66 protein-coding genes and 1 pseudogene (1 of these 67 only partly in view) are annotated in these 56,034 nt (G+C 48.1%); 15 read left to right on the top strand and 52 right to left on the bottom strand.

All coding sequences use genetic code 11. The features are described 5' to 3' along the window. The 39 genes from DW835_RS12735 to DW835_RS18640 all read right to left on the bottom strand — a co-directional run. On the bottom strand, positions 1-24 hold the beginning of the coding sequence (locus DW835_RS12735) for a response regulator transcription factor (RefSeq protein ID WP_118501999.1). The gene continues 399 nt to the left of window position 1, outside the view; 24 of the gene's 423 nt are visible here — the first part of the coding sequence; it begins with the start codon at positions 22-24; the stop codon falls past the left edge of the window. A gap of 187 nt (positions 25-211) precedes the next feature. Further along, positions 212-2,704, bottom strand: coding sequence for an ABC transporter permease (locus tag DW835_RS12730; protein ID WP_118731262.1), 2,493 nt, complete (start codon positions 2,702-2,704; stop codon positions 212-214). After that, positions 2,701-3,375: an ABC transporter ATP-binding protein gene (locus DW835_RS12725; protein ID WP_069423998.1), complete on the bottom strand. Its 675-nt coding sequence runs from the start codon at positions 3,373-3,375 to the stop codon at positions 2,701-2,703. The genes DW835_RS12730 and DW835_RS12725 overlap by 4 nt, the downstream gene beginning before the upstream one ends. 69 nt (positions 3,376-3,444) lie before the next feature. After that, complete coding sequence (locus tag DW835_RS12720; protein WP_330674600.1) at positions 3,445-4,485, bottom strand: HAMP domain-containing sensor histidine kinase; 1,041 nt, start codon at positions 4,483-4,485, stop codon at positions 3,445-3,447. A 47-nt stretch (positions 4,486-4,532) separates the two neighbouring features. Next, complete coding sequence (locus DW835_RS12715; RefSeq protein ID WP_004611621.1) at positions 4,533-5,210, bottom strand: response regulator transcription factor; 678 nt, start codon at positions 5,208-5,210, stop codon at positions 4,533-4,535. Positions 5,211-5,474: 264 nt separating this feature from the next. After that, a complete protein-coding gene (locus DW835_RS12710; protein WP_243008676.1) occupies positions 5,475-6,131 on the bottom strand; it encodes a hypothetical protein in 657 nt (218 codons plus the stop codon). Between the two features lie 26 nt (positions 6,132-6,157). Continuing rightward, the gene (locus DW835_RS12700; RefSeq protein ID WP_118731260.1) at positions 6,158-6,865 is read right to left on the bottom strand and encodes a DUF4313 domain-containing protein; all 708 of its coding nucleotides are present in this window, start codon (positions 6,863-6,865) and stop codon (positions 6,158-6,160) included. Positions 6,866-6,993: 128 nt separating this feature from the next. Then, positions 6,994-7,317 carry a hypothetical protein gene (locus DW835_RS12695; RefSeq protein ID WP_118480292.1) on the bottom strand — a complete coding sequence of 108 codons (324 nt, stop codon included), beginning with the start codon at positions 7,315-7,317 and terminating at the stop codon, positions 6,994-6,996. Next, positions 7,314-8,408 (bottom strand): DUF4313 domain-containing protein, encoded by a 1,095-nt coding sequence (locus DW835_RS12690; protein WP_118731259.1) that lies wholly within the window; start codon positions 8,406-8,408, stop codon positions 7,314-7,316. Before DW835_RS12690 ends, DW835_RS12695 begins: the two co-directional genes overlap by 4 nt. 64 nt (positions 8,409-8,472) lie before the next feature. Next, a complete protein-coding gene (locus DW835_RS12685; protein ID WP_050624179.1) occupies positions 8,473-8,949 on the bottom strand; it encodes a hypothetical protein in 477 nt (158 codons plus the stop codon). Next, positions 8,946-9,485, bottom strand: a complete 540-nt coding sequence (locus tag DW835_RS12680) for a hypothetical protein (RefSeq protein WP_050624180.1) — start codon at positions 9,483-9,485, stop codon at positions 8,946-8,948. The genes DW835_RS12685 and DW835_RS12680 overlap by 4 nt, the downstream gene beginning before the upstream one ends. Positions 9,486-9,660: 175 nt before the next feature. Beyond that, entirely contained in the window at positions 9,661-10,146 is a 486-nt protein-coding gene (locus DW835_RS12675; RefSeq protein WP_118731258.1) for a hypothetical protein, read from the bottom strand. Then, on the bottom strand, positions 10,139-10,567 hold the full coding sequence (locus DW835_RS12670; RefSeq protein WP_118731257.1) for a DUF6809 family protein: 429 nt from the start codon (positions 10,565-10,567) through the stop codon (positions 10,139-10,141). The genes DW835_RS12675 and DW835_RS12670 overlap by 8 nt, the downstream gene beginning before the upstream one ends. A gap of 35 nt (positions 10,568-10,602) precedes the next feature. After that, positions 10,603-11,286: a YkgJ family cysteine cluster protein gene (locus DW835_RS12665; RefSeq protein ID WP_243022920.1), complete on the bottom strand. Its 684-nt coding sequence runs from the start codon at positions 11,284-11,286 to the stop codon at positions 10,603-10,605. A gap of 104 nt (positions 11,287-11,390) precedes the next feature. Then, the gene (locus DW835_RS12660) at positions 11,391-11,636 is read right to left on the bottom strand and encodes a hypothetical protein (protein ID WP_117497642.1); all 246 of its coding nucleotides are present in this window, start codon (positions 11,634-11,636) and stop codon (positions 11,391-11,393) included. 63 nt (positions 11,637-11,699) lie between these two features. Next, the gene (locus tag DW835_RS12655) at positions 11,700-12,239 is read right to left on the bottom strand and encodes a sigma-70 family RNA polymerase sigma factor (protein ID WP_117497644.1); all 540 of its coding nucleotides are present in this window, start codon (positions 12,237-12,239) and stop codon (positions 11,700-11,702) included. A 103-nt stretch (positions 12,240-12,342) separates the two neighbouring features. Continuing rightward, the gene (locus DW835_RS12650; RefSeq protein ID WP_117497646.1) at positions 12,343-13,176 is read right to left on the bottom strand and encodes a hypothetical protein; all 834 of its coding nucleotides are present in this window, start codon (positions 13,174-13,176) and stop codon (positions 12,343-12,345) included. Between the two features lie 38 nt (positions 13,177-13,214). Then, on the bottom strand, positions 13,215-14,288 hold the full coding sequence (locus DW835_RS12645; RefSeq protein WP_006874318.1) for a DUF932 domain-containing protein: 1,074 nt from the start codon (positions 14,286-14,288) through the stop codon (positions 13,215-13,217). Positions 14,289-14,333: 45 nt separating this feature from the next. Beyond that, on the bottom strand, positions 14,334-15,149 hold the full coding sequence (locus DW835_RS12640) for a hypothetical protein (RefSeq protein ID WP_050624185.1): 816 nt from the start codon (positions 15,147-15,149) through the stop codon (positions 14,334-14,336). Positions 15,150-15,265: 116 nt separating this feature from the next. Next, positions 15,266-15,667: a single-stranded DNA-binding protein gene (locus DW835_RS12635; protein ID WP_050624186.1), complete on the bottom strand. Its 402-nt coding sequence runs from the start codon at positions 15,665-15,667 to the stop codon at positions 15,266-15,268. A gap of 293 nt (positions 15,668-15,960) precedes the next feature. Further along, a complete protein-coding gene (locus tag DW835_RS12630; protein ID WP_117497648.1) occupies positions 15,961-16,569 on the bottom strand; it encodes a hypothetical protein in 609 nt (202 codons plus the stop codon). A 145-nt stretch (positions 16,570-16,714) separates the two neighbouring features. Then, positions 16,715-17,200 carry a hypothetical protein gene (locus DW835_RS12625; RefSeq protein ID WP_330593522.1) on the bottom strand — a complete coding sequence of 162 codons (486 nt, stop codon included), beginning with the start codon at positions 17,198-17,200 and terminating at the stop codon, positions 16,715-16,717. Between the two features lie 2 nt (positions 17,201-17,202). Then, on the bottom strand, positions 17,203-17,898 hold the full coding sequence (locus DW835_RS12620; RefSeq protein ID WP_117497652.1) for a hypothetical protein: 696 nt from the start codon (positions 17,896-17,898) through the stop codon (positions 17,203-17,205). Positions 17,899-17,958: 60 nt separating this feature from the next. After that, a complete protein-coding gene (locus DW835_RS12615; protein WP_117497654.1) occupies positions 17,959-18,540 on the bottom strand; it encodes a sigma-70 family RNA polymerase sigma factor in 582 nt (193 codons plus the stop codon). 16 nt (positions 18,541-18,556) lie between these two features. After that, positions 18,557-18,979 carry a zinc-finger-containing protein gene (locus tag DW835_RS12610; protein ID WP_117497770.1) on the bottom strand — a complete coding sequence of 141 codons (423 nt, stop codon included), beginning with the start codon at positions 18,977-18,979 and terminating at the stop codon, positions 18,557-18,559. A 41-nt stretch (positions 18,980-19,020) separates the two neighbouring features. Continuing rightward, complete coding sequence (locus DW835_RS12605) at positions 19,021-19,368, bottom strand: hypothetical protein (RefSeq protein ID WP_080908595.1); 348 nt, start codon at positions 19,366-19,368, stop codon at positions 19,021-19,023. 84 nt (positions 19,369-19,452) lie between these two features. Then, positions 19,453-19,674, bottom strand: coding sequence for a DUF6133 family protein (locus DW835_RS12600; protein WP_117497656.1), 222 nt, complete (start codon positions 19,672-19,674; stop codon positions 19,453-19,455). A 61-nt stretch (positions 19,675-19,735) separates the two neighbouring features. Beyond that, positions 19,736-19,882 carry a hypothetical protein gene (locus DW835_RS18055; RefSeq protein ID WP_006873413.1) on the bottom strand — a complete coding sequence of 49 codons (147 nt, stop codon included), beginning with the start codon at positions 19,880-19,882 and terminating at the stop codon, positions 19,736-19,738. Between the two features lie 185 nt (positions 19,883-20,067). Further along, entirely contained in the window at positions 20,068-20,946 is an 879-nt protein-coding gene (locus DW835_RS12595) for a hypothetical protein (protein WP_050624192.1), read from the bottom strand. Continuing rightward, complete coding sequence (locus DW835_RS12590; protein WP_118731256.1) at positions 20,943-21,875, bottom strand: hypothetical protein; 933 nt, start codon at positions 21,873-21,875, stop codon at positions 20,943-20,945. The genes DW835_RS12595 and DW835_RS12590 overlap by 4 nt, the downstream gene beginning before the upstream one ends. Further along, on the bottom strand, positions 21,876-23,252 hold the full coding sequence (locus DW835_RS12585; RefSeq protein WP_003499636.1) for a CpaF/VirB11 family protein: 1,377 nt from the start codon (positions 23,250-23,252) through the stop codon (positions 21,876-21,878). Continuing rightward, positions 23,245-24,039 carry a hypothetical protein gene (locus tag DW835_RS12580; RefSeq protein WP_003499635.1) on the bottom strand — a complete coding sequence of 265 codons (795 nt, stop codon included), beginning with the start codon at positions 24,037-24,039 and terminating at the stop codon, positions 23,245-23,247. Before DW835_RS12580 ends, DW835_RS12585 begins: the two co-directional genes overlap by 8 nt. Positions 24,040-24,066: 27 nt before the next feature. Next, positions 24,067-24,906: an RcpC/CpaB family pilus assembly protein gene (locus tag DW835_RS12575; RefSeq protein ID WP_003499634.1), complete on the bottom strand. Its 840-nt coding sequence runs from the start codon at positions 24,904-24,906 to the stop codon at positions 24,067-24,069. A 12-nt stretch (positions 24,907-24,918) separates the two neighbouring features. Further along, a complete protein-coding gene (locus tag DW835_RS12570; protein WP_003499633.1) occupies positions 24,919-25,431 on the bottom strand; it encodes a prepilin peptidase in 513 nt (170 codons plus the stop codon). Next, on the bottom strand, positions 25,403-27,100 hold the full coding sequence (locus tag DW835_RS12565; protein ID WP_044911223.1) for a hypothetical protein: 1,698 nt from the start codon (positions 27,098-27,100) through the stop codon (positions 25,403-25,405). The genes DW835_RS12570 and DW835_RS12565 overlap by 29 nt, the downstream gene beginning before the upstream one ends. A gap of 80 nt (positions 27,101-27,180) precedes the next feature. After that, complete coding sequence (locus tag DW835_RS12560) at positions 27,181-27,750, bottom strand: DUF6550 family protein (RefSeq protein ID WP_003499631.1); 570 nt, start codon at positions 27,748-27,750, stop codon at positions 27,181-27,183. Between the two features lie 74 nt (positions 27,751-27,824). Continuing rightward, positions 27,825-28,325, bottom strand: a complete 501-nt coding sequence (locus DW835_RS12555) for a hypothetical protein (protein WP_003499630.1) — start codon at positions 28,323-28,325, stop codon at positions 27,825-27,827. An 8-nt stretch (positions 28,326-28,333) separates the two neighbouring features. Next, positions 28,334-28,792, bottom strand: coding sequence for a DUF4320 family protein (locus DW835_RS12550; RefSeq protein ID WP_347559378.1), 459 nt, complete (start codon positions 28,790-28,792; stop codon positions 28,334-28,336). Between the two features lie 138 nt (positions 28,793-28,930). Continuing rightward, on the bottom strand, positions 28,931-29,542 hold the full coding sequence (locus tag DW835_RS18640) for an AAA family ATPase (protein ID WP_049941638.1): 612 nt from the start codon (positions 29,540-29,542) through the stop codon (positions 28,931-28,933). On the opposite strand from DW835_RS18640, the gene DW835_RS12540 reads away from it, so the two are divergent. Beyond that, positions 29,480-30,148 (top strand): DUF6088 family protein, encoded by a 669-nt coding sequence (locus DW835_RS12540; RefSeq protein WP_003499627.1) that lies wholly within the window; start codon positions 29,480-29,482, stop codon positions 30,146-30,148. The genes DW835_RS18640 and DW835_RS12540 overlap by 63 nt on opposite strands. Continuing rightward, on the top strand, positions 30,129-31,082 hold the full coding sequence (locus tag DW835_RS12535) for a nucleotidyl transferase AbiEii/AbiGii toxin family protein (RefSeq protein WP_003499625.1): 954 nt from the start codon (positions 30,129-30,131) through the stop codon (positions 31,080-31,082). The genes DW835_RS12540 and DW835_RS12535 overlap by 20 nt, the downstream gene beginning before the upstream one ends. An 88-nt stretch (positions 31,083-31,170) precedes the next feature. Here the strand turns inward: DW835_RS12535 and DW835_RS12530 are convergent, their stop codons facing one another. The 12 genes from DW835_RS12530 to DW835_RS12470 form a co-directional block, all read right to left on the bottom strand. After that, positions 31,171-32,610 (bottom strand): S1 RNA-binding domain-containing protein, encoded by a 1,440-nt coding sequence (locus tag DW835_RS12530; RefSeq protein ID WP_347559377.1) that lies wholly within the window; start codon positions 32,608-32,610, stop codon positions 31,171-31,173. Positions 32,611-32,700: 90 nt separating this feature from the next. Beyond that, positions 32,701-34,635 carry a VirD4-like conjugal transfer protein, CD1115 family gene (locus DW835_RS12525; protein ID WP_003499621.1) on the bottom strand — a complete coding sequence of 645 codons (1,935 nt, stop codon included), beginning with the start codon at positions 34,633-34,635 and terminating at the stop codon, positions 32,701-32,703. A 17-nt stretch (positions 34,636-34,652) separates the two neighbouring features. Then, a complete protein-coding gene (locus DW835_RS12520; RefSeq protein WP_003499619.1) occupies positions 34,653-35,738 on the bottom strand; it encodes a hypothetical protein in 1,086 nt (361 codons plus the stop codon). Between the two features lie 172 nt (positions 35,739-35,910). Continuing rightward, the gene (locus DW835_RS12515; protein WP_003499617.1) at positions 35,911-36,573 is read right to left on the bottom strand and encodes a DUF6100 family protein; all 663 of its coding nucleotides are present in this window, start codon (positions 36,571-36,573) and stop codon (positions 35,911-35,913) included. Then, on the bottom strand, positions 36,574-37,101 hold the full coding sequence (locus tag DW835_RS12510) for a DUF5697 family protein (protein ID WP_003499615.1): 528 nt from the start codon (positions 37,099-37,101) through the stop codon (positions 36,574-36,576). 193 nt (positions 37,102-37,294) lie between these two features. After that, a complete protein-coding gene (locus tag DW835_RS12505; RefSeq protein ID WP_003499613.1) occupies positions 37,295-40,351 on the bottom strand; it encodes an ATP-binding protein in 3,057 nt (1,018 codons plus the stop codon). Positions 40,352-40,384: 33 nt separating this feature from the next. Further along, positions 40,385-41,761, bottom strand: a complete 1,377-nt coding sequence (locus DW835_RS12500) for a C39 family peptidase (protein ID WP_003499611.1) — start codon at positions 41,759-41,761, stop codon at positions 40,385-40,387. Continuing rightward, on the bottom strand, positions 41,762-42,757 hold the full coding sequence (locus DW835_RS12495; RefSeq protein WP_003499609.1) for a hypothetical protein: 996 nt from the start codon (positions 42,755-42,757) through the stop codon (positions 41,762-41,764). Positions 42,758-42,770: 13 nt separating this feature from the next. Next, on the bottom strand, positions 42,771-43,481 hold the full coding sequence (locus DW835_RS12490) for a hypothetical protein (RefSeq protein ID WP_003499607.1): 711 nt from the start codon (positions 43,479-43,481) through the stop codon (positions 42,771-42,773). Between the two features lie 40 nt (positions 43,482-43,521). Next, positions 43,522-43,923, bottom strand: a complete 402-nt coding sequence (locus DW835_RS12485; protein WP_003499603.1) for a hypothetical protein — start codon at positions 43,921-43,923, stop codon at positions 43,522-43,524. Between the two features lie 250 nt (positions 43,924-44,173). Then, complete coding sequence (locus DW835_RS12475; protein ID WP_003499596.1) at positions 44,174-44,725, bottom strand: hypothetical protein; 552 nt, start codon at positions 44,723-44,725, stop codon at positions 44,174-44,176. After that, on the bottom strand, positions 44,722-45,882 hold the full coding sequence (locus DW835_RS12470; RefSeq protein ID WP_003499594.1) for a hypothetical protein: 1,161 nt from the start codon (positions 45,880-45,882) through the stop codon (positions 44,722-44,724). Before DW835_RS12470 ends, DW835_RS12475 begins: the two co-directional genes overlap by 4 nt. 292 nt (positions 45,883-46,174) lie before the next feature. On the opposite strand from DW835_RS12470, the gene DW835_RS12465 reads away from it, so the two are divergent. From DW835_RS12465 to DW835_RS12455, 3 genes are all read left to right on the top strand, one after another. After that, on the top strand, positions 46,175-46,741 hold the full coding sequence (locus tag DW835_RS12465; RefSeq protein WP_243037167.1) for a methionine--tRNA ligase subunit beta: 567 nt from the start codon (positions 46,175-46,177) through the stop codon (positions 46,739-46,741). Positions 46,742-46,963: 222 nt separating this feature from the next. Next, complete coding sequence (locus tag DW835_RS12460; protein WP_118731255.1) at positions 46,964-47,488, top strand: flavodoxin family protein; 525 nt, start codon at positions 46,964-46,966, stop codon at positions 47,486-47,488. A gap of 163 nt (positions 47,489-47,651) precedes the next feature. Continuing rightward, positions 47,652-48,995, top strand: a complete 1,344-nt coding sequence (locus DW835_RS12455) for an MATE family efflux transporter (RefSeq protein WP_118731254.1) — start codon at positions 47,652-47,654, stop codon at positions 48,993-48,995. Between the two features lie 221 nt (positions 48,996-49,216). Here the strand turns inward: DW835_RS12455 and DW835_RS12450 are convergent, their stop codons facing one another. Continuing rightward, positions 49,217-49,417 (bottom strand): DUF3879 family protein, encoded by a 201-nt coding sequence (locus DW835_RS12450; protein WP_279221285.1) that lies wholly within the window; start codon positions 49,415-49,417, stop codon positions 49,217-49,219. 277 nt (positions 49,418-49,694) lie between these two features. Here DW835_RS12450 and DW835_RS12440 point away from each other — a divergent pair, with 277 nt between their 5' ends. The 10 genes and pseudogenes from DW835_RS12440 to DW835_RS12395 all read left to right on the top strand — a co-directional run bounded on the left by DW835_RS12440 (position 49,695) and on the right by DW835_RS12395 (position 55,963). Then, positions 49,695-50,408 (top strand): lantibiotic protection ABC transporter ATP-binding protein, encoded by a 714-nt coding sequence (locus DW835_RS12440; protein ID WP_005609481.1) that lies wholly within the window; start codon positions 49,695-49,697, stop codon positions 50,406-50,408. Continuing rightward, a complete protein-coding gene (locus tag DW835_RS12435) occupies positions 50,401-51,132 on the top strand; it encodes a lantibiotic immunity ABC transporter MutE/EpiE family permease subunit (RefSeq protein WP_004853398.1) in 732 nt (243 codons plus the stop codon). Before DW835_RS12440 ends, DW835_RS12435 begins: the two co-directional genes overlap by 8 nt. Position 51,133: 1 nt before the next feature. Beyond that, the gene (locus DW835_RS12430) at positions 51,134-51,874 is read left to right on the top strand and encodes a lantibiotic immunity ABC transporter MutG family permease subunit (protein ID WP_055040007.1); all 741 of its coding nucleotides are present in this window, start codon (positions 51,134-51,136) and stop codon (positions 51,872-51,874) included. A gap of 14 nt (positions 51,875-51,888) precedes the next feature. Beyond that, on the top strand, positions 51,889-52,551 hold the full coding sequence (locus DW835_RS12425; protein WP_118731252.1) for a response regulator transcription factor: 663 nt from the start codon (positions 51,889-51,891) through the stop codon (positions 52,549-52,551). Beyond that, positions 52,539-53,915, top strand: coding sequence for a HAMP domain-containing sensor histidine kinase (locus DW835_RS12420; protein ID WP_118731251.1), 1,377 nt, complete (start codon positions 52,539-52,541; stop codon positions 53,913-53,915). The genes DW835_RS12425 and DW835_RS12420 overlap by 13 nt, the downstream gene beginning before the upstream one ends. Positions 53,916-53,951: 36 nt before the next feature. Further along, positions 53,952-54,128: a hypothetical protein gene (locus DW835_RS18050; RefSeq protein ID WP_172594695.1), complete on the top strand. Its 177-nt coding sequence runs from the start codon at positions 53,952-53,954 to the stop codon at positions 54,126-54,128. Between the two features lie 64 nt (positions 54,129-54,192). Continuing rightward, the gene (locus tag DW835_RS12415; RefSeq protein WP_118537499.1) at positions 54,193-54,501 is read left to right on the top strand and encodes a type II toxin-antitoxin system RelB/DinJ family antitoxin; all 309 of its coding nucleotides are present in this window, start codon (positions 54,193-54,195) and stop codon (positions 54,499-54,501) included. A gap of 522 nt (positions 54,502-55,023) precedes the next feature. Beyond that, a complete protein-coding gene (locus tag DW835_RS12405; protein WP_118668523.1) occupies positions 55,024-55,338 on the top strand; it encodes a hypothetical protein in 315 nt (104 codons plus the stop codon). A gap of 6 nt (positions 55,339-55,344) precedes the next feature. Further along, positions 55,345-55,422, top strand: a pseudogene (locus tag DW835_RS18460) (site-specific integrase); the annotation flags it as partial. 130 nt (positions 55,423-55,552) lie between these two features. Continuing rightward, the gene (locus tag DW835_RS12395; RefSeq protein ID WP_118668524.1) at positions 55,553-55,963 is read left to right on the top strand and encodes a hypothetical protein; all 411 of its coding nucleotides are present in this window, start codon (positions 55,553-55,555) and stop codon (positions 55,961-55,963) included. Positions 55,964-56,034 lie beyond the last annotated feature (71 nt).

Here is a 56,034-nt window from a genome sequence, read left to right as displayed (position 1 = left end):
GGATAATATTAAAATTTTGCCCATATTGTTCGCCTCCTTTGCTTGGGGTAAATGCGGAAAACTGCTGCGCCAGTGGCCGCCAACAGTACCAGAATCAGCACAGCAAATAGACAAAAGCTCCTTTATCCACCTGCTTTCACTGATAAGGTCATTCTAAAACCTAAATGTCCACGAAATATTAGAAAGTTCGGGCATTTCAAAAAATAGTATTCTACTCAACCGTTTCAATCGAATCCACAATACTCATTTTTGAAATTTTCCGTAGTGGAATTGCTGTTGCCAGCAAGCAAGCTCCTACTGCCAAGAGGGTTGCTTCAAGAATGGGCATGACAGGGATTGCAACAAGCTGGATAGTGTCGCTCGTGGCCGCCTCAATGAAGATCGTACAAACATATCCCAGTACGCTTCCGATCACAGAGGCAATGACTCCGTAATATGCACCTTCCCAAAGAAAAGTTTTATAAAGGCTACCGGAGCTCATTCCAATGGCCCGCTGCATACCGATTTCTGTTACTCTGGTGTGAATATTTGTGTAAACGGTATTGATGATATTAAGAATACCGATCAGGCCAACGAAAAGGATCAGCCCCCATGCCAGCATTTGAATCTGTGCAAAGCTCTCTTTCAGTTGCTGGTCGCTTTCTTCATACGACAAGAATGTTGTCCCCGGCGTCCTATCACAAAATGCCTCGATAAATGTATCAAAAATTTCCCTGTCTGCGCCCTCGTTCAGCGTAGGCAAAAACTCTGAATAGGTATCTTTTCCCGTCAGGCGTTCATAGATAGCATCATCAACGATCACCTGAACACCATTTGTGAAACCGCCATTTCCAATACCAAGATAACCGTCATAGCCATCCAAGGTTTTCAAAACATTCAGCTCCATTCCCGCAACACAGATGTTTTCTCCGGCCTCTATATTTGTAAATTCAAGAACATCTTCGCCGTAGCTCATGGGAATAGGATTCCTTACTATACAGGCGTTCCCTGATTTCAGTTGTCCAAGCTGTTCTTCTGGTAATTGATCCCCCATAAAATAATCCCAATATTCATCGTTCAATCCGACAACCTGAAAAGTTTCACCGGGTTTCAGTTGAAATTCAAGACTGATTTCATCGAGCAGCCCATTTTCATTTTGTTCGTAAAGCGAAAATTGTATGGCGGCTACACTTTGCACAGCTTCATTTTTCCGCAAAGTGTTCAGATCATCTGTGGTAAATCCAACACTTTCATTTGTGATCTGATAATCTCCTAAATGGTTATCTTGCAGTGCGCTTGCAGCGTTCAGGAGAGAGGAAAACCCTTGCAGCGCTATAAAAACCGTGATACTCATAACAAGGGACAAAATTGTAATTGCAGTACGGCCTTTATTTCTCTTTAAGTTCAGACGGGCATAGTATGCTTCAAAATTATGGATTTTCTTTGTTTTACGCTTTCTGCGGCGAATTTTCAGATTTGTTCCAGACATCGCCATAATGGGGGATACCCTTGCGGCTGATCTGGCTGCTGGCAATGCTGCAAACAGCGCAAACGCCAAAGTGATTGCTCCGCTTAAAACCAGTAAGGTTCCATTCAAAGAACTGTTCTCTGCTATTAGAGTTTTCAATTCAGAAGCATCCTGAACCAAGAACAATTCAGGGGAAACCAAGCCGGTAGCTGCCTCTAAAATTCCTCTGGCACTCAAGAAGCCAAGAAGCATACCAATAGGAATCCCAATCAGGCACAATAGGATTACTTCAATTACAATGATCTGATAAAGCTGTCCTTTTTCGCCTCCAATAGCCCGAAGTGTTCCATATCCCTTTATCCGTTTTGATACAGATATTTTCAGAATGTTGTAAATCACAAGACCAGCAGCCAGCAAAATCAAAGTACCCACTAATATCCCTGCGACTGTCATAAAAGAGAATCCCTTATCATTAGCACCCTCGGAATTTGCAGTATAGGAAATTCCCAAGGCGTTCAAATATACAATATTGTAGCTGGTATCAAGCTCATGGATGTTCAATTCCTTATTGATCTCATCGACAACTGCTTGAAAATTCTTTTTATCGGCAGTCCGAATATCCACATTGTAATAAATATAAGATTCCGGTAAAAGTTGTTCGGCAGTTCCTTCCCCTACAACTCCCATAACAGTGCCGCTTGTATATCCTAAGTAGTTATTTTTCAATATCCCTGTAAGAACAAATTCCGCTGTATAGGAATAGCAGTCCGCAATGTTGTGGCGAAGATTTTTTTGCAGTGAAAGTGTAATCTTATCTCCAATACTGCCCTCAAAGCCAAGATATTTCAGAATATCTTCCGAAAGCGCTATTTCCATCGGGGCTTCCGGCAGACGACCTCCTTCTACACTGGTACTGGACGGATAGATAGCGGCATTGTCATCCAAATATTCCATCAAACCAAGGGTAAGAGATGGGGAGAGTTCTAAACTTCCCATATAAATAGATTTCCCTACATAGGAAAGACGCTCATCCTGTTCCAGTGCGTGAAGCTGATCTGCATTCATCTGCAAAAAAGTGGCATATCGGTTTCCTCCGATAGCGATGGCCTGCTGTTCCCGCATTGCACTAAGTACGCCAATGGATTGTCCTACAATGGTTGTCATCATAGTAGACAGCACAACGGCAATCAAAATAAGAATAGAAGTGACTTTTTGGGACAGTAGTTCTTTCAATGCTAATGTACGATAAGATTTCATTTCGCTGTCACCTCCGTAAGCACACCATCTACAATCTGAAACTGCCGGTCTGCCATTCGTGCAATACGGCTGTCATGGGTAATGACAACGAGAGCTTTCCCCATCTTTTTCCATACATTTTGAAGCAGTTCCATGACTTCGCCGCCGCTTTTGCTGTCCAGATTTCCCGTAGGCTCATCAGCAAAAATTACATCCGGCTTTGCAATCAAAGCGCGGGCGATAGCTACACGCTGCTGCTGGCCGCCGGATAACTCATGGGGCAGATGTTCCAAGCGGCCCTGAATGCCAAGCAGTTCTGTAAGCTGTTTCAGGTATGCTTCATCCGGTTTTTGTTTATCCAGCAAAAGAGGCATGATAATATTTTCTTTCGCCGTCAGAACCGGAAGCAGATTAAATTGCTGAAAAATAAATCCAATCCGTTTCCGGCGAAATGCCGACAACTCCTTATCGCTGTAACTGTAAATATCTTTACCATCGTAGGTCAGCGAGCCGGAAGATGGCTTATCCAAGCCGGAAAGCAAATGAAGCAAGGTGCTTTTTCCGCTTCCAGATGGTCCCATAATAGAAATAAAATCGCTGGATACAATTTCGAGATTCGCATGATCCAAAGCCACTACTCGGTTTTCACCGTCACCATAAATCTTTGATAAATTCTTTGCCTCAATATTCATAAAAAAACACTCTCCTTATTTGTGGTATAAGGAGAGTGTAAATGATAAATCTCAAAAATCGCTCAAGGATTACACAAAATGAAAAATAGCAGTTGCGGATGCACCGCCCCCAACCCTATTTTCCAAAATCAATCGGCCACCATGTTTTTCACATAAAATTCTGCTGCTGTAAAGCCCCATTCCGAAATGTGAGGAATTACTACTTGTCGTTTCAAAGGGGTTTGGCCCATTCTGCATGAGAGACAGCGGATAACCAGCACCATCATCTTCTATATTCAATGTCATAGAATCATTTTGCAGCGTTATTTGAATAGAGATTGCTTTTTCTGCAAATCGCGCCGCATTTCCAATCAGATTTTCCGCTACGGTAAGAAATAGCCCGTGATCTATACAAACTGTTCCGCCTGATGGTACTAAAACAGAAACTTTTTTGGATAGCGCTAACAGTCGTGCTGTTTCCTGCAATTCACTCTGCAAAACTGATAGTCTGATTTCTTTTGGCTTAACAGAGAGTTGTTCCAACTTTTGAACACTGCTCATAGCTTCTACATACTGCTCGATCCGTAAAGTGTAACTTTCCAGCCGGTCTATGGTCTGTTCGTCCTGAATACCTTGCCGCAAAAGTTTTACACTTCCTTTTAATACCGTAATCGGGTTACGCAGATCATGGGAAAATGCGGCATTGAGCCGTTTGCGTTCCTCGGCCTGTTGCCACAACAGCCGATTCGATTTCAGAAGTTCACTCCGCATTTCTTCAAAGGCAGCACATAGTTGTCCCATTTCATCGTTAGACAAAATCGGCAGCGAAAAATCCAGATCATTATTCTGAATCCGCATAATGCCATTTTGCAGGCAGGAAATAGGCTGTTTCAATTTGAGATAATAAAAAAGAAAGACTGAAACAATCAATCCGCCTACTGGAAAAAGAATACAGGAAACCGTCTGCACAATGTTTAGGGTAGCTAAAATACGCTGTTGTGACACCGTAGGAGACGGCAGAGGTACAACAGAGCCATCCGACAAGATTTCTACACCGCCTAAAGGATAATGGTTTTCAATGCCTCGGCAAAGGAAGATAACTGCCCCAAGCAGGAGAAATGCCGCTGCCAAACAGGAGAGGGATAATAGCAGGAAAGATTTCTTTAGTCCCATATTTTTTAGGCGTTCCACCGATAACCACACCCCCAAACCGTTTCAATGTAATTGTGCAATGTATGTGCTGCAAATTTAGCGCGTATTTTCCGAATGTGCTCCATAATTGTATCGCTGTTTCCGTCCCCATCCAAGCCCCACACAAGCTCATAAATTCGCTCGCGGTCAAAAACCTGTCCTGCATTGAGGGATAAAAGTTCTACAATCTCAAACTCCCTCTTAGATAGCGGGATGTTCAGATTATTGATTGTAACTGTTCGGGCGGAATAATCCAGTATCAATTCACCAAAGAAGCGCACTGCCGAATTATTTTGGCGTCGCTGCTCCCGGCGCAGATGTGCGGCAATACGCGCCCCCAATTCATCCAAATCAAAGGGCTTGACGATATAATCATCCGCCCCGGCCTGAAATCCAATGATCTTATCGCTGGATTCAATACGAGCAGTCAAAAAAAGAATGGGACAGGCAATGTGTTCCCGTATCTGCTGGCATACAGTCAGACCATCCATTCCCGGCATATTGATGTCCAATAAAATTAAATCTGGTTTGCAGGCTACTTTTTTGAGCGCTTCTTGTCCGCTATAAGCAGTCAGAATATCATATTGTGTTTGAAAATAACTCTGTATCATATCAACAATACCGCGTTCATCATCAACGATCAGTAATTTAGGATTCAAAATCATGCACCTCCGTTCTTTATATGATATATGATAAATCTCAAAAAATCCTCAACTTCCTTTGCTTTTGCGGATATTATAACAGGCAAATGTCTGCGAAATATTACAACGGACAGATTTTGAAAAATATATTTCTTCATAATTATATAGCGGGTTGACTTTTGCAACAAGCTTTTATAAGTACATAGCAAAATAAATAACTATTTCATAGAGAAAAACGCACTGGATACAGAGCTGATAGGCATACTGTATCCAGTGCGTTGCAAACTTTTAACCTTTCAGATAGTAATGCACATAGGCATTATAATCTCGATGCCGGGTGACTAGCCGCAGCCAGATATAAAAGTGGGCAGTTTCCGAATACAGATTGAATTCGGTGGGCTCGCTGGTGGGCTGGGCGTACCCTCGACAGAACCGTGTCAGCGTGTCCAAATTCCGAAACTCCGGCAGTTGGAACAGCGCATTCTGAAAAGCATCAATTTCACGGGCAACTTCCAGAACAGGCGTATCCTTTTGGCACTGATGCCAGGTGGTCCACCATTTCCATCCATCATAATCAGAACGGGAATAGGCTATCTCGCTGGCAGGACGGGAGCCTTGCTGAAACAGATATTCAAAGGTGCAGGAAGTAGTCAGCAGCGGATCTTCAAAATCGGTCCGCTGCTGGCTCAAACCGTTTTTGACAGCTGCCCATTCTGTTAGGGGGAGTGGGCAACGGTTGGCATCACGCAGGGCTTCATCCATACCGCACGCCTCGCAGATATGGACATCTGCATAGCGGCTCAGGGCGTTGATGACCAGCCTGCGGTCCAGCGGCTGACCACACCGAAGACACAAGGGTGGTTGCGCTGCCTCTGGGGTAAACAGCAGTTTGTCCTGCTGCCATACGGTTTCCAACAGGGATTGGGGATAGATACGGATCTTCATGATGATGTCCTCCTATTTTACTACCTTTAATATTCGTACCGATTCCTCCGGTCTTCAGACCAGGGAGGGTAGACACGCAATTCCTCCTGAAACATGGTCATCAGTTCGGCAGCCATGTCCTCTTTACGCCGGTAGATGCGCTGCTTTTTCGTACCATCGGCATAGCGGATGGTAGTCTGGAGTGCGGGTCCTTTCTGTGTGAAGATGAATTTGCGGCCATGAGAAGGGTCAGACGCCTCGATCCAGAGGGGCAGGGTGGTGGAAACCCCATCTGGACACCGCCAGCCGCTGTAATCAGTGTAGCTGAACCCATTGATTTCTCGTGCCAGCCGGCGCAGGGCAAGATATAGCCGCTCAAAGCGGCGCCCCAGCTCGCCTTTCTGATGCCGGATGTAGAGGGTGTGCCCCTCATGGTCCAGGGCGTCCAATTCTTTGCCATAAAACAGGTATTCAGGGTAAAGACGGCCATTCGATTCAAGAATTTGTCCGGTAGGTTCCGCAAGGTGATTGTTTGATAGCCAGACCGGAAAAAGTCCGTCTGCGGCTTTTATATTGATGAAAGCGCAGTGGTCGGGGCGGAATCCGGTTAAGTTGGTGGTAAGGGTTTCCCAAAAAATCAGGATGCCGTGATCCTTTTCATAAAGTTTGATGGCGAGATTGCCGTTGGGATATGTACTGATTTTCAAAGTCAGCTGGGCTCGGTGTTCGCCCAGCGTAAATGCGAGAGTATTCATAAGCGTTTTCCTCCAAAGAAGCACCAGACGCCTGCAAAAATGCAGATTGCCGGTGCTTCTTAGTGTGTGTTCCGAACAAGGAAACCGGAGCAGGGAGAGGAATGCAGTTCCTCTCTGGTCATCGTCAGCTACACAGCCAAAGTCTTTGACTCGAACTGATAGCGCAGAACCTGAGCCAGCTTTGTCCTGTTTTCACAAGTAATGCGATAGGTAGGGCCATAGTTACGCCCCTGTTCATCCATCCTTCGAATGGAAATGTTAAATCGGGTGCCCTCCTGGGTGATCCACAGACGCCTGCCCGTGGCAGCATCTTCAGCAATAATCCATAAAGGGCACTGCATGGTCATGTAGGTTTGGGGGTAAGCACGCCAGCCGCTGCGGTCATGGTAACAGAAACCGGGGGTAGTCTGCCTCCTTTCATTCAGTACATCATAAACTGCCTTATATTTCATGCGCTGCACCGCCTTTCAAAGTTTTTCAGGTAGCCTGCATACCCTTCCGGGTCCAGCTCCTGCAGCCGGTTGGCACGAAAACGATATTCAGGATAGGTGCAGAACCCACTCTGCATGGTGCGACCGGTTGGGATAGCCAGACCATGTCGTATGAGCCAGGTGGGAAATTCCGAATCGGCATTGGTGTCGATAAAGGCATGGTCTTTTTGCCGTTGGCCGGGCAGGTTGACGGTGAGAGTCGCCCAGGGTTCCGGGTCACCGCTTTCCCATGTCACCATTTGTATGGCAAGGTTTCCATTCAGGTAGGAAGTCACCTGCAGCTGGATGGGGTGCGTGGCACCAAATTTCTTGTAAGGCAAGGTAACAGGTGCAGCATCGGTATCAGGCTCTCCGTCCTCTACGCCCAGTTCCCAACTAAGGGACAAAATCTGGCTCTGGCTCAGCGTGCGGGTATATTTCTTTGCGTATTTTGGCTTGAAGAGCAGGGCACCGTCCTGCAGGAGCAGCTTTCCTTCTTTTTGGTCCTGAATACAGCGCAGGCCATGCAGACGGGGCTTTGCGCGCTCCACCGCATCGTGGATCTTTGGATGGTCAAACCATATGGAATACTGTACGGCTACATCGAGATTAGGATGCTCCTGAAAGCGTGAGCATAGGAGATCCAGCACCTGTTGACAGACTTTTCTTCGTTTCTCCAGCATCTGACGTTCGTTAAAGGTCAGCGTGAAATATGAGAAATCCCGTTCGGATGCGTTTGCGGCGCCGTTAAAGGGATTACACCAGAAGTACAGATCCCATCGGTCGCTGCCATAGGACACAGGGATATTTTCGTCATACTGGTAGCAGACAAAGTCCTGTGCGATGGCTTCCATGACGGGTTTCATTGCTGCGCTGCTCTCCAAACTTGCCTGACGGATATACTGCTCCCATTCTTCGCGGGTGTGGCTGTCATAAAACTGTTTGTTTGCTGCTGCCTCTGCTTCGGTGCATAGAGACTGCAGGCGTAGGGAGTGGACGTCTTCTTTGGCATAGCCTTTTTCAAACCATCTGGTATCAATATTCATATGAGAACGATCTTCGTGAATTTTCATTTTGCATCCTCCTTGTGTATAGTTGCTGCATTTTTTGACGCAGTGTGGTCATTGGTCTTTCCAGTCATAGAGCCGACCATTCTTTCAGACTGGCGATATACTGCCTCCATGCCTGCTTGGATTCTTCAGCACGCTTCAACTCGGCAAGCTGTTCTTCCGGCGACAGGGCTTCAAACTCGCATTGGCGGCAGTCTCTATCAATATCCTGAAAGATGCGGTTCAGGATGGAGAGAGCCAGCTCTGTAACAGTGGGGCTGTGTTCATCAAGTGCCTTGCGGCCTTGACGGAACAATTCCAGATAGCGTTCATATTGCTGTTCGCTGATAAATTCCCAGCCGTAGGCTTCCTGGATGTCGCTTTCGCTATGGTATTGCATAGCTGCTTCAAATTCTGCCTCGCGGTCTGCGGCTTCCTTTTCGATGTGCCGCTTGAGCTTGGCGCGGATGCGCTCCAAGTCTTTGAGCAAAAGCTTGCAGGCTTTGGCCTCCATGAGATAACCGTGTGCTTCGCTGTTTAGATATTGCTGGGATGTATTTTTCATGCGGCAGCTTCCTCCTTGGATTTGGATTGAACAAAGAGCAGGAACCCTTTGCTGGTATCCTCCAGAAGCTGCCATGTACCATCCCGCCAGACGCAGGCGGTTGCATCATTGTAGACTTCCGGCGTCTTGGGCGGGTCGTCAAAGCATTCCGGCGTCACATAAAGGCACATATGTCCCATATAGAAGGGCTGCAGAGCTGCTTCTATCTCTTTGCGCAAGGCAAGGGCGAGGGATTCGATCTCGTCAATATCCTGACGCTGAAAGGCAGCATCTGAAATCTGTTTGAGCCGCTTGGTTTGCTTCACAGCTGTATCGATATAGGGTACAGCCTCATCAAAGTATTTGTGTTTGATCCGCATACCGTCAAATACCAGAAAGCGGGTATAGGCGGTAGCGGCTTTACAGATGTCTTGCCGCAGGGCATCAAATGGTTTTTTGTACTTGGTTTTCAGCACCTCCATGGATACGACCTGCAGATTGCGCCGCAGGGTTTCCAGATGGTTCACTAAAGTGGTGCGTAGTTCATCTCGTTCCATAGGCATCCTCCGTGGGTAGCTTCCGGGCGGCTATCCGCGCCGGAAGTGGCGGCAGTGCTTATGCACATTGGCGTGGATAAACGCAAAGCTCTTGCAGGCCAGCAATCGGTTCCGTTCTCTGGAAGATTGCCGGGCAACGCTTGCATGATACTTTTTAACAGATGTTTTTATAGGGTTATTCGAGTTCAGGTTCCCAAGGGGTATCTTCCTCATAAGGCGCAGCCTCCTTTTTATTGTCAGCGGACTTGTTGGCAGCCTGTACTGTCAGCAGAAGGGCATCTTCCCCGACATCGCTGCTGTGGGACTTTTTGGCTCGTTTCTTTTTGCATCTTTCCACGGCTTTGTCATAGTCGTAGCCGATACCAGCTTGCAGCTTATCCGCAATTTTACGAAGCTTTTCGGCATGGTACTCATAGGTAGCACGATGGAATCCAGTCAGCTCCCACTGATCGCACACCGATTCCAAAAGCCGGACATAGTCCCGCAGTGCGTTGACTGTTTTGTAGATATCGCCATAGCAGGTAGTAAAGGTATGGACGCCATCAAGATTCCGAAAGCAAAAAATCAGTTCTTCCCCCAAAAACTGTTCCAGTTGGACTGATTGTGCGATCATTGGCCGAAAAGATTCCTGGGGCAGTTCGGGCAGTCTGTTCTCATCCATTGCTATCCTCCTCATGTTCCGGTATTGGCGGCTGTGGGCCTAAGCCTGCCGCAAACATCTGCACAGCGGTACGGTAACCAGAGGCGTATGCCTGCTCCAATACAGCAGAATTGCGGCATTGTACCGCAGTCTGATACTGTTCAAAAGCGATGGACGCCTCGCTGGAGAGCAGCGGAAGCAGAGCTTTTTCTTTCTGTTGTACTGTCTGGTTAAAAGGTGTGAAGCGTTTATCGGGCTTGAACACATCTGCTTCATATTCGCCGTAATAGAGCGAAGTGAGAAAGCGTGGGTCTGCCGGAAAGGATATAGCAGATGGTGCAGGGCGGGAAAGCGCCGCCGCAATGTCTTTGAGTGTGTTAATCAGTGCGGGGAGCTGAACATTAAAAAATCTTTGCCCCATTGCTGTTTCGTGTAAATTCATAAAATAAGGCCCCCTTTCTAAAAGCCATTTGCCTTTTACTGTTCCCCGGCAATCCGGTGCAGGTCTGCTAACAGGTGTCGGTTATTCTGCTCATACTGAGGCTGAAAAGGCTGGTCTAAATCAAAATTGTAATAGCGGTAGTAGAGTACCTTGAATACAATGCCTTGCCGCATGGCAGGGTCAATGGCGCGCATCAGTTTGCCCAGTTCGGTGGCAATCTCATATTCCCGCTTTACATATTCTTTGTCTTCCCTCTTAAAATTCTGATACAACCAGTCCTTGACGGATACCCGGCTGCCGGTAAAGTGGCTCCGGTGCCGGTCCAGACACAGGCAGTATTCAAAATCACGGCCACGCTCCCCTGGACCTACGGTAAGAGGATAGATACGGCAGGTACGGGTACGGGCAGGGTAGACGGAACAGCGCCCATCCATAAGGAAGATACAGGAGCCGTTTGGGGCTTTTGTCTTGAGCATATAGATAGGGAAGCCTTCTTCGGTCAGAGGTTCCGGATCGCAGTAGCGGAACAGGAAATCCTCTATTCCTTCGATGAGCTCACCTTTTGTTCGGAGATAGCGAGCCAGACGGTAGGCATCCAGACTTTCCACCATTACACAGCCTTCAATATTGCGGCAGCATGCCCCGCATTGACGGCAGGAAAAGGGAAACTGGTCTTTGGGGCGGACTGGTTGGATCTCATTCATGATTTCTTCATTCATTTTGTTCCTCCATAAAAAGAGCCGTGACGGAATGGTATCCGCCACGGCCAGAACTTGTGGAATAGTCAGCGGGAGCCGGCTGTTCCAAACCATTTACAGTCCCTTCACGCACATGCGGCCAATCTCACAGGGAGCGGACTGACAGCCGCCAGCGGAAAAGGGGACATGGACAGATGGTAGTGGGAGTTCTGCGTTTCAAAACGGACGCAATCCTCCGACTCCTCCAGAATCGTCACCACACGCGAAGTATGGTAGATGTTTCCTCCGGCGTGCAGAAGCGCACCACGCCCAACAGACAGCGGACGCAGCAGAGAGCCATTCAAAACGATCTGTTTCTTTTCTTTCTTCATTCGGTTTGACCTCCAATCTTTTTGAAAATGTGGATGTAAGGGTATTTCTTATCTGTAATGGGTTCATCCATAGCAAATGTCCAGCAGTACATCGTGGACTTCAGCCAGCAACTCTTTAATGCGCCGCATGGGAACCTTCTGGGTGCGGGCAATCTCACGGAGACCATAGCCGCCCTGTTTCAGATGAACAATATCCATTTGCTGCTTGGAGACTCTGCCGGCCAGCTCGTGGAGCAGAAGATCCATTTCCAACTGCTGCATGATTGGGTCATGGGCAGGAATGGTATCTTCTAAAGGTGCACCATCGGGATATAATCCGACGTGAATACTGAGAACCTCCATATTGCGCTTGCGGCGCTCCTGGGTGCGGAAGTAATCATAGAGCCGGAATTTCATTTGTCGTGTGGCGATTGTGCTAAAAGAGAATTTTTGTGCAGATGGAGAGTTGAAGTAATCTTTTACTGCCTTTAAATATGCGAAAACAACCACATCATAAAATTCATCTTCCGGCAGATGGTTTTCATTCAGGAACTTGTAGACCAGTCCGTGATGATCAGTGGCAAATGCCTGTTGTTCTTTGGTTAATGGTACTTCACATAACATTGTGTTTTCCTCCTTAAATAAAAAAAGAGGGATACCTCCGGTGTGTTAAACCGAAGGCATCCCTTTGTTCATGTGTCATGTGGCGCAGGCCACATCAGAATACTTATGCGGGCAGCTGCTCGCAGTCACCATTGATCTGGCTGACAGTATAGTGACCGTCTGCCGGCTCGTTGGTCATGGCGCCAGGCTCGATTACATAATCGCAGCCGGTGTCGCGCTGCTCCTCAGTGATCTCGGCACGCTGCTGGAGCAGGAGTTTGATCTGCTCCTTAAAACTGTTGGCGTAAGCCCGGATCTGAGCCAGCTCCTCGCCCTGGAAATCCTGCAGCAGTTTGAAGGTAGCAACACTGTAGTCATTGGTGCCGTTGTTCTCACGCTTGAGACCAATCTGCACGATACTGCCGCAAGTGGCGCGGCGGCGGAGCATGAAGGCCCGGTTCAGAAATTCCTTGAAGGGCTTGATGCTGGTAGGAGGCAGATTTACCTGCAGAGGCATGTACTCACCACTGCGAAGCAGGTAGAGCACACGCATATTTTTACAGGCTTTTCCTTTGCTGCCATCAGGTGCAGAACCAAAGCGGTTCATCACGCAGGCAGCACAGGCGCCTCCGGGAGTGCCGATGCCAACCTTGCCATCCACAGAAGAACAAAGCGGCGTGGTATCGTCGTCATATTCGCTGCCAGCCGGCCAGTAGGCGCAGGTGGCGTGGTTATGTAGAATGACGCCTACCAGATTCTTTTCATAGTCGGGATTGTCCGGATCATCGGACGGCATCTCAAATTGGAGTGTGCCGCCGGCGGGAATCTTGACACGCTGAAAGCTCATCTGCAGACCATCGGCGTCCTCAGCCAGTTCCTCGGCGCTGAAATCGCCTTCGATCATAGTGGGGAGCATGAATTTTTCCTGTTTCATCAAATCGCTGTTCTGATTATACATAGTGGTTCCTCCTTAAAAATTGTGATGGTTGCAGATGGTCAGGCGGCCATCTGATTGATACGGTTCCACTGCTGTCGGGGCATGGACAGGATATTGTATCCGATCCCCTCCAGGGCAGTGGCGCGGTCATAGCTGTCCACATCCTGACTAAAGCGTGTTACGGCATTGGATAGCCCATAGAGGGTCAGATCTTTGCCTTCAATCAGACGCTGCAGAACGCCGGTGCTTTCTTCCTCGGTGATATTGAAATCCTTGCTTGCCAGACGGACAACGCCGGGAATATCAGTGGTATTCATCTGAACGGTTGTGGCTTCACGCATCATGCCAACTACCCGTGTAAACCGCGTTTCATCCACGGCGGCCATCACGGTATCTTTGATCTTCATGGCAAATGCGTGGTCATCAGCGGCCAACGTCTCCTGTGAGAACAGTTGGAAGTTTTCATCTGCCTCATTGACCCGGCCGATGTGAGTGCGGCGAGTCTGGGCATCGTTGACGACCATGCCGTTACTGCATACCAGCCGATAGACCAAAGGCTGGATGTTGACGGAACCCAGTCCAACTTCACTATTGCTGATGATAACGCCGGACTGTACGATGTCACCGGGTACAACTTCGGCTTCAAGCCGCTTGTTGACTACCTTGATGTACATACGGCTGTCCGTGATCTGGCAGCTTTCAAAATAGGCGTCCTCCATTTGCTGAATGACAGGAAGGACGATTTCTGCAATGTCCAGATTGTCAATGCGGCGATAGCGGTTGCTCAAAAACGCCCGTACAGTGCCATCCAGGGTGCGGACCATACGCTGGGTCGGTTCCCGCTGGAACCAGGAATTCACATTCTCTGCCAGCAGTTCCGGATAATCGGAAAGCATACGGTCATAGTAAGCAGCCGGAATCTTCAGATGTGTGCCGATCTGCCGATGGGCAATCTGGTTGATCTCCAATGGCTCCACCAGTGGGTCATCGTGGTCATCAAAGGTGTGGAGATAAAGTTGAGAACCAAAAGGTTCTACTTGAAGTCGCCTGGTATCAAGCAAATAGTCTTGCTTGAGTTTGGATTGGCGTTCAATCTGCTGTGCCATTTCCACGATGGTAAGTCCTGATTTCATTCGTCAAGTTCACTCCTTTCTCTGTGTTCCTTGGCATCAGAAGCATTACCAGGATACCTGAATACCCTGGGCAGTGACTTCAGCCGCCAGACCATTGCTTTCCAGTACCTCTGCCAGACGGGGCCAGTAGACCTTCTGGGGAAAGTTGTTCAGATGCTCCTGAGAAACAGCATCTTCGCCCTGCTCAATGCAGATATCACCGTCTTCCCGAAGCGTCAGTTTGCTGTGTCCACGGGAATTAAGGTCGGAGATCAGTGCTTCCAGTACAGAGCGTCCCTGCGTTTCATACCAGATACGGGGATCAACAGGCTGCCTGTTCGGAGGTGTTGCATCATCCTCGTTTGTTTCTCCGCCGACCTTGGATAGCGGAACGATCTTGACCATATCGCATTTGATATTGGCGTTCTGATCCAGTGTCACATCAGCGTGATCAAACTCGTCAATGCCAAACACACGGATGCGGCCGGTACCGCCATTGCGGATCAGCTGCTCCGGCTGCTTTTCACACCACTCGAAGGTGGCTTGCGGATAAGCGGAGCGCAGATATGCCAGAATACGATGGTTGGTGTGGCGAACCAGCAGTTCATCGGAGCTGGTGCTGCCCAGGTCAGGGATCTCAAAACTTCTTGTTTGGATGCCTTCTGCATGGAGCCGTCTGGTGCGCTGCTGACGCTGGCGATGCCGTTTAGCCTGCTGCATATAGGGGAGAAGCAAGATCAAAACTACCCACAGTCCCCAGAGAGTGAAAACGCCCAGAAGTAGCCAAACCTGCCAGGGCCCACGTACCAGAGCCATAATTGCGATGACCGCACCAATCAGGATCGTGATGCTGCCGCTCAAAAATCCTTTGTCATTATTCATGTTTGATACCATCCTTTTTTCTGAATTTGTTGGAAAACAAAAAAAGAGGGACCGCACCAAGCTTTCAGTTTCATTCTGAAAAACTTGATACGGTCCCTCTTGGGCGCCGAAGTAAACTACTCCGGCAGGGATTCACGGTCGCCGTCCAATACCTCTGTGAGAGGTGGTGCGGGTTCCGCAGTAATGTCCGGGTCATTCTCCTGTCTGTTCGCTGCGGCGGGCTGTTTGGGGAGGAAACCAAAGTCATTTAGACTGACCTTCAGCTTCTTTTCCAATTTACCGTCCTTCATGCGAACATCTACCAGCCGCTGTGAGCCGGCAAGCCAGATCATACTGCCTTTTTTGACCTTGAATTGCATGAGCCGGGTGACATCTGCATCCCAGGCCCATACCTGATAGAACTGCGTCCAGTTTTTGGTGCGTTCCATCAGATCAAAGCATACATAGCTTTGTTTGGACTGGCTTTCTTTGGGTACAAGGTCGTTCATGACGCGCCCGAACACAAAAATCTGTGCCATAACACTCCTTTCTGCCATTGGCATTATTATCTATATAAAAAAGTGCCAGCAGTTTTTCGGCCCTTAAAGGGCGCAAAAAATCACTGACACTTGCATACAAACTTAACAGCGTGTGCAATGCAGGCTTTTGGCCTACGGTACAGATCAAAAAGATCTGTATTCCCAAATGGGATACGCACAAAAATCAATTACAAGTTCAGTATAGCACTGTATCTTGTGCCTGTCAAGATGTAAAACGCTATATATAGATTTATAGCCAGCGACAAGTACGATATGTAGTAGTTGAAAAGGTCTTACTCTGTAAGATGGTTCATAATACGGTAGTAGTCGTCCAATAGGTAGAACTGCGTTTTTGTTGGAGATGCAGTTTGGTAGTCAAAGATCAGACCATATAGGCTGCCGGTGCCATCCACTCCCAGGGAACCAAACCAGCAGGACATCGTATGGCCGTTGAAATACCATAGCTGCAGGTCGTTATATTCCGATTCAGTAACGAGTCCTTTGCGTGCCAGCCGAAGGGCGTCATCTTCATTGATCAGAGGATGAGACAGAAAATCGCGGTAAAGAATATCGGACATACCAAGCGCCTGCTGGTAGGTAAGCGGGTTGGGATTGTCCAGCCACCAGCGGGTCAGCGCTTCAAAGTCATGGATGACTGGGCGGGGCGTAAGGCTGCGGAATTGTTTTAAAAAAGCGATTACTGTTTTCGGAGCAGCTGGAGCCGGTACAGGTATTTCCTGCACACAGTCATTGAGAAAGGCAAACGCGATTTTTTCACCGGTTTTGTCCTCCAGCATCAGTCCGAAGCGTGACAAAGGAGCGAGCAGGAAATGCTCTAGCGCAAAGTTTTCTTCCAGAAAGCGATAGACTTTATATTGTTCGATGGTGTGGGGCTTATACATAGGAAACCCTCCTTTCCTTGATCTACCCAATAAATAGGGACAGAAGGAATGTATTCTGCAAAATATAAGGAAATCAGGCGTTTGTCATTGTGATTTGCAAAATGCCCTTTAAGAAAGCGAGGTGGCTCAAAACCACCTCGCATTTTTAGGATTCAGAGGACGGATCGGGATGCTCCTCCGGCTCGCTGATTGCTTCATAGCCCAAAAAGCTGTTCGTTGAAAGTGCTGCGTCCAGATAGTCATTTCCAACGACAGGCCGTGACCCTTTCTGAAAGTAAAATCGGTAGGGCTCGCCTATTTTAAGCAGGGCCGATTTACTGAGAAGCAGTGTGATCTCTATGCCATGGCTGTCTATCAGATGTACTTTGCGGTAGCGGCGGAGCATAGGTGTACTGATACCGGCGCAGATGCCTTCCACTACCTCGTAGTTCTTATGTGTTGCAGTCGCCCAGATCCCTCGACAGGATATAAGACAGGCGCAGAGTACGACAATCCCCAATGCCAGCAGGATATGATCTTTAGTCGCCACACAGATGATGACGCTGATTCCCGCACTGGCGATTCCGGCCAGCAGAGTGAGCAGAAACTTTCGCTGCAATACAGTGGGAAAAAGAGTCCATTGTTTCATCATGCTCATACCCTCTCAAAGATAATCTGCTGCCGCAGATAAAGATTGGCAACGGCTAATGTTACCGGCTTGCTGCTCTGGCTGATTTTGACCATGCTTGCAATGTTGTCACTGGTGGTCGTTTCATCTCCGTAGAGGGAATCCAAAAGCGCACATTCATTGGGGAGGCGGGAAATATTTTTATCTATGCACTTGATGATCTCTGCAGTGGAGAGCAGGGCTTGTCCGGCAAGGCGCATGACCAGAGCTTCGTATTTGGTGCGTTTATCTTTCTGGAACAGTTTCCGCGCAGCGGATACCGGAACATGTGCCAGCAGCGTCAGCTTGACAAAAGAGGCGAGCCGGAGGAAGAACGGTCCGCTGGTTGGGATAATGCTGAGCGAACCAAGCAGGTCATACAGAGCATCGTATTCTGTTTCACCGCTGCCGGATACCAGAAGACCGCGGGTAAGCAGTCGGTTTGTACAGTCTTCCCAAGAACGCTCGGTACAGTAACCGGATGCGGTGGCTAGCTTTTCGTATTCTTGTGCGATGTCATCCCAGCGCAGGATTCTCCAGTTGAGCATGCTCCAAATCACCATTTCCTGCATATCGACCATGTATTCCTGACCGCCTAACAGGATGATTGGACAACTGCGGTTGCAGCCGTTTGTCCTTCGTTCAAACCGGCCGACCGCAGTGTATAGGGTTTTGATTGCCATATTTCGATACCTCCTTTTTATACATATCCCTTACTGTTATTGATGCTGATTTTCAACAAATCAAAGCAGGCAGGTTAAAAAGTCAGGGTCATTGCGAAGTTTTTCCAGGGAGCGGGAGATCCAGGCGCCCACATGGGAAGGAGGGACTTGATAGAGGGCGGCGATGTCTGTAATGCGCATTCCCTGAACCTTCAGCGCCAGTGCTTCGATGCCAAGTCTGGCAACGCCCTGATAGTTCTGTTTGCTGGCTTCCAGCAGATCAAGGGTCTCCAGACGAGAAAGGTGGGAGTCAAAATGGTCATCCGGCTGGTCTACCTGCTCTCCATCTGCGGCCAGCTCGCCCTGTTCTCCGATGATCAGCCGACTGACGTGCCGCCCCTGACTACAGATTTTTCGGCAGTAGGAGAGGAGTCCATTTTTCACAACCTTTTTGGCGTAGGTTGAAAACTGCGCCTGTCCGGCATTGTAGGTAAAAGCGGCCTTGCAGAGCCACAGGCATCCTTCCTGAAACAGATCTCCATACTCCAGACCACAGATGCCGGGATTTACATGGATGTTGTTGACAATGACCCAGTGAACGATGGATAGGTTTTTTTCTACCAGTGTCTGCTGGTCTTTGGTAAGCTTAAAGTTTTGCTTCATCAGGCTTCACCTCCGTTCAGGCAGCACGCCCGGATGTGTACGCCGGAGCCTGCTGACAGAGGGAAATGACTTGCTCGCACATATATTCGGAAAACTGGCCGATGTGGGTCTGGTGTGCATCCAGCCCCAGTTTGGCTTGCAGCCAGATATAGACCTCCCATTTTTCCATATGGCAGTCCTGCTGCAGTTTTTTTAGGGCACGATGGGCCAGAATGCGTTTGTGGCGCAGATCGCCATTCGCCAGTGTCCCCATGGGGAGCAATGTGCGCTCATGAGCACTGACATAGGCATTGCAGGCCGGCCATCTGTCGCAGACATACAGGTACTTCCCTCTGGTTTGCGGGGTAGATCCATACACAAGGCTTGCAGGTCGAAGAGAAGCGTGCGCATGACAGTACGGACATTTGATTTGCTTTTGTTTCAATAAAATCACCTCCATTACGCGCCGATGACGGCGGCATTGCGTCTTAACAGGCAGAATCATCCGAAGTAGGTATCCCGGTCTGGGCATAGCTGTAAAAACGGACATACATGGTCCGAAGAGGTATGCCATTCCAGAAACTTGGTATAAGCAGTCCGGAACGAGCGGCACTCCAGAATTGCAGAGCATTCTTCGGGGTCCACTGCTTCTCCACTCAGCTTCCGCACTGTCTGGACGGACAGAAAGATCGGCTGACAGCTTGCGTCTGCTGCCATCAGGAACCCCTCACAGGATGCCTGCCGGATCATTGGACAAAGTGAACCGCTGCAGCGGATGAACAGGGCGTTGCGCCAGTTACCCCGGACTGCCTGCAGAAAGGAATAGAACTGACACGGTTTTTGATTCATGCTTTCACCTCCGTTATTCGTTATCTGCAAATAAAAAAGGGGGCCAGCTGCAGAAGTTCTGCAAACTGGCCCCTGATTTGGTGCTTAGGAGAACAGACTTTCAATCTCCTCAGTGATGCGGGGGATGACCGTATCGTTGAAGATGAGGGTCAGAGCCGCCAGGAGCAGCGCACCCAAAACTACGGCGATAATGATCTTGACGGCGTCCGAAATGTAAAAATCGCCGCGCTGATTGGACAATGCCATACGGCCGCGGTTGAGCAGATAGTTGGCTTTGCTATAGATACGGGTCGTGAATTTTCTCATGGGTAACCTCCTGTTATATGTTTGATGATTGAGTGGATAGGTATATCAAGTCCACCGTCTGTTAAGCGCGGCGGATAGGCTTGATCAGATTGTTTTTGTTGGAACGGGGCCGGTTCGGATATGCTTTAGGCCGCTGGAACAGCAAGCAACGAAAGCGGCGTTTTTTGGTGCCGGTATCATTCGGCGGATAAAATTTCTTTTTGGGCATAGGCATTCTCCTGTAAAAAATGAAGCCGGGCTGATGAAACAGTCCGGCTCAGTTCAGATGAAAAGAAATGATGTGCCTGCCGCTATGGAAAATCGCTTGGGTACAAACGCTCACCTCCCTGTGTATCTGTCTTCCATATGAGGAGCAGGTATGAAAACGCCTGGAAGTACCGTGGCGGATGCCGATTAGCCAAAGAACGCCCCGAGCGAACTCATAACCTCGGTACAGAGCACCACCAGGTAGATGATCATAATACAAATCAGCATCATCATAGAGTAACGCTGGATCTTTTTGGGACGTTTGGCAGCTTCCTTTTTCAGATTGTTCTGCTCGATCTGACGCATATCGAAGGTAATCATTTTGAAGTACATCCGCTGGTCATCACCGCGCAGGACACCAATCAGGCCACGGATCACATCGGACAGCATGGGGCTGCCAATGCGGGTTTCAAATCGAATGAGGGCATTTTCATAGTTGCCGGTCTTCATATCAGCAATGGTCTGATCCAGTTCGGCGCCGAAGTCTTTCCCAGCCACACGGCGGTAGGAAGTCAGAATTTTAAGTACATCCCTGTCATTTTCAAGGCTCTGGCCGACGGTCAAAGCAAATCGGGGAATCTCGCCCTCGATCAGCTTGCGGCGCTTTTTAACAAAATCAAAGGCTGCATAGTAGGTTGAAAACCACAGTGCCACCGCAAGACCAATCAAAATAGGCACCAGCAGCGGAATAAGAAATGCCATGGGGATGGCACACAGGCCGACTGCCCCTGCAGTTACCCAGGCTCTGGCCGTATAGACCTCTGGGGTAAGCTGCAGACCTGCAATGTCCAGAGCGCGTTGTACCTTATTGCGCTTGAGCCGGTCCAGCCGCAAATAAGGGGCGATCCAACCGGCGATTTTTGTCACATAGACATCAAGCAGCTTTTCGTTTTTGGTGCCCTGCTGTTTGCGGGAGAGCATCATCATTTGTGAGGTCTTCTTGGTCGGGATGTCCACAAAGGCGCAGGTCAGGTTGTAGACAGCGAAACCGAAGAAGATGATGGCGATGAGCGCCAGAAAAGTCATACGCTATCACCTCCATATTCGATGGGCTTGCTCAGTTTCATGATCTGTGTCAGCGAAAACAGGATGATGGCTGCACAGATCGCCAGTGCAATTTTGCCCGGTGTGGTGAAGATAAGGGTGTGGAACCAATCCTCATTCAAGAAATAGAGCAGCGGCACATTGGCGATAACCAGAAATATCATGGTGATGGCTTCACGCCGCGGCCCTTGCATCATTGCCTCCAGTTCCGACTGCACCACACGCACATCGGAGAATTTCTGGTTGATGGTAGGAAGGGTATTCTTCATACTGCGGTCGGACTGGCACTGGATGAGGGTGCCGCACCATTCATGGAAGACCCGGTTGGGAATCTTCATCTTCAGGCTGTTGATAGCACTGGTGATGTTGGCATTGATCAATTCCGCTTCATAAACGAAGGCTTCAAAGTTGGCTTTTACCGGCTCATTGATATAGGGCAGGTTTTCCTTGACAGAACGGATCAGATCCTCGGTGCGCAGGTAGGAAGTCGTGATGATGGAAATAGCGGTTTCCAGTTCTTCATTCAGATGCTTTTTATAGCTGGCGGCAGTGCTGCGCAGATACCAGATCGGTATAAGGGAAAAACCGATACCCAGAATGGGCACCATGTACACATTCCCAATCAAAAGAGCCAGCACAGCCCCCACAGCGAACAGAATCAGGGACAGTCGTTTTATTGCCTCATAGCGGTCCGCCCGTCCGGTACCCTTCAAGATCTGTTTCAGTTCGTAATCCTGATTAAAAAAACCCTTGGCTGGTGTGCCCAGAAGAACATTCAGTTCATCAGACAAGGTGGCGGATTTTCGCTGGGAGCGGAAGAGGGCGTCAATAAAATCACCCGGCTTCACACCAAACAGAGCCAAAAGCCCAGCACTGAGCAGGATAAAACAGATAAGATAGATCCATTGCAATTAACCCACCTCCTTTGGCGGCTGCATGAATTCTTCCAATTCCTTGTTGGAAATGCCATTGTCCAACAGCCTTTTCTTCAAGGAATCGGAGATCAAGCCGATTTTTTTATGGTGCCCCACCACACGGGTTTCACCACGGTCATCAGTTACATTGTCCTCCACTTCATATTTGTATAGGGAATGGGCGATCAACCGCCCGTCCTGGTAGTCCTCGCCCTCGATGATTTCCATGATCTTACGGGAACGGTCCTCCAGCTGCTTGGTAAAGACGATGATGGGATACGCCTCTACCATGATCTGCATGAGGATGGAGTCATCCATGTTGTACTTGCGTTTGGCAAGGGTCATCATCCTGCGGTAAGTACTGTTGCAGGAATTGGAGTGGATGGTGGTACATACGGTATGGCCGGTGCGGGAACTTTCGGCTGCGGACAGGCTTTCTGCCGCTGACCGCATTTCACCTACACCGATGACATCCGGATGCTTACGCAGCACCCGCTCCAGAAGAAAATCCTGATTGATGTTCAGCGCAGGGTTCTCGCTGGGGCGGGTCAGCAGATGTACCACGGAATTGAGGATATTGCCCTGTGCATCCCGCTTGACCAGATCAAATTCGCGGCTGCCTTCTTCAATGGTAATAAGGCGCCGGTTATTGGGCACATTGGACAGCAGCCAGGCCATGATCGTGGTCTTGCCGGAGCCGGTGGAGCCGGCAATGCAGACGGACACCCCATATCGTATACAGGCAGTCAGAAAGTGAAGCATTTCAGCGGTGGCACTGCCGGAGTTCAGCAGTTTTTCTTCACTGACGGTCTGCTGGTTGACAATACGGATGGAGGCATTGACGCCTACATCTGCATCCACAATGGGAGTTTTGTCCACTGAAATACGGATGTTTTTGTCCAGAAATCCCACAATGCTGGGCATAGTATCATCAATGACCATGCCGCAGGCGTTGAGCATTCGGCGGATCACATCGATGGCGTGCTGGGGCGAACTGAATTTATCAGAGATCTTGATACTGCGCCCACTGGATTCGATCACTTCAATGTCGTTGTAGGCGTTGATGTTGACCTCCTCAACACCAGGCTTATAGATCCATTTCTTCAAAAAGGAGTAGCCGGCCATGTCTTCATAGAGCTTGGAACACAGTTCTTTTGTAGAGAGCCCGTCAAGGGCATATTTGCGTTTGACAATGTAGTGTTCCATCAGTTCTTTCAGCAGGCTTGTGGCACGCTCTGCATTGCCTTCCCCAGCTTCAGCAATGGTGGAGGCATGGTTTTCGGCAAAATACCGCTGTACATCCTCCAGTACCTGGTCATAGGTCAGCTCCTGATTGGCGGCCGGTGTGAAGAATATATCATTCAAATTACTCATCGGCATCCTCCTCACATTCATACGCTGCATCATCCTCTGACTGTTCGGCCAGTTCCATTTGCTCCAGAATTTCCAGTACCTTGTTCAGTGAAGCAGTGTATTTGGGGTTACAGTAGGTGATAGCCTTGAACATACCGCCTTCGGTAGCACAGCGGTCGATCTCCTTACTGTAGGGAAGCAGGCCGTCAAACCCGCCAATGATATAGCCCATTTCATCCAAGGCGTGGAAGGGACGGGCCAGACCGGCGAATGTCATATGCTCAGAAAACCGGAAGCGCTCGTCCACAAGCAGAGGTTGATGGGCTTTCAGGTAGTTGATGCCCTTTAGGTCCGGGGTGAGGATACGGATGACCACATCGCCGGCTTCAATGGCGGCGGGAGTGAACACATTGGTCATGCTGGTGCTGCAGTCCAGAATGACGAAATCTACCAGTTTGGCGGCAGCATGAATGAGCTGCAGTACCATGGTATATTTGACCTCTGGGTAGCTCAGCGGGTTTTCTCCTGCCGCATAGCCCATCATCCCAATGAAGGGATAGTTTTTCAGCACTGTCACATGACTGGCGACCAGAGATGTATCAATCTCCACACTGCTCAAAACCTGGCCGATAGAGGTATTGGTCTGGATGATCTGCTCCGGTAGCCAGACCGGCAGCATAGGGACATTCATATCGGCATTGATAATGATGGCTTTCCGCTTGTCCCGGGTCAGGGCTTTGGCCAGAATACAGCAGAACATGGATTTGCCGCTGCCGGGGCTTCCCCAGACGGTGATAACTTTACCCATAACGAAGATCCTCCTTCCTTGATTTGATTATTCTGCCGAGGGTGCAGTTTCATTAGTGGATTGTGCAGACTCTGCAGTTTCCGTTTCCTGGGGTTCACTTTCAACATCAGAATTTTCCGCATCTGCAGCTTCTTCCTCAATCAAAGTTTCGGGGAAGTAGATTTCCTGCAGAGTCTTATCCTGCTCGGCAAGCAGCTCATCTGCCAGTTTGTCATTGTTGCGGGAGATAAGAGCCACATGAGCTACGCCGTCATTTTCAAGACCGGTAATGATCTTCGCCTGTTCAGGGCTTGCCAGCACAGTGATGGTGGCTGACTGCTGCTTTTCTTCATCCTCCGTGGGCTCCTTGGCATTATCCACATTGATGCCGTCTGAGTCTGTGACGGACAATACTTTGACAAAACGCAGTTCCGGTACTTCGGCCGCCGTATCAAGAAAGTGGTAAATACGGATGATGTCACCGGGCTGAAGCTTGTCAGAGAGGCCGGAAGCAAGTGTTTTAACGGTCAGCGAGATAGCGACCTTACCGGAAGGGATGCTGTTGAGCGCCACATCGGACGAAACCGGTACAGAGCTGATCTTGCTGGTAAGGATATAGTCACCCACAGCCAAGTCGGCGGTAGCGTAAAGACCATTTACATCAGAGAGCTGATGGGCGATGTTGGAGGGGAGGTTATAGCCGCCTACCTCAACCACCTCGGCATTTTCTGACGAGATTTGTTCGCCTTTCAATACCGGCTGGGTAATGCGGACGATTTCCTCCTTTCCATTGGTCTGACGGGCGATGGTTGGAAGTGCCACAAAGGCGATAACCGCCGCCAGCAGCAGAGAAAGGATACCGAAGATGAATCGGTTATTGAGTTTCATAAGCGTTGTCTCCTATCTTAAAAATAGTTGGGCCAAGGTCGCTGTACAGCAGCCGCAGGCGAGAAATGGCAGGAACGGGATAGCAAGGGGCTGCCCGGTTCGGTAAAGCCGCCTGAGAAGAAAGATCACAGGCATTGCGGTAACAGCTGCAGTCAGAAAGACCAGCGCCATGCCGGAAGGACCGTAGACCAGCCCTAATATCCCGCAGAACTTGATATCCCCGCCGCCCAGACCAGTGCCGTTTGTTGCCAGTGCAGCTGCCAATGGAATACAAAAGCCGAGCAGGGCACCTACCAGAGCATGGGTAGCGACCGGCCAGAGAAAGAGCGGCGGAAGTCCATGATTTAACAGGAAATACCCTTGAAGGACCGGCGCCAGGGCAGCTAAGGGGATAAAAAAGACGAGTGCCCGGTCAGGCACCCGTCTGTAAAGCACATCGTAGACAGCAAAGCCGGCCACCACAAAAAATATGGTAAGCAGGTAAGCTGTCCAGAGGTTATTCTCGATTGGTATACCAGTCATCATAAAGGCTCCCTTGGATCGAAACATAGTCATTTAGGTTGATGGATAACATACCGTCAGGAGTCCAGGTATCCCACACCTGTGTATAGATGGTGTAGTCGGTGGCATCGGGGAACCACAGCGGTGTGAAATGCACTGTCCGGTCATAGGTGGAAAACTCGTTGGGCTTAAAGATGAATTTTGCACTTTGGCCGCCGGAACGCTGCAGAAGCCGCAGATAGGTCTGATACTGGAACTCAGGAAATACGGAAAAGGCAGTTTGGGGATAAGTAATGTGGCTGGTCGGGGCATCTGTTGACAGCGTTGCCCGCACTTCGGTTTTAACGCCGTACCCGCTTTTCATCGTCTTGCCGGATGCTGTGGGTACAATATCATCTGGCATTAGAGACATCTCGCCGCTGATGGAAGCGGAGTAGCCCGTATATTCGTATTCCCAATATCCTTCATCGACCCAGTGACCGCCATCTTCACCGTGGTCGCACCATACCCATACAGGCACCCAGTAGCAGCTCCAGACGCCCCAGTTGGCAGTGAGCTTCTGCGTTTCATTGGGCAGGGGCGGCACAGAGTAGCCGGGATTCGTGTCGGTTGCCACAGGGTCAGGCGGAATGTGTTCATTCAGGTCCACGATCTTTGCGACAAAGGTATCCTGGGCGGTATAGGCGCCGCTGACAGATACTGTAATGGTTATGGTCTGGGGTGTGGAGGGAGTATGCCATTTGACCCAGACTACCTGACTGTCACCGGCGGGGATCACTATATCATTGACCCGGTAGGTGGTGCCGAGGATATGGAAGGTAACCGATGCCGGATTATCCGGCGTCAGATCTTGGTCCGTCCGTAGTGTGACGGCGGTGATCACATCCGTGTCCACTCGGTATTCAACATCAGGGGCCTCAATTTCTCCTTCCGGCGGAGCTTCATCAAACCAGACGATACCAACGCCAAGGGTGCTGATGATGTCGGAATTGTTCTGCTTTCCAGTGGTGTTGCCTGTCCAGACGGAGATGCCAAGGTCGCTGAATTCCAGGAACATTGACAGCGGCAGATTTTTATGGGTAAGCGAGGTCATGGTTTTCCGCAGATTGCCGCCGGACATCTGATCATACAGGCCGGCCTCAGTAGCTGTCATGCAGTAATACTGACCGTTGTGAGTGAAGTAGGCAATGGGTTCAATCAGAAGCTTGTACTCGCCGGCAATCATCCGTTCATAATCGACGCCGGCTGCCTGAGCGACCATCATGCACGCATATTCAGAACAGAAATACCGTTTGATGGCTTCGATGTTGCTCTGCCCCTTGCTGCTGACGATGGTGGGCATAGACTGTGTAGGTCTAATGCAGGAATAGGCAACGCCGGACTGAAGGGAGAGGCCGGTGCCGCCCAGATATTGCAGCTTGTTGACTTTACCAAAATGGAGAAGACTGGTTTTCTGCGTCCGGTTTGAAAAGTCCAGCGGCGAAGATACGGCAGTTCCACTGGATGCGTCAACAACAGTAATGCGAACGCCATCGTTGCCTGAGTTCCAGAAGTTGCTGCTTGTGCCCTGACCCATGCTGCCACCGCCGCCATCTATGTTTCCATTTCCGCCCGATGCAAAGGCAGAGGAGGGGAATAGACAGAAAACAAGGGTAAAGCAGCATAGGAAGGCGAGAAGTCGTTTCAAATACATCACGCTCCATTCCTTTTGAAAATAGGAAGGCCGCCACAATCCTGTGACGGCCAAGTAGTGTCATATTCAGTTGTAGTAAATCAGCCCATATTGCCGACCTGTTTGTTCAGATCCCCATCGCTGTCACCGGTGGACTGCTGTACATTGCCGGGAACAACCCAGCCAAACACTGGATCGTATACAGCTCCATTTCCGTTGCTGGAGCCGGGAACCGGGTCATTGCTGGGCGGCGTTTGCTCGGCGGGTGGGGCAGTGACCTCCGGAACTGACGGGTCAGGATTGACGGTATGCTCCTGACCAGGATCTTTGATTTCGGTCTTACCTTCCGGCACCGGAGGAGGTGTTTCTTTAGGCTTTTCGGTGTCAGTGAAGTCGATCACAACCTCATCCTCCGTTTGGGAGGTTACTTTGGGATATTCTTCTTTGGCGTCTGTGGACTGGCCGGGGGCATAAGCATCTGCTCCATTATCACCATCTGTCTGTGTGCCGCCATCTGACCAATCGCCGGTGACGCTGCTGGGTGGAGATTCATCCGGTCTAAAATCTCCGGTACGGTCGCGGCTTACGAACCAGCAGACACCCAGAATAGAGACGCAGAGGAGAGCCAGCGAGGAAACAATAAAGCCTTTGGATTGGAAAAACTTCTTCATATTTTACATACACTCCTTTTTTGCTGTTATATAAAGCCTATACGGTAGAATGTGCCGGGCTTTCAACAGTATTGTTAGAATTTTGTGTTGTGGTAGCCTGTCAGCTCCACCCGTTGGGTGATAGCCGGATAACTGTGACCGAACATCTGCACATAGAACTCCACATCACAGTAAAAGATGTACTCAACCCGTCCATCCTCTACATTGAACTCCAGGCTGATGTCGGAAACCTTGTAATCCTCCGTTGAAAGCGGAATCTTGGAGTCCAGGCCGCCTGCTACTGTAGCCTCCAGCATGTCGGTATAATCATTGCTGGAGTAAAGGGTATTTAGGTACTCTTCAAAGTTGGTTTCACGCTGGGAGCGGTAGGTGTCTGCATAAATTGTGCCGCTGAGGTTATTTAACTCCATTTTAGCGCCATTGCGGATGTTGATGCAGGTGATCCGGATGGAAGCGTACAGGAGCAGGAAGGAGATCAGCATCACGATACCTACCACAAAAAAGCAGGCGAAAAAGGTGATCTCGCCCCGTTCGTTTCGCAGCGACTGTTTCAGCCGCAGGAATATGCGTTTCATAGGTCACCTCACTTCCAGTAGTGCTCACTGACGCCGCTGCCACGGGCAACCACTGTGATGTTTACCAGGTCAAAATTCCAGAACCCACCCAGTTTGGCATCTCCCTCGATAGTAATGAAGAAGGGGGTGCCCAACTGGATGGCATTTGTCATACCGGATGGCCTGGGTGATGTGTAGGTAGCGTCAATGGAGTAGGAAATATTTTCGGCTCCTTCGATCTGAGAACTCAAAAATTCAAACAGCTCATCGGTCTCGCCGTTGACGCCGCCGGAAAGCTGGATCTGTTTGACCATCTGATCGGCGGCATGGTCAAGTTCCTGCTTGGTGGAAATGATGCTGAACAGGTCAATAATGAAGGCAAGAAGCAGGACGGCAATGAAGATAAAGACCACCGTACTGAAATAGTTGGCCTCGCCCCGCTCGTTGTTCAGCATCTTCCGGGCTTTTTGAAAGAGAATAGAAACCACCACCTTTACTTAAATTGAAAACAGCCGCTCCAAACCGGAGCGGCTGCTATGCAAAGTTTTGACTGTACCAAGTATAACAGATATGGATTTACGGCGAAAGGGCAGGACTGTGCCAATGTAGAGACAATTTTCTGCCAATTACAGCCCACCCTTAATAAAAGGAATCGCACCATAATGTCCAATCAAATAGCCTTTTTCCAGCTTGGTATCTTTACGAATAGAAAAAGCTTGGAGAGAGAACAGATCGGTAGCAGCGGTCAGTTCATCTTTTTCGGCAAACCAGATCTGATCTCTCCTCAGCACATCCAAGTCAAGAAGATTGGTATTGTGTGATGTGAAAATCAACTGGGCCCCATTTGGATTGAATTCCACGCTGTTAAAAAGTGAGACTAGATGCTTTGTCAGGAGGGGATGCAGATGAGCGTCCAGTTCGTCTACTACAAGGGGTGTTCCTTCATCCAGCACCTCTTTTACTATGCCAATCAGTTTGAAATAACTGTTGGTGCCATCAGATTCCTCTGCCATGTTCAGTGTGTAGGAAGATGTAACTGAAAATGAGAAACTGGACTTGGAGTATATCTGTTTTTTTCTCCCATTGACTGCAACAAGAAAAAGTGTTATTATGAATACATAAAATAAAGAAAAATTGAGTATTATAATAACAAGTGCAACAGAAAGGAGATCTGTATGGAAAAGATAAAGTACCGAGATTTGATCATGCAGTATCTGACTGCTCTGGAGCCAGATCAAACAATTACAACCGAACAGGTCGCACAGTATGTGGCGGAGCGACTTTTACTTGATGCGGCGATGGTAAAAAAGACAGTCAATGTAAATATGGCCCGGCTTGAAAAAGAGGGGCAGATTATGCGTCTAACCAAAGGGATTTACTGCAGGAGGGTGAAAACAGCATTTGGATATTATACTCCGGATAAAGAAACACTTTTTTGTAAGCAATTACTTCGGAAAGAAAACGAGATAATTGGATATGAAACAGGATTGTCGGCATTAAATCGCATTGGTCTTGTTTCTCAAATGCCAAGAAGGAGATGCATTGCAACCAACCTGCATACAAAACGAGTTCCGGAAGGAATGCAGATTGAGATTCGGAAACCGCCTATCGTAGTTAATTCTGACAATTTTCGGTATTTGCAAATTTTGGATGCAATCAGAGAACTGGATATGGCACCAGTAGATACTGCAAAGCCGATTGATGTGGTAAGAGCTACTGTTGAGGAATTCACATTGAAAACTGAGATGTTGATTCTGATGGCCAGAAAATATTATGGGCAAAAAACTTTGCTTCGGACCATAGACATTTTGTTGGAGGGTAGTTATGAAATTGCACGAGGATAAATTTGCTTTTTTGAATATTATCAATTTAATCCATGAGGCTAGCAGCATTAGGGCTGATATTTTGGAGAAGGACTATTATGTTACACTACTGTTGAGGGAGTTAGCAGGGAAACAGGTAACGCTGCCAGCCTATTTTAAAGGCGGAACGGCCTTGTATAAAGCACAGAAAAGTATCCGCCGGTTTTCAGAGGATATTGACTTGACGGTGTGCATCGATAATTGCAGTAACAGCCAGGCTAAGAAACGGCTGGAGATGGCAACAAAGAAATATCAGGCCCTACCACGCACATCCAGAAAGGATCTCGAAGATGATCGGAAAGGTAGTATCACAACTGTCTATGATTATACTCCGCTTGTAGGCGTTGACTCGGATGATCCGCTCCAACGGTTTGGGTATGTCAAAGTAGAAGGTACATCCTTTACCGTCAGCGAGCCTTTTACACCGCTTGAAATTGAACCGATACTTTACACTTATGCTACCGAAGAACAGCGAAATATTCTTCAGTCACAATATAATGTTGCCCCTTTCATGATTAACACAATTCGGTTAGAGAGGATTTTTGCCGACAAGATTTTTGCTGCTGAATTCTATTATGAGCGTAAGATGTATTTTGATGTGGCAAAACATCTTTACGATGTCAGCGTCATGTTTGATTTAGAGCAGATTCAGGAAATGATTCAAAATCAGCAGACATTCCTTGAGATGCTGGGGTATAAAAGACTGGAAGAGACCCGAAGAACAGGCAGTGATCTGGCGGAAAAGAAGTTTTCTGATTTTCAGTTGCTCAGAGGGTTTTCTGATAATGAGGCACTTCGTAAGGACTATCAGAATATGCAGCGCAACTATGTTTTTGCGGAAGAAGATGCATTGTCTTTTGGTTTTGTGGTAGAGCAGTGGAAGAAACTTGGAGAGGTATTGCTTGCGCTTGAGTAAGTGCAGTATGACACTGGTGTCATAAAAACTGTGGACAAAAATTAGCCAGGGGAGCAGCGGTTTATCTGCTCCTCTGGCATTGCTTTGCTTACAGGTTCTGACGGATGATCCGGGTGATAATACCTACGGCCACACCCCGCTCCATATCCAGACGGGTGACGGCAAAAGATACATCGTCCTTTTTGCCGGGCATCCGGTAGTCATAGCAGGAGTGAGCTACCGCATTGACACCGTTGGAGAGGCGCACATAGACAACGCCCTTGTGGACATCTGTGACACGACCGGCATACTTGCCCTGGATACGGCACTTCTGCAGGTTGTCCCTGTCGGTATTCTCGGAAATACTCTTGATGTCAGCCTTGATGCCCAAGTCCTCCAGACTGTTGCGCCGCACGCTGAGAATACGGACCAGAACCTCATCGCCTACGGAAAAACGCTCATGGGCGTCACCGATCCAGTCCCAGGCAAGGTCACGGGCAAGGATGGAGGTTTCAACGCCGAAAACTTCCACGCGCACAACCTTTTCAGCCACTGCAATCACACGCGCCTGGACGATGCGGCCCTCATAGACACGGTACATACCGGCAGCATCCGTATCCAGATAGAAAATCTGGCGTTTGCGCAGCATGGCCTCCTTGCGGCTGGCAACTACGCTGCGAGTTTTGGAGTCGATACCACGCACGATGAAGTCAATGTCAGCACCCAGCATGTTGCCAAGGATCTTATTTTGGCGCAGCATAAGGTCGGTATATTCCTGGCCGGAAGGGCTGCGGCCCAGATTGATCATCATTTCCTTGATAGGGATAATGACACGGAACCCCTTGTAATCCACAACTGCCACTGTCTTGCGGTTGTCCAGCTGTTCAATGCCGCCCAGCTTGCCGGTGATGATCTTGCGGGTACGGTAGGCATTATGGATCTCATGCCAGATTACATCATCTCGGTCTTCGGCAGTCTCGACATCATCCCGGTTGCGGATGGTAAGGACGGGAGCCTCGCCGCGCTGGGGGCGGGGCTGGCGCCGGGGAGGAGAGGGAATGGGTGCAGGAGCGGCAACTTCTTCCACAGCAGGAACGTCAGGCTCCACAGCAGGTTCCTCCGCAATAGAAAGGGTTTCGGCTGTATCCGCCGACACTGTTGTTTCGGTAGGAACTTCCTCTGAGACAGGTTCTTCAGGAGCAGCAGCTTCTTTCTTCTTCCGGCTGGTACGCTTGGGCTTTGGAGATGCAGGGGGTTCCTGCAAAGCGTCGGCGTTATCTTCGTAAACATCAGGCGGCTGCACATCAGAGTCTTCCGGCATATCAGTGGGAGCAGCGCTTTGATCGTCTGTTTCAGCAGGCGCATCCCCGAACATTTCCTCCTCGGTGAGTTCAGGAAGGGGATCTTCATTCATATCTTCGCCAGAGGTGTCCTGCTGGGGCTGATCCATCAGCCCCAGCAGTTCGTTCAAATCCAGACCATCGCCAGCGTCAGCAGGAAGGGATTCAGGTTGAGCGGTATCGACCAGCAGAGTTTCGCTTTCCGACATAACGGTTTCGGTAACAGGAGCGTCCTGTTCCAGAAGTTCTTTTTTCTTGGTTGCCATAGATTAAACCTCCTATGAATTTGATAGTTTTGTTTAAGACAGGATGGAATCCTTGTCTGTGGTAATAATGCCTTCCGGCGTACCGGCAGATTTGGGAGCCGGAGCCTCTTTGGGTGATTTATCTGTGGGGGATGCCGGTTTGGTGGCTTTGCGCTTTGCCGGTTTCTTTGCTGCCGGAGCCGGTTTCGGCGCGGGCTGCGGTGTTTTGGCGGCTTCTTCTTCCAAGCGGCGCCATTCCGGCACATGGGCAGATGCTTTGCAGGAACGCAGATACTTGGCTTCCGGATGTTTGGAGTAATCCATTTTGTCTACCTGCAGAACCTTCTTGCCGCGGATGATGATGAGTGCCTGATCCAGCGGGAGTCGCAGGACTTCATCAGGAGTAAGTACAGGGCGTTTTCCAACACCGGAGGTTTCACGAAACTCCGGTGTATAGTTGGAGATACGCCAGGTGCCCAGCTGTTTGGACTTACTGGATACTGCTACGGAGGCAAGCCCTGTCCTGGCAGAAATAAATTCGGCAGTAAGCTGGTCTGTACAGCCCAAAAACAACTGCGCGTCACAGTTTCCAATGATCTCCTGCCACAAATTCTGCGGGTATCTGTTCTGCAATCCTGCGAGATTTTGGAATACACAGGACATGGAGATATTCCGGGAGCGTATTACGCTGAGCCGGCGGGAGAGGTCGGGGATCGTGCCGCACGCTGTCAGTTCTTCCCCAAGGATATGGACAGGCACAGGCAGTTTGCCACCCTCGCAGTTGTGGTCTGCATATCGCACCAGTTTGATGAAGCAGAAAGATAGAAACAGCGAGGCCAGAAAATCAAAGGTACTGTCCTGGTCGCTGGTAACGAGGAAGTAGGCACAAGGCTGCTGACCCGGAAGCTCCAGATCGATCTCATTCTTAGCGGTAATTTTCTTGATCAGTTCAGACTGGAATACCTGGAGGCGGCTGCCCAGACCGATAATCACGCCGCTTCGCACTGTGTCGCTGGCCTGCTTGAACAGGCTGTAGGGTGCTTTGGCAGGATGAGTGGAAGGAAGCGCTTCGAGCAATGTGTCAAGTTGGGATTCCCCATTGAGGGTCAGCAGCCGGTAGACTTCGCCAATGTTGCGGTTTTCTTCCGCATAGCCTTGATCCACATACAGTACCAAGGCCTTGAGCAGATTCATCTCGCAGGCATCCCAGAAATGGTCGCTCTTGCCGTTGTTCGTGGTGTTCTTGATGATGACATCTACAAAAAGCTGAGCCATTAGTTCCTGTCCCTCAACTTCGGCAAGGCAACACCAGGAATCTGAGTTTTCAGGCGAAACGAGGTTGAATACCTTGACACAATAGCCCCGGCTGCGGAGAAATTCGCTTGACTTCTCGTACAATTCCGATTTGGGATCGCAGATGATCAGCGATTCTCCGGCGCCATTTTCGCCTCGGACAGTGGCCTGAAGAATACGATTCATACAAAACGAACGGGTTTTCATGGAGCCACTGGCGCCGTAGACTGCCAGATTGCCGTTGATTCTGGTATCTTCCGGTATGCAGACTGCTTTGCCATCCAGCATACCCAGTACAATACCCTTGTGCTTGCGCAGGTCGGGCACCAGATCCAGTACGCCGGACATCTCTTTGCGGGACATCCAGCCGGAGGTGCCATAAGTGCCTTTGGCGGAGTAGGAGAAATTACGGTCTTCATCATACTCGTCGGCATCACCATATCCCATGCGCATGACCATGATGAGCAGCACTGCTAACAAGCCAATGCAGATCAAAATGCCATACACGCCATAAGGCGGTCGGAGCACAGAGGAAAGGCAGAGAAGGAAGTCGGGCGAAGCGGCCAGCGGTGAAGTACCATCGCCGGGAATGCCGCCGCCCTGTTTCCAGGTTGCATAGTTACCCAAAAGCTGTGCCAGAAAGCCGCCTGCGTATAGGATTGCAAGAATGGCAAAGGGCGCTGCAATCAGGCTCACGATCAGTTTTTTCTTGTTTATGGGAACAACCTCCCCTCGAATTTTGTGAAGTCAATGGTCTGGAAGCGCACTCGGGAACCGCAGTAACTGCGAAGTACCTCTGCCTGGAAGTCAAAGCAGATCAGTGTGCCCGGGCGCTCGGATAGTTCGAGAGAGGTGTTAAAGCGTGCGATACGGGGCAGATCGCAGAAATAGCCAAACAGGACTGGTGAGCCATCTGGTGAAATGCCGTCATGCTCAATAGCCAGCCCGGGTTGCCTCGCCGTAAGACCTTGGAGCAGAATACGGTCCAGCTCCGCAGTTTTCCCAGGGTCGCACAATAGTGCCAGTGTCACCTCCCCCTGATGGTCGTTGGTAAGATAAAGAAAATGCTCATAGCTGCCATCCAGCATGAAGAAATCATGTTTGCGACCTCCGGTGCTGGTCAAAATCTGATAAGCCAGATCCATGCTGTTGCCCAGAATCAGTCCATGAACATCCTCATGGCGAAACTGTGAGGACAGGCGTTGTTGGCAGATTACACTCCAGATCAATGCTTTGACCCGCATTTCCGATTTGTAGCGCCATTTCATCAGGGCGCTACTGCTGTTGTAGGTCACGAAGATGCCGGAGGGCGCAAGGAGTATTCCGGTGGAGCGGGAACTGCGGATCTTCGTGGTGTCGATCCCCATTTCTTTCACTTCTCTGGAACTGAAAAAAGCAGGATAGACAATCATGCCACCAGCGTAACCCTCCGGCGCAAAAATTGCCGGTTTTTCATCCCGATACACACATACACCCGCATTATCCATGGTCACATAGGTTTCTGCCAGGCGGTGTAGCCGGAGTCTTCGGTCAATTTCGCATTTCAAACGGTTGGTGTCGGTATCTCCTGTCAGGTAGCTGGCAAACCTGTCCGGCCGGCTTTCCAGCAGAGTGGCTTTGGCTCGCGGCCCCAGACGGTAGCCGCGCAGTTTATCCCGGTAATAGGTACGCAGCAGCCCGTCTTTTTTCAGTGCAGTGACAACAGACTCCAGATAATATGGACTGCCGGGAAGTCTGTTAAGCTGGTCTGTGGGGAACTCGCCGGAGATGGCAGTCAGAGAGAGAAGCCTGTACGCCATCGTGTCTGGCTGTGGGAATTTCCCAAGTGATCACCTCCTTGTGGTGTGTGGCTTTTACCGAGACTGCAAGGAACTTCGGTAAAAATCCGTGGTGTAACGACAGAAAAAAGCCCCGAAATCCGGGGCGAAATACGATGTTGCGGCAGGTCGGACAAGCAATGGCTGAAAATGCTCAAAAATCCGAGATGGATTTTAGGGTGTTTTCATGCTCAGCAAGCCAGGCGGGAAACCGCTTTTTTTCCATGACACTGATTCTGGTACAGTCCTTTTCGCCCAGCGCAGCGGTGTTGTAGGCATCGCAGAGCAGGCCGGTATCGTCAGCCATGACGAAGGTGGAGAGGACATCCAGAAGCTGCTTTTCTTCCAGATTGTCGTAGTCACGGATACGCCGGGTGGGAAGGCACTGGTCATAAACCTGCGTAAAGCACACCACACAATCGCTGAAGTGGGGCATGGGATGCTCTTTGGCGTATTGCTCCAATGAGAAGTAGAACGGGTCGAGCAGAAACTCAGTGTTTTGTCTCTGCTTGCGTTTTGGGAGCAGCCCGGGCAGGGTGACCTCCAGTACACCGTCCTCATAGACAACCTCAATTCCGTGTACAATACCGGCGGATGTCAGGTAATCGCCTTTGTGGATGGTGGTGCTGGAATATATCAAATGCCGCAGCCTGCAGGCAATTTTCTCTGCCCGTAGGGCGGCGTCAGTGGATAAGACTTCATAGTTGTCCGGATAGCGCTGAATATCCGTGGTATCCATCGCGTAAAGAGCATTGCTCAAACGGGATATATCATCAAGAATGCTTCCAATCCGGTGTGAGATGATTTTTCGTTCCAATCAAGTTCCTCCTGTTTTCTTAAAGTAATGCACCTGGCCCGCTGCATCCACGGTGCAGAAACCGGAAATGCCAGGGCAGTCAATGCGGCGAATGTCTTCCGGATTATCGACCAAAATGATGCGGCGTCCACCGCTGCGGTCATCCCGAAGCGCATGGTTGATCAGGGCCTCCTGGCCGGAAGCTGCGTAGACGATTTCGTATAGTTCACCGTTTGCAAAGAAGATAAGCTTGGCCGGAAAATCACCGGGAGCATGGTATTCCACCTGCCCGATAAAATCCAAGAGTACCCAGGCAGCCCGTATCAGAGAGTTGTCTGATTTTGCTGCCCAACCAGACGGAAAGTAACCGCCTGTATCAGTTTGAAAAATACGGCCCTGCTTTTGCAGATGGGAGAGCAGGGTCTTGATGATTTCTTCTTTGTCAGGGTGAAAGCAAAGAAGCTGCTGCATATTGAGACCGGGATACATCGTGACGATCCGCAGCAGAGCCGCAGCTTCATTTCCATAGATTTCAGCCCTGGTCTTCATGGGTATCACCTCCAATGGCGTAATATAGGCGTATTCAAGACGCATTAAATAGGAAGGAAAGCCAGTCAGTGTAAGCCAAAAAGATGATCTGGCTGGCAAAACTGGTTTTTAGGCGTAATACAGACGCAAAGCAGACGCATAGCGGCGTCTGGAAGGAAAGTTGCACATGGGAATCACCTCGCTTTTCAAATTGTTATATCTGCTGTTCGGCAGATGTGGATTGTTCACGGCGTTTTCGCTCTACGATTTCACGCAGCTCGCGGCGGTCGGTAGTGATCAGATCCTTTTCCAGAGGGCTGGCTTTGAACTCCACCATAATATTGTTGTTATTGGTAGAAATCAGACCGTGACCTCTTTCAAAGTGAGTGATCTCCATTGTTTCAGCATCGGACAGGTGCAGGGCTTCCTGTACCCGCTGGGCTTCGTCGTCCTCCAGATTCAGAATGATCTTGGTCTTGGAGTTGTTGATGATGCCCTTACCAAATCTGCCGCCGTCAAGGTCAAAGAAATCGGCAAGATCCTGGCTTGCAAAAATCGAGGCGCCGCCGTAACCGCGTATGGTTTTGGCAATTTCCAAAAGAAAATCGCCGGCCAATCTTACACCAGCAGCACCGGCGCCGGATAGAAGCTGCCAACACTCATCGATGAAGATGGCTTTTTCTTCTGTACGGTCGGCTTTGGCTCTGTCCCAAACAAAGTCCAGCGCCACAAACATACCTACGGTGAGCAGGTCTCCGGTGAGGGAGGAAATATCCAAAACAGTGTACTTGTTGTCGAGCCGAACATTGGTCTGCTTATTGAAGGTGCTGGCGCTTCCGTTTACCAGACGATTTAGGATGTGGGCCATGCGCATCGTTTCCTTGGAGGTTTTCAAAATTTCGTACAGGTCACCAAGCACCGGCATCTCACGGTACTGGCCGGGCTTTGCAGGGTCTTCCAAAGAGGCATTATCATGAGTGATGCCTTTTGTGTTATAGGTACGAACAAGGGCTTCGTCCAAAAGCTGTCGTTCCTCGTGAGACATATCGGGGATCAGCAGACTGAAAAATATGTGGAGCTGCTGGATCTTTGCTGCAAGTTCAGATAACTGGATGCCTGGACCGTCCAGAAGTTCATTCACCGAGCGGTCTACCCGCCGAATCTCCATGACATTGATGCAGTGGGGACTGGCCGGTGAAATCTGGATAAAGGAGCCGCCCACATTGGAGCAGGCGCGATGGAATTCATGGCCTTTTAGGGGCGCAACAATGAAAATGGGGATATTTTTCCGCCTCATTCGCAGCGCCATCAACTGCATGGTAAAGGTTTTGCCGGCTCCGCTCGTGCCAAGGATCGACATATTGGCGTTCTTATAGACCGCAGAATTGAAGATGTCCACGATAATAAGGGAACTGTTGTACTTGTTGACACCCAGCAGGATACCGTTATCATCACACATCTCATAGGATGTAAAGGGATAACAGCTTGCCGCACCGCCTGTCAGCAGGTTGCGCTTACCCCGCTCATACAGTTTCTTTTCCATTGCCACCAATGGCAGGGCAGATAAAAACGCCTGTTCCTCCCGAAAATGGCAGGTGCAGGCGTTCATGTCCTGTGAGAGCAGGAGCTTTTTCATTTCGCTGACCTTCCATTCCAAGTCTTCCTCGTTGGAGGCAGTAATGGTAATCAGCAGATTCAAGTAGTAGAAGTCCTCGTTGTTGGCAAGGCCCTCTTTGAGAAAGTACCCGCTTCGGATAGCACCATCAATGTCATCAAAGTCGGTGTTGGTGTCGCTGGCGTCCTTGATTTTGGAACGGTTGATACGTAGCTGCTGTCCGACTTTCTGGATGATGGTTTCTTTGGGCTGACGGGAGAGGAACATATCCATATCGATCCCGTCACCGGCATTGACGATAAGACTGAGCCAGCCGGCTGGAACCTGCGTTTTGTAGCCATCAGAGGGCACCAGCAAATAAGCATAATACAGACCGTCAATGCAGATATGGTGACCATGCGTGAAGTCAATGCTTTTTGGCGCACAGAATTCGGTGGCAGGGATATGGTCGATCTCACTGTCGCGCCCTTTGGCAAGGTACTCAGCCACAACCTCCTGTGCCCGGACGGAGAGTGGCTTTACAGCACTTTCATTTCTACAGAGCAGGTTATAGAGGACATCTACGGTAAACTCATCCCAGTTTTTCGGAACGATGACCTCGTTACCGCACTGACGGAGGTAGTTGGTAGCAGTATGGACTGCACTTTGCAGGGCATTGATTGCCTCGCCTTCTTCATCAGAGCGCTTGGTGTTGCTCCACGGCTCATATTCAAAAATCAGGAAGAAACGTCGGGTAATTGCCTCACGGGAACCAATCTGCTGAACGAACTGGAGGTAGTCTTCCTGCATGAGCAGACACTGTTCATTGGTCTCCTGTTCCATCTCCTTCCGAACGGTATCCAGATGGCGGTTGATCTCTGCCCGGCGTGTCAGTACCTTGATTTGCAGCTTGATGGGGCTGATTTTCAAGTAGGATACAAAGGAATAGATGATGTTCCGCTGTTCCTGGGCACTGCGCAGCATAAAATTGATGGGTACTACCTCGACGACCTTGACATAGCGGTGGTCCTTCGTGTAGATGATGCCGTTTTCAATTTTGGAAATCGGCAGATAATCTGCTACCGGGTTAAGGCAGGCGGGCTTCGGCTCCTGAGTGCGGATAGGGCGTTTTACTTTGCGCTCCTTGGAGACCTTCTTTTTTTGCTTGGCGGCTTTCTTCTCCTTGGCAGGCTTCTGCTTTTTCACAGGACGGAGTTTTTGGCGGATTTCGTAGCTACGAACTTCATCAAACTCCGCTGGGAAACCCTCTCTGCCGGAGCACCGTGACCGCCTGGGAGCCTTATCGGGCTTGTGTGCCTTCTTTTTAATATGCTTGCCGCCATGCTCTGCCGCAGGAACCGCATCTTCTGCGCTGTTACCGCCTACAATGCGGCGGTTTCGCAGGTACTTTATGAAAATCAGCAGAAAAGAGGAAAGGCTCTCACCGGAAATTCCGATAAGCGCCACCAATGCTGCTGGCAGTGCGGTCAGGCACAAAGCGATGATACGGGCAGTCAGGCCAAGAGGAAGCAATGAAAAAACCGGCACACCAATGGCAAATGCCAGGATGCCGGCTTCAATCACATTGCGGGCTTTGAACATACCACCAAAGAAGGTGCCTGACTCGATGAAATTCGGTGGTATTATGTAGGTATCTCGGTCGATTTTATGATTCATGATTAACCTCGTTTCCGAAGCCGGGCGGGCACATCAGCCGATAATCCAGAACGGACCGCCAGCTCCAGCGCGCCGGCTGGCCTCATTTAAGATAATGGACAGATCCCAGAGCTGTTCGCTCCGTGTGTAACTGGCAGGGTCAGCCACCATGATCTTGCCGTCTTTTACGCCACGCAGGACAATGAAGTGACCGGAAGAGGTAAAGTGGCCTTCAGACATGATTGCTACTACCAGTTTACCATTAGCCAGTGCGTCTGTGATGCGCTGTGGTTCCGCAGTGGTACAGCCGGAAACCGGAAGCCCCCATTCCCCAGCGGCGGCAGGTATCAGCGCATGGTAAGAACCACTGCTTTTACACCAGTAGCCGTTGTTGTAAGACCACTCGGCCATCTCCACAGGGTCAACCATATCGTCTGTCAGAGAGGACACCACGATTGCCATAGCGGTAGGGCCGCAGCCATAACCGCCAATATTGTCCGTACCATATGCTTTACCGGCATAGCGTTCATCCAGTTGATTGTAGTAAACAACAGGTGTGATCCCGTCGGTGAAAGTAACATCGCCCAGAGCGGTGATGCTGTTTCCGGTCCACGCTTCCAGATTCTGCAGCAGACCATCGCCCAAGAACAGGCTTAGGTTGGAAGCGTAATCAGATGCAAGCTCCTTTTGGTCATCGGTAAGCTGGAATACAACATCAGAAAAATAGGACTCACCGTTGTAACGGACAGTATAGACCATCCATGTTTCGGACACCGTTGTTTCTTCCCCAGTCTCCGGATCAGTCACGGTGCTCTCACGAATCTCTTGCTTGCTGGTGTAGGAATATAGATGCTGCTTGTTTTCCCGCAGGGTGGCGGCAAGGTCATTCAGAGAAATGCTTTCAAAATCCTTGTCTTTGGCCGCACAATACTGAGAGATAAACAGGTTGGCGTTATAAATAGGACCGCCGGAATAGGCATTTTTGACCTCCATATGGTCGGCTCCCGATGCCGCAAAGTCAGCTTCGATCCGGGCAAGTACATCATCCAGTGCCTCACCCAAGATGCCGTTGAGGGTAAAGGTGATCTCGTTGGCGTTCTCAATAATCGCTGTTTCGCTATTCAAAATCGGAATTTCGGGGTCAGATGGCGAAAAGGCATTGGTCAGTCCACCGAAAATAAGACCAGGGAGCATGAGAACAAATAATACCGGCAGCATAAGCAGGGCAATGACTGCCACAATGATTTTTCCGATATGCTTCCGACCTGCCCACACTGCGCCTGCAACTGCACCGTAAGGACCGCCTGCGGCAGCGCCTTTGGCAGCGGAGGAAATAGCTTTTCCGGTTTTGATTGCGCCGCAGATGGTATGCGCTGCGGAGGCGCCGGTCTCCACAGCTTCGGAAAAACTGCTTTTTTGATCTTCTGGCATTTATATCTTGTCCTTTCTCTTCGGGGATGGAGGCAGCTTTTTGACAATGGACTCGTTGAAAGCGATAGAACCGTCAGGAGCCATATAGGGCGATTTGTCAACAGCATCCACAGCGTACTGTTTATACCATGCTGTGCCATCCACGGCATGAATGGTGGTGTACTGGCCTTCCGGGGCAACATATTGGTCTGCGTGGTACATACCAAAGGAGATGCCTTCGGGATGTTCCGCAGTCACTTCTGTGCCGGTGATGCGGCCGCCGCCAATTTCGACATTTTGGAAGGTCGGAACATTTTCAGCTCCGGATTCCAGTGCCGCATATCCCATGTAAGAGTGCAGGGCTTCGGCGGCTTTTTCACCGGAAATGGAACCCATCTGGCTGATACTGCCCGTGGCTACGCTGCCGATTACATTGTTGGCAAAATTGCCGCCCTTACTAACGGAAGAAGCGTACATATGGCCGCCGATCCCTCCGGCTGCAGCATCGCCTAAAAGACTGCCAAGACCGGAAGGCTTGGAGCCGGGAGTTGTGGTGGCTGTTTTGATGGCGCTGTTTGTGACTTTTCGGCTCACCACTCCAGCAAGACCGCCGCTGGCAAACCCTGCTCCAAAGCCGCCGCTGCCTTTACTACCGTTTGCGTTGACATTGGTGGAACTGCTGTTTCTCCCGCCGCCAAAGTGGTGACTGGAAAAGTTCTTGATGCCGCCGATGCCTCTGGCAGCGATCATAGCCTCAGCCAGCATGCTGCCGCCGGTATGTCCTACATTGACACCAAGACTGGAGAGGAAGGAATCGATTTTCTGGCCGACTTTGAGAAAGCCGATAGCACAGAGAAACCAGATAAACACATTGCCGGAAACGGCTTCTTTTCCCACAGCGTCTACCTGAGTTTGCACATCGCTTTCGGAGATAGCGGCAAAAGCCGGCTGGCAGAACAGGCAGGAGAGAATTGCGACTGTAAAGGCCGCAAACAAAAATTTTTTGAGTTTCTTCAAGGATAAGACCTCCTTACAACGAAAGCGGGTTCGCAAGGAAGGACCCCACCATGCTTGTGAACAGGCGCAGGCACCAGGCGTTCATGACCAATAGGAAAATTTGGCCGCCAAGCATCCGGCACCAGGATTTCCAGATGTTTGCTGTGGTCTGGCTGGCGCCCATAGAAAAAGCCACAGGAGCCGTGTAGACCAGTACACCGAGCAGCACATACCGTTCGGCTGCCTCGAATAGAAGTTTTAGGTAGTTCCAGGCCAGGATGAGAACCAAAATCAAGGTAATCAGCGCCACAGCCCCATTGGCACACACACCGATGATGACCAGCATCACGGAATTGAAGTCTGCAAAGCTTAATGCAGGAAGGTCGGACTCCATGATCCAGTGGTAGGGGGTGCCGCCGATGGTAAGAACAATATTGACGATCTCATCTGAAAAGAGCGTCAGCAGGATAAAAATAACGGAACGGATACTCAGCTTTACCGGGTCTTCTGCTTCCACACCTGCGCCAAGACCGAAGTTTTTGAATAACTGCCAGACCCAGTTGAGCAGGATGATCCCGATTGCCAGAGCCACGAAAACAGAGTACATAGTCTCTGCTGCGGGAAAATAACGCAGAAATACAGCCATATCACAGCCCAGCGCACCCAAAACCGATGTGGTCACCAGATCAAGACCGGCCATTACCTGTTCTGCGATCCATTCCACTATGCCGTCTAAAATGCCCATAAATGCAAGCCTCCTTTCCGGCGAGCAATCAGACGGTCAATCAGCCTGTCCATTGTCCGCCACTAAAGAGCGGCGTCACATACGCCATGATAAAGCCCAAGCCATTGAGGATAGCCCAGGTGATACAGATTCGTTTGAGCCAGGCGCGGCTTTCATCCACCGTCCGTCCGGAACGGGAGAAGTTCATGAGCAGCAAGGCTACCGAAGCAGTGACGATGGCGGCGATAGTGGAGATGGCAAGGATTTGGGTGTATACATCCTGCATGATCTCTTTGGCCTTGGTCCATACATCTGTTGCCGCATAAGCCGGCTGACAGAACATCATGGACATCATCACACACAGGAAGGCGCTGTAAGCCACTTTGGGCAGCGAAAGCCTGCGCTTGGACTGGGTATCCGGCTCCTGAAGCTGCGGAGTTTGAGGGGTTTTCGTTTTCTTCAATTTGCGATCCTCCAATTCTGAATGATTTTTTGATGCTCAATAGGGAACAGAAAAACCCACACCTGTCAAAACAAATGTGGGCTTTCAAATGGTCGGGCGGCCATCTGGGCAGCAAAAAAGCACCCTGATGAAAGGTGCCGTTACTGTCCTGTTCGGTTTTGGGTGCAAGTTTGAGCATATTCAGTTTAACACATCGGTATTTGCACTGAAAGAGCAGAACCATGCCAATTTTGTTCCCGAAATGTGCCAATTATTTGCCCGATTGTCCGGAAGGTGATTTTGTCTCTGGCAAGAACTGTTCCAGCATGTCTAAACTGTCCTTGGAGGTATAGCCCCAAAGGACGGAACTGAGGGCTTCAATAGCTTCCCGGCGTTTGCGGTAGTAGGTTCTGAAACTGATGTCACGAATGTGCGGCCGCAGGGTCTCGATGATTTCCTCAACATTTTTGAGCTGCTGGGGCGAGAGGAAGGAGTAGTACAGCAGCCAGTAATATGCCTCACCGTTTTTGTGCTTGGTACGCAGCAATTCGACTGCGGAATCCAGCAGCTTAAGCATTTTGTGGCTGCGTTCAATGCACTTGGCATGATGCTCAATGTCACTTCCGGCCAGATCGGCGCCGGCCAGATAGACTGAATCCAGAAAATCCTCGATGGAGGTGCCATACTCGATCTCAAACTTGGTGCGGACATGCTGGACAGAAAGCTCCAGACTCCACACAACATCCCGGTATTTTTTCAGCAGTTTCCAGGTATCATGGTACAGGGGATTATCAGCAACATCAGGTTCAACAAATTTTCTCATTTCAAGTTCCTCCTATTTTCGTGCTCCTCAAAGGGAGTGAGTGTAAGTTCAAAAGTGGCGATTGAAGTGTTTGTGCCGCAGAGGATGGTCAGACCAAAGTGGGCTGTGGATTTCCCTCGCGCACGCGGAATCAACTCTTCCCAGCAGTCGTCCGATAAGGGATATAACTTATAGCGGGAGAGCGGGCAAGAAAAGCAGGAAATCCCTTGCGTAGATAGGATGTCAGCCATCTTGCGGAGTATCGTTTCAATGTGCGATTTTGAAACGCTGGAAAGTGCATCCGAAACAATGATCTCATGCTCAGAGATGGAATGGCTCTCTTCGGTTTCAGCAGTTTCCGGAAGCTCCAGATGAATGTTTAAGGTCATGGCAACTTCCTCCTTGTCGATTAAAACATCGGAAATCTCAAACATGGTGGATAGGTAGTTCTGCAGGTAGATCACGCTTCCATGCCGGCCGGGAAACGACATGATAGAGATATACCCAAGACCGTCCAGCTTTTTCAGTATCCGGCATACGGTAGCGCGTGACAGCCCCCAGCGGCAGGAGAGTTCGGTATAACTGACCAACGGGTTTCCTGTACCATTGCGAAAGTAGGCTACCGGGCCGACCTCTGACCCCTGCACCTGCGTATCGTTGTAGACAGCGGATACCCACAGATCCAGAACGATGTCCATTTCAGAGCAGCGGGCAGAGCTGACCAGTTCCAGGGCAACAGAGACTGGCAGGAAGAAAAAACCGGTATCCTTTTGGCATGGGGCATTGTACTCCAGTGCGGAATTGTGGCGGGCCCAGTGGAGGATTTTATATTTTACTACATTGCCACGGCCCAGCAGTGTATAGGAAATCAAGTGCTGCTTCTGAAGGGTATCCAGCATGGACAGCGCCTGCCGATGAAAGCGGGTGCGGAACCAGCAAGACAGTTCCTTGACGGTGCACACCCATTCGCCGGGCGAGACTGTATAACTGATCCCGTCAATACGGCGATATGAGGTGCGGAAGTTTGCATAGCTGCAAAGTACAGTAAAATGAAAAAGGCCGGAGCCTCCGTTTATGCGGATGCTCCGGTCGTTGATCAGTTTGTGGATGAACTCACGATAAATCCGGCATCGTGGGTAATCTACCACTTGTTTAATTTGAAGTTGGTATTCTGGCATGACAGTCTCCTCTTTATTATGTATTATGTATTAAAGGTGGGGCAATAAAAGTAATAAAATGTTTCGATAAAATCGTTGACTTAGATTGAATTGAAGGTTATTATATAATAATGTATGCGTCTGCGGTTAAACGATCAAGCCGTTCTTTGTGTAGAGATCATGTTAGATATAGCATCCTGAGTAACGCAGCAAATTTTTGCCATTTCTATGCCAGCGATATGCCATAACAGGCGCACTACAACTTTCTACAACTTTTGAAGCGAAAAGGATGGCACAAGAGGACACGAGACGAATGAAAAAAATTTCACGAATCGAGTATTGTGCGGGTTTTGAACCCTTACAGAGCGGCATGGAACAGGATGAAGGGAGCCGAATTTTGCTCCCGACAATGAAGTCCTTAGATGGTGTAAATAAGAAAAATGATGTAAATAATACAGCTTCTGAAGCACCTGAAAAAAATGTAAAAACTGAGTCTGAAAAGATTGATTTTTCTAAAGTAAAGATTGAGCCTTTGTTTGAGGAAATGGTAGACTTTGATACATTCAGCAAGTCAGATTTCCGTGCAGTAAAGGTTAAAGAGTGTGTTGCAGTACCGAAGTCAAAGAAACTGTTACAGTTTACTCTTGATGACGGAACAGGCACAGACAGAACCATTTTAAGCGGTATTCATAGCTTTTATGAGCCGGAGGAACTGGTTGGAAAGACTCTTATCGCTATCACAAATCTTCCACCGAGAGCGATGATGGGCATTGACTCTTGCGGTATGCTCCTCAGTGCTATTCATGAAGAAGAAGGCGAAGAAAAGCTTCATCTTCTGATGGTAGATGACCACATTCCGGCAGGTGCAAAGCTCTATTAAGATGATGTAAAGATGTACCGTTTTACCAAATAGACGGGACGTACTTCATTTGATAAAAAACTAAAAAAACAGCGATTTACATCAAACTTACATCATTTGATGCAGAAATCGGTGCAAGCAAGAAAAAATCGCATAATTAGTGCAATGAGTGGGCAATTCCAACCGGAGTTGCCCATTTTTAAAACAAACAGAAATACAAATCGGAAGTTGGAGGATACACGCATGAAAATTGTAATCATTAATGGAAGTGCCAGAAAAGGAAATACGTTGGCAGCAATCAATGCATTTATAAAAGGAGCATCAGAAAAGAATGAAATTGAAATCATTGAACCTGACAAACTCAACATTGCACCATGCAAGGGATGTGGTGTCTGTCAATGCTCTAAGGGATGCGTCGATAAGGATGATACAAATCCTACAATTGATAAAATTGCTGCCGCAGATATGATTCTTTTTGCTACACCAGTTTATTGGTGGGGAATGTCAGCACAATTGAAACTTATCATTGATAAGTGCTACTGCCGTGGATTGCAGTTAAAAAATAAAAAAGTTGGCACGATTGTTGTAGGCGGTTCTCCCGTAGACAGTATCCAGTATGAGCTGATTGATAAGCAGTTTGACTGTATGGCAAAATATCTTTCATGGGATATGCTTTTCCAAAAATCATATTACGCAACAGCCAGAGATGAACTTGAAAAAAACAAAGATTCCATGAACGAACTTGAGGGGATCGGAAAAAATTTATAAAGCACGTTCCAAATTCCAGCTCTACAAGCAGTCTTTACATTGACATCAGCAACATATGCATGGTATGGTGCAAATAATAAGGTAGAGAGGCAACTATAACGAAGAGCAGTCCTTCATCTCTATTGATTCAAAGAACACAGGAAAGGGAAGAGTAATTTTAGCTATGAAAAATTGTCTGAGAATGACAGAGGGAAGTATCTCCCAAAAGATCATTTTTTTTGCAATTCCATTGTTTCTGGGAAATCTGTTCCAGCAATTGTATAATACTGCTGATTCCCTGATCGTAGGAAATTTTCTAGGAAGTAATGCACTGGCGGCAGTCAGTTCATCTGGAAATCTGATTTTTCTGATGGTAGGTTTTATTAACGGCATTGCCATGGGTGCAGGTGTTGTTATTGCACGATATTACGGAGCCAAAAAAAGAGACTGCCTGCAAAAGGCAATCCATACAACGGTTGCATTTGGACTTGTGGCCGGTGCTGCGCTGACAGTTTTGGGAATGCTTCTGGCACCAAAGATCCTGGTATTGATGGGAACTCCTGCGGACGTGCTCCCGGAATCTATTGTGTATTTCCGTACATATTTTGCAGGGTCTATGGGTGCTGTCATGTACAATATCTTTGTTGGAGTTCTGCAGTCGGTCGGTGATGGACGCCATCCACTGATATATCTGATTATTTCTTCCTGTGTCAATGTCGTTCTGGATATTTTCTTTATCGCAGGTCTTGGCATGGGAGTCGGATCAGCAGCACTTGCAACCGCAATTTCACAGTTTGTCAGTGCACTGCTCTGTATGGTTCATCTGCTGCGTGTGGAAGAAGAATACCGTCTGGAATTGCGAGAGATTCGTTTTGACAGTTCTATGCTGAAGCAGATCATCCAGAATGGTGTACCATCCGGTTTTCAGAATTCAGTGATCGCGATCGCGAACGTCTTTGTACAGTCAAATATAAATGCATTTGGAAAAATGGCGATGGCAGGATGTGGTTCCTACTCCAAGATAGAGGGATTCGCATTTTTGCCGGTGACCTGTTTTACAATGGCTCTGACAACCTTTGTCAGTCAGAATCTGGGTGCAAAACAGTATGACCGGGCGAAAAAGGGAGCAAGATTTGGAGTTTTCTGCTCGATTACTATTGCAGAGTTGATCGGTATTATCATATATGTGGCAGCACCGGTACTGATCACAGCGTTTAACAGAGATCCTGATGTTGTACATTATGGAGTCATGCAGTCCAGAACAATTGCGTTATTTTATTGTCTGCTGGCGTTTTCTCATTGCATCGCAGCAGTACTTCGTGGATCAGGTAATGCATCCGTTCCGATGATCGTTATGCTCTGTGACTGGTGTTTGTTTCGCGTAAGCTACATTACTGTGGCAGTTCGTATTCTCCCGGATATACGAGTGATTTTCTGGGCATACCCATTGACTTGGGGTATCAGCTCCGCGATTTTTCTGTATCTGTTCTTACGTGGAAAATGGGTTTACGGATTCGAGAAATCCTAATCGCTATACCGAACTTTTTGGTGTGAATTTGATACTGCGATTACTCTACACATAAGCTTTTCCTCATATAACTTACAATCAATACTTTTTCTTACAGCAGGCGTATACCGCTCTTAACAAGCCTGAATCCCATAAAATGGAGCTACACAAAATTACTATGCAGCTCCATTTTTGGTAGTATAACAACACTCTGAAACAAAAGTCTCAATATATGCATGAACTTAAACACTGTAATCAATAGATCTTCTGACAAACTGATTGCCACTTTGTACCAGATTGCTCTCCACCAATTCCCTTGTGACGCTATCTAATATGCTAGAATCAAACGGCTGTCCCGGTTGCCAGTTAGGATTCGCTGCCTTTACTGCCGCATACATAGCAGAACGATATTTGCCCTCATACTGTTTACTGTTTACGTTGATGCTAGACTATATGTATGGAGAAGCACTTTATAAGCCTGAAATGAAAGAAGGAAATCCTATAAGGTTATATAGTTTGGATGAAATCACGGAGATATTCTGTAAATTAGGACTTCGTATTTGTAACAGCTTTGCTGATTTCAGTGGAAAGCCGAGTTCTGATAATGATATTCAATTGATGGTTTATTCCATACGGGAATAAATCTTCATCAAATCTTTATTTTTTTCTGTTAGGTTATATTTCAGTAAGAAATGAAATATAGAAGGAAGGATAGTAAAGATGGAAATGATGTTACAGACACAAAATCTATGTAAATATTTTAGAAAACAGAAAGCGGTAAATAATGTTTCACTTAATATCGAAAAGGGACAGATTTATGGACTGCTTGGACCGAATGGCGCTGGTAAATCTACCACATTGAAAATGCTGACCGGTATGATGAAACCAACTGCAGGAAAGATTTACTTTGATGGAAAACTTTTGGATAGGAAAGATTTATCAAAAATAGGAGCATTAATTGAAAATCCGCCTATTTATGAAAATCTTTCCGCCAGAGAGAATTTGAAGGTAAGACAATTATTGCTTGGTACAGATGAAAACAGAATTGATGAGGTCTTGCAGATTGTATCACTTACAAACACCGGAAAGAAGAAAGCAGGACAGTTTTCTTTGGGGATGAAGCAAAGACTAGGCATTGCAATGGCATTGCTTGGAGAACCGGAACTTTTGATATTGGATGAACCTACGAATGGATTAGATCCAATAGGCATCGAGGAATTACGAGAGCTGATCCGGTCTTTTCCGGAACAGGGAATCACTGTAATTCTCTCCAGTCATATTCTCTCAGAGGTACAGTTACTTGCAGATAAAGTCGGGATTATTTCAGGTGGAATCTTAGGATACGAAGGAGCATTAAAGCAGGGAGATAATCTTGAAGATTTGTTTATGAATGTGGTAAGAAAAAACCAGAAAGCAGGTGAAATCCATGGTTAATATTATAAAAGCAGAACATCAAAAAGCCAAAAGAACCATGCGAAAAAAGTTTATCTGGGGATTTCCTCTTCTTACATTTGTCATGGCATTTATATTTACTCTTGGGATGACAAATGCTTATGCAGAAAGTGTTTGGAACTGGTGGTATACACTTTTGCTGCCGGGGATGATTGCTCTATTTTGTTATCTTTCTGTGGCGCAGGAGAAAAAGATAAAATACTATCATTTAATGACTATTCCCACAGACAGAAGAAAATTGTTGCTGGGGAAAATTATTTATATTGGGTACATGATTTTGTTTTCTAATGTGATTGTGTTTGCAGGAGCAACGCTTGGAGGCTTTCTTCTAACGACACATGTTCCAGTTGGAGGAGCGTTGATTGCAGTATTGTTTCTGACGGTTTCTGAGTTATGGGAGATTCCGGTAGCTTTATTTTTAAGTGAACGATTTGGAATGATTGTAAACCTGTTCGTCTGCCTATTTATTACCGTCAGCGGTGTGGTAATATCACAAACCAGAATCTGGTATGTACTTGTTTCTGCAATCCCTATGCGAATGATGTGCCCGTTGCTTCATGTTTTACCAAATGGACTTGCCGCAGAAGCAGGGAATCCTCTTTTGGATACGGGAGTCATTGTTCCGGGAATGTGTCTCTCAATCATCTGGTTTGTTTTTGTAACGGTTCTGTTTTTGAAATGGTTTGAGAGAAGAGAGGTGAAATAAGATGATTGGGAGATCTCTTAATGCAGACTTGCGAAAGATGAAAGGAACATCTGTGATTCTGGCACACTTACTGATTCCGATTATAACCAGCGTTATATTTTTAATATATTACTTTTTTTCACCATGGAATGAAAATATGAAAGTGATTGCATTTTATCAGGCAATAGGAGCAGGACTTCCGGTACTTATTGGAATTTTTACAGCAAGTGTGATGGAACAAGAACAAAATGCAGGTAATTTTCAAAACCTGTTGTCTTTACCGGATAAACCTGCAGCATTTTTATCGAAACTGTTGATGCTACTGGTTTTGTGTCTGTGCTCTATCCTATTGACAGCAATCATATTCGGAATTGGATTTGGAAGAATCGCATCAAGCGATATCGAAATCATGAAAGGATGTATATTTGCAGCATTGCTGCTGTGGGGAAGCAGTGTTCCACTTTATCTGTGGCAGCTGATTCTGGCTTTTCAGTTTGGAAAAGGGGTATCCATTGGAGCAGGGATTATATCAGGACTAATTAGTGCATTGATGCTTACCGGACTTGGAGATTATGTGTGGAAATATGTATTTGTCTGCTGGACGGGTAGAGTACCATATACTTATCTGCAATCTGTATTGGGAGAAACTAGTGTAGGTGAATGGTTGTCATTCATACCAGGTTGCTTAATATTTACAGGGATTAGTATGGTATACTATTTTTGGTGGGTAAACCACTGGGAAGGAAACAGAATATCGGAATAGAATCGAGGGAAACTATGGCAAAAATACTGGCAGTTGATGATGAACCGGCAATTTTGGAAATGATAGAAAGCATTTTGAATAAGGATGGACATCTGGTTACCAAAGTAAGTAATCCACTGAAAATTAATATGGAAGAATTACATCGTTATGACCTGATTTTACTTGACATTATGATGCCTGGAATTGATGGCTTCGAATTATGCAAAAGAATTAGGATACTTGTGGATTGTCCGATTTTGTTTCTTACGGCAAAAACGGAGGAAAACAGTCTGGTAAACGGACTTTCTTTAGGAGCAGATGATTATATTTCAAAGCCATTTGGAGTGATGGAACTTCGGGCAAGGATCAATGCACATCTTAGAAGAGAGCACAGGGAACATTCTGTCCGGATGGTTTTGGGGAGGGTCGGTATTCAAATATCTCAAAAGAAACTATTGGTTGATGATAAGGAACTTCCTCTTACGAAAGCGGAGTACGAAATCTGTGAATTTCTGGCTAAAAACAGAGGACAGGTTTTCTCGAAGGAACAGATATTGGAAGCGGTCTTTGGCTTTGACAATGAGAGTAATGACAGTACTATAATCACGCATATCAAAAATATAAGAGCAAAATTTGCGGATTATGATTATATGCCGATAAAAACAGTCTGGGGGATTGGATATAAATGGGAAGAGTAAAGAGAAGCAATGCACTCAGCTGGATTTTTATGAGATATGTACTGGTCATGCTTGGATCATTAGTAGGTTTGGTGATTGTTGCTTATCTGCTGCTGTACCTTTTGATTAGTGTGGGCTGTATCTATCCGGCGAATTATGCAGAGCAAAAGATTAATGAAGCATATGATACGATTTTACGTGCGGATAAAGTAACTGCTGAGATGATTCCTGCACTTTGTGATTATGTAATCTTTTCAGAGAATGGAGAGAAAATAGGTGGAGATCTGTCAGAACAATACGAACAGATAGCATGGAATGTTGCAAAGTACGGAAACGCATCCGGGAAATATTTTTATAAAGTAATTGTAAGGGAAAATGAATATGTTGTATTGCAATATCGCCTGACACCTCAATATCATTCAGCTTTTTTGAGGGAGCATTTTATAGGACCACAGAATGTGATGAGTATTATGTCAGTGATTGGAGCGGTAGCGATTATCATCATTCCGTCCATACGTTTTGGAAAAAGAATCAAAAAGCAGATGCAGCCTGTATTAGACGCAATCAGACAAATAAAGGATCAAAATCTGGAATATGAGACATCCTGTTCCGGTATCAAAGAGTTTGATGACTGTTTATCGGCAATCGATGATATGCGAGATGCATTGCGAGAATCTTTAGAAAAGCAGTGGAAAACAGAGCAGGAAAAGAAACAACAGATGTCTGCTTTGGCGCATGATATTAAAACACCTCTTACGATTGTACGGGGAAATGCAGAACTACTTTCAGAGACTGAACTGACCACAGAACAGAAGAAAAATATCACTTATGTTTTGAACGGCACAACACAGATACAAAGTTATGTAAAACAGTTGATAGATGTCACAAAATCATGGAATTGCAGTGATGTTACCTATACAACGGTGAGGTTAGAAGATTTTTTCGCAGATATAAAGGAACAGGCACTCGGACTGGTAGAAATCTATCACCAGAAGATAGATTGGAAGGCGGAACAAAGTGATAAAAAGGTAACGATTGCTTATGATCCAATGTTTCGAGCCGTAATGAATGTGATCCAGAATGCAGTGGAGCATACAAAAGAAAATGGAATCATTTATATTGACGCAAAGGAGCAGGATGGCCGGCTGACATTCATTGTGGAGGATAGCGGATCAGGATTTACAAAAGAAGCATTATTGCATGGCACAGAGCAGTTTTTTATGGATGACACAAGTAGAAATGGCGAAGCCCATTATGGGATGGGACTATTTTTTGCAAAAACTGTGGCTGAAAAATATGGTGGAGGTATTAAACTTTCAAATTCTGAAAATACAGGTGGGGCGAGGGTAGAAATATTTTTCCTGAGTAGTCAAGAAACAAGCTAAATAGACCGCAATTAAGCTATGTAAAAGAAATTTTACATGAGAGCCAGCGGTCTGGCAGAGATAGCCAAAGTACTTCAGACTACGCCGAATTATCTGCTGGGTTTTGCAGATAATAATGATGGATTTGCGGATGAAGCGCTTGGTTTGTTGCGAGATGTGAAGTATCAGTCTGTAAGAGAGATTCTTTTGAAGCAGATCAGGGCACTGATTTGAAAAATGTATTGCCTTTGTCCGTACATTGACTTATAATATGGGTAAAAGAAAGGGGCGTGATGATATGGCAGCTAAATCAGCAAATCTTTATGCAAGAATAGAGCCGGATGTTAAAGAACAGGCTGAGGGAATTCTGGCTACTTTGGGGATCCCGGCATCTAATGCTATCAATATGTTTTATAAGCAGATCATTCTAAATAGGGGGCTTCCGTTTGAGGTAAAGATTCCAACTGCGAGACCTGTTGATATTTCGAGAATGAACGTAGAGACTTTGGACATGGAACTTGAGAAAGGATATGCGGATATGCAGGCAGGGCGTACCAAATCTGCAGCTCAGGTTTTTGCGGATATCCGAAGGGATTATAATGTATGAAATATGATGTTACCTTTACGGAGCAGGCTGAGAACGATCTTCGCGGTATCTTTGAGTATATAGCATTTTTATAATCATAAATCCTATGAGGCGTATGAGACATTTGGTTTCATACGTCTTTTCTTTTTACTTTTTTGAGTTGACTACCGGTCAACAGAAGTTGACCGTTTGACGAACGATTTATTCCGTGGTGTTCCGTAGAATGACATATGTAAGCAAGAGGTGACGCAAGCCGACAAGCCTAACCTCCAAGAAATGTTATGGAGGTGCGAACATGTGCATTACAGAAGAAAAACTGGTGGAAGCCTACGGTAATTCAAATCCGCATGACGCTTCCTACTGATCTACAAGAACTACAGCGTATTTCCTCAGTTGGTAGACTGTTACGAAACAGGGTTGTTTAATCGGATCCTTTTTGAAGTGGAATACAACAGGCGGAAGAAGAATGACGATGATCTGGGCGTTAGGGTTTAGACAAGCCATCTCAGCGATCCTACAGCTGCAAAGACCATCGAGCATATCATGATTCGGGATGCCATTGAGGAATGCAATTTCTCCGGTAACATCCTGAAGGAGACGGATACTCCGGAAAAGCACAAACATGATATTCTCACGATCCATATGATGAGACGGGAATTTGAAGTCTTTGACTCAGCTCTCAAGGCCCTTCCGACGAAGGAGCATGACATCGTATTTACCTTTATCAATAAGGAACGCAAGATGCTGGAGATTGCGGAGGACAGAGACTTGGCTTATCAGACAGTGAAGAATCTGATCGGTGATATCAAGAAGTTACTGGAAAGCAGAACAGTCCCTTATTTCAGGGAAACATTATAAGAAGTGAATACTTTCTGTACCAGGCTTTGCGAGAACGAAACGAATCTCAAGGTCATTCAGACGGTGATGGGACACAAGGACATCCCAGTACCACACGCTAAGACATTAGCACGGAACAGGACGGCAATCCTCAAAGACCCTGAAATGCATTTGGACGGAGCCAAGGGGACAAAGACGGAATAGGACGTAAGAACTGACCAATCCAATCCCGACAATGAAGAGCTTAGACAGTAGCGCTTCCAAGAAAGCTGACGGCAAGGCAGAAGGTGCCCAGACCGCCGGTGATAACAACGGATTCTTCACTCCGAACAGCAAGTCCGATTTCAGAGCTGTTAAGGTAAAAGAGTGCGTGGCAGTACCCAAGTCCAAGAAGCTGTTACAGTTCACTCTGGATGACGGCACCGGCACCGACCGCACCATCCTCTCCGGTATCCACGCTTACTATGAGCCGGAAGAACTGGTTGGAAAGACACTGATCGCCATCACCAACCTGCCCCCCAGAGCCATGATGGGCATTGAGTCCTGTGGTATGCTGCTGTCCGCAGTATGCGAGGAGAACGGCGAAGAGAAGCTGAACCTGCTCATGGTGGACAACCATATTCCGGCAGGCGCGAAGCTGTACTAAGAGAAAAATAATGAATGCGCCAGAAGGCAGATAAGTCTTCTGGCGCATTTTTTAATAAATTGCTCTGTATA

The organism is Clostridium sp. AM34-9AC (assembly GCF_003480225.1).
In the GTDB taxonomy this organism is placed as follows: Bacteria; Bacillota; Clostridia; order Lachnospirales; family Lachnospiraceae; genus Acetatifactor; species Acetatifactor acetigignens.
This window is presented reverse-complemented; position numbering and strand designations above follow the sequence as displayed.

Coding starts and splice junctions, on each gene's coding strand:
- DW835_RS12660 (WP_117497642.1), bottom strand. CDS start 11,636: ATGAAGAAAGAAAAGAAACAGATCGTTTTGAATGGCTCTCTGCTGCGT.
- DW835_RS12625 (WP_330593522.1), bottom strand. CDS start 17,200: ATGATGAAACAATGGACTCTTTTTCCCACTGTATTGCAGCGAAAGTTT.
- DW835_RS12675 (WP_118731258.1), bottom strand. CDS start 10,146: ATGGATGAGAACAGACTGCCCGAACTGCCCCAGGAATCTTTTCGGCCA.
- DW835_RS12600 (WP_117497656.1), bottom strand. CDS start 19,674: ATGAGAAAATTCACGACCCGTATCTATAGCAAAGCCAACTATCTGCTC.
- DW835_RS12645 (WP_006874318.1), bottom strand. CDS start 14,288: ATGAAATCAGGACTTACCATCGTGGAAATGGCACAGCAGATTGAACGC.
- DW835_RS12595 (WP_050624192.1), bottom strand. CDS start 20,946: ATGACTTTTCTGGCGCTCATCGCCATCATCTTCTTCGGTTTCGCTGTC.
- DW835_RS12715 (WP_004611621.1), bottom strand. CDS start 5,210: ATGATTTTGAATCCTAAATTACTGATCGTTGATGATGAACGCGGTATT.
- DW835_RS12710 (WP_243008676.1), bottom strand. CDS start 6,131: ATGAAGATCCGTATCTATCCCCAATCCCTGTTGGAAACCGTATGGCAG.
- DW835_RS18050 (WP_172594695.1), top strand. CDS start 53,952: ATGAGAGCCAGCGGTCTGGCAGAGATAGCCAAAGTACTTCAGACTACG.
- DW835_RS12475 (WP_003499596.1), bottom strand. CDS start 44,725: ATGAGAAAATTTGTTGAACCTGATGTTGCTGATAATCCCCTGTACCAT.
- DW835_RS12530 (WP_347559377.1), bottom strand. CDS start 32,610: ATGTCGGAAAGCGAAACTCTGCTGGTCGATACCGCTCAACCTGAATCC.
- DW835_RS12680 (WP_050624180.1), bottom strand. CDS start 9,485: ATGGAACGAGATGAACTACGCACCACTTTAGTGAACCATCTGGAAACC.
- DW835_RS12605 (WP_080908595.1), bottom strand. CDS start 19,368: ATGAATCAAAAACCGTGTCAGTTCTATTCCTTTCTGCAGGCAGTCCGG.
- DW835_RS12560 (WP_003499631.1), bottom strand. CDS start 27,750: ATGAAGAAGTTTTTCCAATCCAAAGGCTTTATTGTTTCCTCGCTGGCT.
- DW835_RS12620 (WP_117497652.1), bottom strand. CDS start 17,898: ATGGCAATCAAAACCCTATACACTGCGGTCGGCCGGTTTGAACGAAGG.
- DW835_RS12700 (WP_118731260.1), bottom strand. CDS start 6,865: ATGAATACTCTCGCATTTACGCTGGGCGAACACCGAGCCCAGCTGACT.
- DW835_RS12640 (WP_050624185.1), bottom strand. CDS start 15,149: ATGAATAATGACAAAGGATTTTTGAGCGGCAGCATCACGATCCTGATT.
- DW835_RS12505 (WP_003499613.1), bottom strand. CDS start 40,351: ATGAATCATAAAATCGACCGAGATACCTACATAATACCACCGAATTTC.
- DW835_RS12555 (WP_003499630.1), bottom strand. CDS start 28,325: ATGAAACGCATATTCCTGCGGCTGAAACAGTCGCTGCGAAACGAACGG.
- DW835_RS12570 (WP_003499633.1), bottom strand. CDS start 25,431: ATGATGACTGGTATACCAATCGAGAATAACCTCTGGACAGCTTACCTG.
- DW835_RS12500 (WP_003499611.1), bottom strand. CDS start 41,761: ATGCCAGAAGATCAAAAAAGCAGTTTTTCCGAAGCTGTGGAGACCGGC.
- DW835_RS12425 (WP_118731252.1), top strand. CDS start 51,889: ATGGCAAAAATACTGGCAGTTGATGATGAACCGGCAATTTTGGAAATG.
- DW835_RS12580 (WP_003499635.1), bottom strand. CDS start 24,039: ATGGGTAAAGTTATCACCGTCTGGGGAAGCCCCGGCAGCGGCAAATCC.
- DW835_RS12575 (WP_003499634.1), bottom strand. CDS start 24,906: ATGAAACTCAATAACCGATTCATCTTCGGTATCCTTTCTCTGCTGCTG.
- DW835_RS12615 (WP_117497654.1), bottom strand. CDS start 18,540: ATGAAGCAAAACTTTAAGCTTACCAAAGACCAGCAGACACTGGTAGAA.
- DW835_RS12585 (WP_003499636.1), bottom strand. CDS start 23,252: ATGAGTAATTTGAATGATATATTCTTCACACCGGCCGCCAATCAGGAG.
- DW835_RS12420 (WP_118731251.1), top strand. CDS start 52,539: ATGGGAAGAGTAAAGAGAAGCAATGCACTCAGCTGGATTTTTATGAGA.
- DW835_RS12725 (WP_069423998.1), bottom strand. CDS start 3,375: ATGAATATTGAGGCAAAGAATTTATCAAAGATTTATGGTGACGGTGAA.
- DW835_RS12635 (WP_050624186.1), bottom strand. CDS start 15,667: ATGGCACAGATTTTTGTGTTCGGGCGCGTCATGAACGACCTTGTACCC.
- DW835_RS12685 (WP_050624179.1), bottom strand. CDS start 8,949: ATGAAAAATACATCCCAGCAATATCTAAACAGCGAAGCACACGGTTAT.
- DW835_RS12520 (WP_003499619.1), bottom strand. CDS start 35,738: ATGGCGTACAGGCTTCTCTCTCTGACTGCCATCTCCGGCGAGTTCCCC.
- DW835_RS12655 (WP_117497644.1), bottom strand. CDS start 12,239: ATGTTATGTGAAGTACCATTAACCAAAGAACAACAGGCATTTGCCACT.
- DW835_RS12535 (WP_003499625.1), top strand. CDS start 30,129: ATGAAATTGCACGAGGATAAATTTGCTTTTTTGAATATTATCAATTTA.
- DW835_RS12695 (WP_118480292.1), bottom strand. CDS start 7,317: ATGAAATATAAGGCAGTTTATGATGTACTGAATGAAAGGAGGCAGACT.
- DW835_RS12490 (WP_003499607.1), bottom strand. CDS start 43,481: ATGGGCATTTTAGACGGCATAGTGGAATGGATCGCAGAACAGGTAATG.
- DW835_RS12455 (WP_118731254.1), top strand. CDS start 47,652: ATGAAAAATTGTCTGAGAATGACAGAGGGAAGTATCTCCCAAAAGATC.
- DW835_RS12510 (WP_003499615.1), bottom strand. CDS start 37,101: ATGAAGACCAGGGCTGAAATCTATGGAAATGAAGCTGCGGCTCTGCTG.
- DW835_RS12405 (WP_118668523.1), top strand. CDS start 55,024: ATGATTCGGGATGCCATTGAGGAATGCAATTTCTCCGGTAACATCCTG.
- DW835_RS12610 (WP_117497770.1), bottom strand. CDS start 18,979: ATGGAGGTGATTTTATTGAAACAAAAGCAAATCAAATGTCCGTACTGT.
- DW835_RS12415 (WP_118537499.1), top strand. CDS start 54,193: ATGGCAGCTAAATCAGCAAATCTTTATGCAAGAATAGAGCCGGATGTT.
- DW835_RS12470 (WP_003499594.1), bottom strand. CDS start 45,882: ATGCCAGAATACCAACTTCAAATTAAACAAGTGGTAGATTACCCACGA.
- DW835_RS12690 (WP_118731259.1), bottom strand. CDS start 8,408: ATGAAAATTCACGAAGATCGTTCTCATATGAATATTGATACCAGATGG.
- DW835_RS12630 (WP_117497648.1), bottom strand. CDS start 16,569: ATGTATAAGCCCCACACCATCGAACAATATAAAGTCTATCGCTTTCTG.
- DW835_RS12650 (WP_117497646.1), bottom strand. CDS start 13,176: ATGTATAATCAGAACAGCGATTTGATGAAACAGGAAAAATTCATGCTC.
- DW835_RS12540 (WP_003499627.1), top strand. CDS start 29,480: ATGGAAAAGATAAAGTACCGAGATTTGATCATGCAGTATCTGACTGCT.
- DW835_RS12730 (WP_118731262.1), bottom strand. CDS start 2,704: ATGAAATCTTATCGTACATTAGCATTGAAAGAACTACTGTCCCAAAAA.
- DW835_RS12460 (WP_118731255.1), top strand. CDS start 46,964: ATGAAAATTGTAATCATTAATGGAAGTGCCAGAAAAGGAAATACGTTG.
- DW835_RS12395 (WP_118668524.1), top strand. CDS start 55,553: ATGAAGAGCTTAGACAGTAGCGCTTCCAAGAAAGCTGACGGCAAGGCA.
- DW835_RS12430 (WP_055040007.1), top strand. CDS start 51,134: ATGATTGGGAGATCTCTTAATGCAGACTTGCGAAAGATGAAAGGAACA.
- DW835_RS18055 (WP_006873413.1), bottom strand. CDS start 19,882: ATGCCCAAAAAGAAATTTTATCCGCCGAATGATACCGGCACCAAAAAA.
- DW835_RS12435 (WP_004853398.1), top strand. CDS start 50,401: ATGGTTAATATTATAAAAGCAGAACATCAAAAAGCCAAAAGAACCATG.
- DW835_RS12665 (WP_243022920.1), bottom strand. CDS start 11,286: ATGAATGAAGAAATCATGAATGAGATCCAACCAGTCCGCCCCAAAGAC.
- DW835_RS12565 (WP_044911223.1), bottom strand. CDS start 27,100: ATGTATTTGAAACGACTTCTCGCCTTCCTATGCTGCTTTACCCTTGTT.
- DW835_RS12440 (WP_005609481.1), top strand. CDS start 49,695: ATGGAAATGATGTTACAGACACAAAATCTATGTAAATATTTTAGAAAA.
- DW835_RS12670 (WP_118731257.1), bottom strand. CDS start 10,567: ATGAATTTACACGAAACAGCAATGGGGCAAAGATTTTTTAATGTTCAG.
- DW835_RS12465 (WP_243037167.1), top strand. CDS start 46,175: ATGAAAAAAATTTCACGAATCGAGTATTGTGCGGGTTTTGAACCCTTA.